Origin of the sequence: Nocardia sp. NPDC051321 (assembly GCF_044455225.1) — a bacterium.
Classification (GTDB): domain Bacteria; phylum Actinomycetota; class Actinomycetes; order Mycobacteriales; family Mycobacteriaceae; genus Nocardia.
Genome location: NZ_JBITEM010000017.1, coordinates 169,008 through 226,106, shown reverse-complemented (window position 1 = coordinate 226,106; position 57,099 = coordinate 169,008). Strand labels below are relative to the sequence as shown.

Below are 57,099 nucleotides of genomic sequence, written 5' to 3'. Positions count from 1 at the left end.
GGCCGCGCAGGCGCGAAGGCAGCACCTGCTGCAGCTTCACCAATGCCCGGGCGGCCGACTCTTCGATACCCGCCACCGAACCCTGCGCGGCGCTACGTAAGCCGAGGGTGATCGCGACCGCCTCCTCGTCGTCGAGCAGCAGCGGCGGCAGGTCGGTGCCCGCTTCCAGGCGGTAGCCGCCGACCGAGCCGAGGCTCGCGTGCACGGGGTACTCCAGCTCACGCAGCCGTTCGATATCGCGGCGCACGGTACGCACGGTGACGCCGAGACGATCGGCCAGCTCCGGGCCAGTCCATTCGCGGCGGGTCTGCAGGAGCGACAGCAATTGGAGTAAGCGTGCGGCGGTCTCGGTCACTGTTCCAGTATGGCTCGCAATGAGGACTGATCCTGACCTCATTGCCGCATAGCGTGGTTGTTGTGAATGCAGAGCGAGACACCATCCAGATCGTCGGCGCCCGCGAGAACAACCTGCGCAACATCTCGCTGGAGATCCCGAAGGGCAAGATCGTGGTCTTCACCGGGGTGTCCGGCTCGGGCAAATCGTCGATCGTTTTCGGCACCGTCGCGGTCGAGTCGCAGCGCCAGCTCAACGACACCTACACATGGTTCATCCGCAACCGGCTACCGAAATACGAGCGTCCCGAGGCCGACGCGATCGACAACCTGGCCCCCGCGGTGGTCGTCGACCAGCGGCCGATCGGCGGCAACTCGCGCTCCACGGTCGGCACCATGACCGACATCCAGTCGATCATCCGAGTGCTGTTCTCCCGGCACAGTGAGCCGAGTGCCGGTGAGGCAACGAGCTATTCGTTCAACGACCCGCTCGGCATGTGCCAGGAGTGTGGCGGGCTCGGCCACGTGGTGCGGCCCGATATGGACAAGCTGCTCGACACCGGCAAGTCGCTCAACGAGGGCGCGATCACCTTCGCGCCGTTCGCCATCGGCACGTTTCAGTGGCAGCTCTATGCCCAATCGGGACTTTTCGATCCCGACAAGCCGTTACGTGACTTCGACGCGCAGGAGTGGCAGCTGTTCCTGCGCGGCAACGGCTTTCGGGTGCCGCGGCCGAACAAGACGGGGGGCGTGGGGAGTAACGCCTATGAAGGGCTGCTCGAACGGTTCGATCGCCTCTACATCAAGCGCGATCTCGACTCGCTGTCGGACAAGAACCGGGCGGCCGCACGGGAGGTGGTCACCGAGGAGATCTGCCCCGCCTGCGGCGGGGCGCGGCTGAGCGCGGCCGCGCTGGCCAGCCGGATCGACGGGCTCGGCATAGCCGACTACGGCAGGCTCGAGGTGTCGGATCTGATCGAGGTCCTCGGCACGATCGACGATCCGATGGCCGCGGTGATCGCGCGAGCCGCGATCGCGCGGCTGCGGCGGATCGAGGAGGTCGGCCTCGGCTATCTGTCCCTGGATCGGGAGACCTCCTCGCTGTCCGGTGGCGAGGCGCAGCGGCTCAAAGTCGTTCGGCACCTAGGGTCGAGCCTCACCGGCATGACCTATATCTTCGACGAACCGAGCGTCGGGATGCACCCGCGTGACGTCGGCAGGCTGAACAGCCTGCTGATCCAGTTGCGCGACAAGGGAAATACGGTGCTGGTGGTCGAGCACTCCCCGGATGTCATCGCGATCGCCGACCAGGTGGTGGACATGGGCCCCGGCGCGGGTGGGCACGGCGGGCAGGTCGAGTTCCAGGGCACGGTCGAAAAGTTGCGTGCCTCGGGCACGGTGACCGGCGAGCGGCTGCGCCGGGTGCAACGAGTCAAGCACGAGACGCGCACGCCGACCGGATGGCTGACCGTCGCCGATGTCGAGCTGCACAACCTGAAGAACGTCACCGCGCGATTCCCGACCGGTGTGCTCACCGCGATCACCGGTGTGGCCGGGTCGGGCAAGAGCACGCTGGTCTCCGGCGCGTTTCTGGCCGCGCATCCGGACGCGATCGCGGTGAGCCAGGCGGCGATTCACGCGTCCCGCCGGTCCAGCCCCGCCACCTATATCGGCATCATGGATCCGCTGCGCCAGTTGTTCGCGAAGGAACACGGCGTGAAGCCTGGCCTGTTCAGCTTCAACTCCGACGGTGCGTGCCACGAGTGTGGTGGCGCGGGCGTTATTTTCACCGATCTGGCGTACATGGATCCGATCACCACCGTGTGCCAGACCTGCCACGGCAGGCGTTTCCGGCCCGAGGTGCTCTCCTACTCGGTGCGCGGCGTCTCTATCGCCGACGTGCTGGACATGACCGCCGAGCAGGCCCTCGAGTTCTGGGATGGGCACGCCGACAACAAGATCCGCACGCCACTTCGCTCGTTGAACGACGTCGGCCTCGGCTACCTCACCCTCGGCCGTTCGCTCAGCTCGCTGTCCGGCGGCGAACGCCAGCGCATCAAACTGGCCGACCACCTGCACCGCAGCGGCGGCGTCTACGTCCTCGACGAGCCGACCACCGGCCTGCACATGGCCGATGTCGATACCCTGATGGCGCTGCTGGACCGCCTGGTCGACGCGGGCAACACCGTGCTCGTCATCGAACACGACCTGGACGTGGTGAAACGCGCGGACTGGGTCATCGACCTCGGCCCGGACGGCGGCAAGCACGGCGGCGAGATCGTGTTCGCCGGAACGCCCGCCGCACTGCTGGCCGACGAGAACTCGATCACCGCCGACTACCTGCGACGCAGCATGGCCGACGCGGCCTGAGTGCCGGTTATGCCAGCATGGTCCGGCGCAAGGCGGTCAGTTCGGCGTCCGTGAGGCCGTTCGTGCGTAGCCAGCGGGCGGCGCCGCCGTGCAGGGCGTGCAGGTCGGCGACGAAGCGGCGCATGGGGGCCGGGTCGACGGCGAGGATGCCGGTTCGAGCGGGCGGGAGGCCGCGGTAGGAGTGCAGAGTGTCGAGGCGGGTGCGCAGGCGGACGATGCGTTCGGCGGTGAGCGCGTAGTCCGCGACGATGGCCTCGGCGGGGACGCCGACCGCGTCGAGCAGGATGGCGGCGAGGATGCCGGTCCGGTCTTTGCCTGCGGCGCAATGGAAGACGACGGCGTGCTGGGTGGTGTCGGCGATCAGCCGGGCCGCGGACACCACGGACGCGGCGCTGCCGGTGAGCAGTTCGTGGTACAACTCGCACAGGTCGAAGCGGCGCGCGTCCGGCACGAGTTCGCTGGGGGCCGCGGTGCTCGCCGCCTTGCACACCGGGAGATTGACCAGGCGCACAGCGCTTTTCGCTAGGCGGCCGTATCCCTCCCGCGCCACCTCGACGGGTGTCCGCAGATCGACCAGGGTCCGCAAACCTACCGGGCCGAGCAGATACGCCAGATCGGCTTCGGAGAGCTGTTGCGGTGTGCTCGAACGATAGACAACACCGAAACGGGTTGTGCCCCCGCCGCTCACAGGCAAGCCACCGAGGTCGCGCGCATTGTCGATCTCGGCGAACTCCACCCACCGGCTTGGGGTGAGATCGGTGGGCATATCACACTCTCCGCGGGCCGGAACAACACTCGCCGAACCCGCACCACCAGTTTAGGCCGGGCGAGCGCGAACGTCAGCGTAAAGGTGTTGCCGCGCTCTTGCTTTCGTGTTTCGCTAGCCGATTCGTGGCCCCGGTCGAGGCCCGGGGTCCGGCGAAAGGAGCATGCCAAGTGCCGATATCGACGTCGAGCACGTCCAGCACCGACGTTCGGTCGGCGCTGTGGTCGGTCCGGTTGACGTTCTTTCTCAGCGGGGCGCTGTTCGCGACGTGGGTTGCCCGCACCCCGACCATCAAGAACGAACTCGGGCTCGACGAAGCGGGGCTGGCAACGGCATTCGCGGGCATGAACCTGGGGGCGGTGCTCGGGCTGCAACTCGGCAAGCTCGTCACCCTGCGGTTCGGGAGTCGCGCCACGCTTCGGGTCGCGACGCCGCTGTTCGCGCTCTGCCTGTCCGGGCTGCTGATCGGCGGAAATCTGGCCGGGCTGGCGGCCTCGCTGTTCGTTTTCGCGGTGCTCAACAGTGTGGTGGACGTGGCGATGAACGCGCACGGTGTCGCGGTAGAGCAGGCGAGTGGACGGCCGCTGCTGTCCGGCATCCATGCCTGTTTCAGCTTGGGCATGATCGGTGGTTCGCTGGTCGGCGCGGCGGTCGAGCGCGCACACGTGGCGGTCGCGGTGCATTTCATCGGCGTCAGCGCGTTGGTCGCCGTGGCAGCCGTCCTCGGTGCGCGCGGCATGCTGCCGTCGTCCACCGATCGCACGGTGCGCGGCGAGCGGGTTACCCGCGGTAGCGCACGCCGCTGGCCGACCAGGTTGCTGGTCCTCGGCCTGCTGGCATTCTGTGTGGCGATGGCCGAGGGGGCGGCCAACGATTGGACCGCCGTCTACCTGCACGAGGAAACACACGCCAGCACCTCGGTGGCGGCACTCGGCTTCGCGCTGTTCGCAGGGTCGATGTTCGCCGGTCGGCTGATCGGCGACCGGCTCGTCATCTGGTTCGGTGCGGTACGGCCATTCCTACTCGGCACGGTCGCAGCAGGTCTCGGCCTGGGTGTGGCGTTGCTGATCGGGGATACGATCCCGGCATTGGCCGGGGTGACGGTGTTCGGTTTCGGCATCTCGTTCACGCTGCCCCTCGCCTTCGCCGCGAGCGGCACCGTGCCCGGCGTGCCCCCGGCCCGCGCGATCGCCACGGTGTCCTTTGTCGGCTATCTCGGCTTCTTCACCGGCCCCGTGCTGATCGGCTTCGTCGCCCAAAGCCATGGTCTCGCGGTCGGACTCGCGGTGCCAGTGCTGTTCGTCCTGATGGCCGCCGCAGGTGCGGGGGTGTTGCGGGCCCGGCCGTGAACCGGTCGCGGAACCGCATCAGTGCGGGCGATCGGCGGTGCGGCAGGCGGCATGGCGAGGATGATGGTGGCTATGGCGATGCGCGAAGTGGTGTGTGCGGGCCCATTTGTGCGGATCTACGATCCCGGTGCCGGGGAGCCCGAGGCCTGGTACATCAACGACCACACCATCGTCCAGGACGCGGACGGGCGGTGGCATCTGTTCGGGATCACGCACCCGGAACCCGCGAATCCGTTCGACGAGACCGAGTTCGCGCACGCGACCGCCGACGAACTGCTCGGGCCGTGGACCAAGCAGCCGTCCGCGCTGCAGGTCGATCCGGATTACGGGGAGACTCATCTGTGGGCGCCGTTCGTGATCGCGGCGTACGAGCGCTACTACATGTTCTATGCGGGCGGCGGCGCGGATCGGACGGCCGCGGCCATCAATGTGGCCACCTCGACCGATCTGTTCACTTGGACGCGCAGACAATCGGGCCCGCTGTTCTATGACGGCTACGACGCGCGCGACCCGATGGTCGCCCGAGTCGGTGACCAGTGGGTGATGTACTACTGCGCGACGAGCGACCCCACCGGCGGCAATCACGTTGTCGCGTATCGCACCAGCACTGATCTCGTGCACTGGGGCGATCGGCATATCGCCTATACCGACCCGACGACGGGCACCGAGGCGGGAAATACCGAGTCGCCCTTCGTTGTCCAGCAGGACGGCTGGTGGTATCTGTTCGTCGGCCCGCGCCCGGACTATGTCGGCACCGATGTGTTCCGCAGCGACAACCCGTTCTGCTTCCACATCGGCGGCAAGGTGGGCCATATCGCCGCCCACGCCGCGGAATTGGTGCACGACGACCTCCGCTGGTGGATCACGCACGCGGGCTGGGGTCAGGGCGGGGTGTACCTCGCGTCGCTCACCTTCCCGCCGCCACGCGATCCGAATGTCGGGAAAGTCGTGCCGCGGTAGCCGGTTTCGCGCACGCCGCTTGGTCGGATGGCCGTGCCTGCCGAGTGCCCTGGATGGCGGCGATGATCTCGGCGGCCCAGTGGGCCGGATTGTCGTGCCCGAGAAGCTCACTCAGGCAGGAAAGCCGCTCCCGGCGTTGTCCGGGCGGGAGATTCAGCGCGCGGTACAGCGTCTCGACGAGGTCGGTTGGTGAATTCGGTTCGGTCAGTAGGGCTCCGGCCGCCAAGTGCTCGGCGGCACCCGCATGCCGCGAGAGCACCAGCACGCCACAACGGCCCACCGCGGCCTGGGCGGCGATGAATTCCTTGGCGGTGAGGTTCATGCCGTCCTGCAGCGAGGTCACCCAGAACACGTCCGCGTCGAGGTAGTGGTCGATAACCTCGGGAAAGCTCAGGGCCCTCGGGAAGTATTCGATGGGACGCCATTCGCCGAATGCCCACGCACGGTTGATTTCATCGATACGGCGCTCGAGTACCTGCCTGGTCGCGTCGTAAGCGGTGATGCCGGGTTCCGGTGGCGGGCAGACGAGCCGGAATCGCAGCGCACCACGCAGCTCTGGATGGCGCACAAGCAGCTCCCCGATGGCCTCGACCTTCTGCACAGGCGCTTTGATGTAATCCAGACGTTCGACCGAAAGGATAACGGGCCCAAGGGTTTTCCGCCGGTCGAGCGGGCGGGTGCCGGTCAACTCCTCGATCGCGGCGCGGTCGATGCCCAACGGATGAACGCCTATCCGAGGCGGGTCGGCGAGTGACCTGAAGAAGCGCTCGGCGAACACCTCGGTGTGGAAACCCGCCCAATCCAACCCGCTGAGCGAGGCGCGGATCTCGGCGGCGGGCGGCAGCGCGGCGAAGACATCCGGCTCGGGAAACGGCGTGTGGTGGAACAGCCCGATCCGTAGGTCCGGCCGGGTCTCGCGCAGGCGGCCCGGCACGAGCCACAGGTTGTAGTCGTGCAGCCACACCGTCGCGCCGGGTGCGGCCCGGACGCTGATGTGGTCGGCGAAGCGCGTGTTCACCGCGCGATACGCGGCCCAGGCTGCGGGGTCGAAGCGTAGTCGGTGCGGTTGTGACATCAGCACCGGCCACAGCGCCTCTTTGCAGGCCCTGTGGAAGTATCCGTGCCATTCGGCCGAGGTCAGCGGCAGAAAAGCGAGCGGAAGGCCGGTGCCGTGATCGTCGAGGCGCGCGGCGGATTCGTCGGGTTCGATGACGACGCCCGTCGCCCAGACCGCCGGCAGATCCCCGGCGAACACGCTGTTCAGGGTCGGCAGGATGCCGTTGGGGCTGGACGGGGTGCGCCAGCCGCCGGGAGTCCAGGTGACCGGTGCGCGGTGGTATCCCACCACAAGGGGGTAGTCGGGCTCGACCCAGCCGAGGTCCCGCAGTGCCGCGAGAATGCCTGCGGCGCCGGATAGTTCAGGCCGGTGCGCCGCCTGGTCGACGGGGACCGCGGCCAGCAGACCGCGTTCGGCATTGCCGACGATCACGCCGTGCGCGCCGCGGCCGAACATCGAACGGTCGTTCCCGGAATCGCCCGCGACCAGTACCGCGTCCATCGGCCAGCCCTGTTCTTCGGCGAGCAGGACCAGCGCGTTGCCCTTGTCCGCGGGCCCGGGCAGCACGTCGAAGTAGGCGTTCGCCGAGTATTGCCACGAGCAACCCAGCGCGGCAACGGCATCGATCAGTTCCCGGGTCAGTGCGTCGGGCGGCAAATGGAACGAGCATCGCCCTTGCTGGGCTACCTCCTGCTGGATCAGCTCCGGAAAGTGCCGCAGGGCAGTACGAACGGCCTCGGCGCCGGGCCAGCCCGCACGCAGGCGCGCTTCCAGCGCCGCCACCGGGGTCAACTCCGCGCCATCGATGATGCTGGCGCCGACATCGGCGATGATCCAGCGTGGCTGTGGCACAAGCGGATCGCGCAGCACCTTGCGGATCGACTCGATCCCGCGCCCAGTCGCGAATACCACCGTCACCTCGGGGTGACGGGCCAGCGCGTTGCGCAGTCGTAGCCGCTCGGCGGCGGTGCCGCCGAGCAGGGTGCCGTCCAGGTCGGTGACCAGGATCTTGCCGGGACCGCCGCCGCCCGCGACCACGCCGCAACATCGCTTGCCGGATGAAGGTGCTTCCGGCTCAATGGATTTGGAACCCTCGCCGGTTGCCATCTACGAAACGATAGCAGGGGCACATCATCGTATCGGGCGGAATTTTCAGACCTGACGCGCGTGTGACACCCGGGCGAGCCACTGTGGCAGCTCCGTCAAGTCCGGTGCCGCACTGGAACCGAGCGCGGAGGTCGCGGCCGCGCCGCAGGCCACCGCGGTGGCCAGGCAGTCCCGCAGCGGATGCCCGGCCAGGTGCGCGTGCAGGAATCCCACGTTGAAACAGTCGCCCGCGGCCGTGGTGTCTACGACATCGACTGGCACGGCGGCGATCTCGCACCGCTGACCGTCCCGGACGGCGATGGCACCCCAGCCGCCGCGCTTGACGACAACCGTATCCACCAGGCCCGCAAGGATATCGATGGCCGCGTTGAGCGTCGGCGCGCGGGTCAGTCGCAGCGCCTCCTCGGCATTGGGCGCGAAAATATCCACCTGGGCGAGGATCTGGCGCACCGTCGGCGTCTCGAGGGTGCACGGGACGTCCTGACAGTCCATGAACACCTTCGTCCCGAGCTCATGCGCGACCCGCAGCGCGGCGTGCACGTCCGGGCCATAGAACAGCTGCGGCAGGATCACCAGCCGCGCCCGGTGCTCGTGCAGCACCGCGGCGAGCGGATACTGCGCGACCGGATCCTGATAACTCACCATCGCGCGGTCCTCGGGCGAGGACAACGCCGCGGTGACGCTGCGTACCGGCGCCGGGTGGAAGCGAAAGCCGGTGTCGTCGAGCCCTTCCGCACGCGTCGCCGCCAGCACCTGCTCGCTGAACACATCGGTGCCGAAGTCGGTCGACCACACCACGTCGTGCCCGAGCCTGCGCATCGCCATCGCGGAGGTGAAAGCACCGCCCGGCAGTATGTCGAAGCCGCGGGCAAACACCTCGGTACCGGGTCGAACGGGCCGCGAGAGGCCATGGAAGACGAGATCGGCGTAATAGGCACCGACAACAAGCACCTCGGTGCCGTATTGCCGACCGTCCGATGACGCCGCATCGACCCGCCCCGCCGGGCCCGTTCCCATCCCGCGAGACTAGCAAATCGCAAGCCATCGACCGGTGCTGTCGCGCGATTTGCCGAATCCGCCCAAACGTTCTGTTCTGCCTGGTATTTCTTGAGTTGAATCGTGTATCCGACCACCCACCCGCGCGGAGGGACCGGCATGGCCCGTATCGGTGTAATCAGTATGTCCGACGGTCGCGACTATGTGCACGCGGGCATTTCGGACTTCATCAGCACGACCGAAGATCATTTGGTCGCGGCGCTGACGCAAGCCGGGCACGAGGTGGTGCGCGGTACCGCACCGATCAGTGACAACGCCCTGGCGACTTCGGTGGCACGGGCGGTGGCCGCCGCCCAGGTCGATCTGACCGTATTCCATTACGCGGTCTGGGCTTTCCCGCACTTCACCATGCTGGCCGCGGGCGCGACGCCCGGTCCGCTGCTGCTGCTGTCGAATATCGACCCGGTGCAGCCCGGCATGGTCGGCATGCTGGCCGCGGGCGGCGCATTGGATCAGATCGGCCGCGACCACGCCCGATTGTGGGGCGACCCCGCCGATTCCACGCTCATCGAGGCAATCGGCGTGCGGGCCCGCGCGGCGGCGGCGGTGGCGAGCCTGCGCGGCAGCACCTTCGGGCGCTTCGGCGGACGACCGATGGGGATGAACACGGCCGTCGCCAATACCGATCAGTGGCAACGGATCTTCGGCATCGACGTCGAGGAGATCGATCAGTGGGAGATCGTGCGGCGGGCCGAACTGGCCGACGCGGGCGAGGCGAAGGCGGCCAGGGAGTGGCTGGAACGCCATGCCGCGGGCGTGCATTACGACGGCGCGAAGTTGACACCGGAAATCTTGGAGCGCCAGATTCGTTCGTACCTGGCGGTACGTGAGCTGATCGCCGAATGGCGCCTGGATTTCTCCGGCATCAAGGGGCAACCGGAACTCACCCAGTACTTCGCCACGATGGACATCACCGAGGCGTTCCTCAACGACCCGTACGACTGGAACGGGCCGAAGGACACCCACGTGTGCGCCACCGAGGCGGACATGGACGGTGCGCTCACCATGCAGCTGCTCAAGCAGATCGCGGGCACCCCGGTGCTTTTCGCCGACGTGCGGCACTACCACGCCGACCGCGACATCTGGGACCTGTGCAATTCCGGCCAGCACGCGACGTGGTTCGCCGCCCGCAGCGCGGACCCAGCCGAGAACCTCGCGAAGGTGCACCTGTATCCGGAGGTCTTCTTCTTCCCGGCCGGCGGCGCCTCGGTGCACCATCTGGCCGCGCCAGGCGGCATGACGCTGGCCCGCCTCACCCGCAAAGACGGCGACTACCGAATGCAATTGATGCTCGGCGAGTTCGAGACCTACGACGACCAGACCAACGAAGCGCTGATGAAGCAGTCCACCTGGGAATGGCCGCACGCGTTCGCCCGGCTCGACGCGCGCGCCGAGGATTTCCTGTCCCGCTTCGGCGCCAACCACATTCACGCCGTACCGGGTGATCATCGGGCGGCCGTGCGGGCGGCCTGTGACCTGCTCGGGGTCACCCTCGACGAGTTCGTCCGGTGACGAGGTTCCTCGGCGTCGACATCGGTACCGCCAGTTCCAAGGGTGTGCTGACCGACGAGAGCGGCACCATCCTCGCTAGATCCGAACGCGCGCATGGTGTTTCGACTCCGCACCCCGGCTGGGTCGAGCACGACGCGGAGCTGGTGTGGTGGGCAGATTTCGTCGCGATCATCCGCGACCTCATCGACGCGGCGGGCGGTGCCACCCTCGACGGTCTCGCCGTTTCCGGCATCGGCCCGTGCCTGCTCCCGGCCGACGCGACCGGCCGACCGCTGCGTCCGGCCATCCTGTACGGCGTCGACACCAGGGCGTCCGCCGAAATCGCCGAACTCAACGCCGAATTCGGGGCGCAAGCCGTACTGGCACGCGCCGGATCTCCGCTCACCAGTCAGGCCGTCGGGCCGAAGTTGCGCTGGCTGGCCAGGCACGAGCCGCAGGTCGCCGCCGCCACCGACATGCTGCTGATGGCGAGTTCCTTTCTGGTGCACCGGCTCACCGGCCGTTACGTGCTCGATCATCAATCGGCCAGCCAGTGTGTGCCGATGTACGACCTGCTGAATCGCGAATGGGCCACGGACTGGGCCGGACTCGTCGCACCGGGCTTGCGTTTGCCCGAACTCGCCTGGCCGACCGAGGTAGTCGGGCAGGTCGGCGCCGAAGCAGCGGCGAGTACCGGTCTCCCTGTTGGCCTTCCGGTCACCACCGGCACCATCGACGCCTGGGCCGAGGCCGCCAGCGTCGGCGTGCGCGCGCCCGGCGACGCGATGGTCATGTACGGCACCACCATGTTCCTGGTCCAGGTGCTGACCGACCCTCGGCCGTATCCCGGGCTGTGGGGCACCTGCGGAACCTGGCCCGGCACATACACTCTCGCCGCGGGCATGGCCACCTCGGGCGCGGTGACCGACTGGCTGCGCAACCTGGTCGGCGGCGAGTTCGCCGACCTGGTCACCGAGGCCGCGCGGGTGCCCGCCGGTGGCCGGGGGCTGCTCGTGCTGCCCTACTTCGCCGGCGAGCGCACGCCGCTGTTCGATCCGGACGCCAGAGGCATCGTCGCGGGCCTCACCCTCGGGCACGGCCGCGCCGAGCTCTATCGCGCGGTGCTGGAGGGCATCGCCTACGGCGTGCGGCACAATCTCGCGGCGATGACCGAGGCAGGCGGGCAGGCCGCACGGTTGGTCGCGGTCGGCGGCGGCACCAAAGGCGGACTGTGGACGCAGATCGTCTCCGATGTCACCGGGCTGCCCCAGCAACTGCCCGCCGAAACGATCGGCGCATGCCTTGGCGACGCGCTGCTGGCCGCTGAGGCGGCGGGCCTGGACACCGCGGAATGGAATCCGGTGGTCGCCACCGTCGAGCCTTATCCTGGACGTACCGAAGAATACGACGCGTACTACCAGCGCTACCGCGAACTGTACGAATGCAGTGCTGCTATTACCCATTTCCTCGCGAGCGAACAACACCGCAAGGGGGTGTTTTCCTGAACCTCGCGCCCTATGCGAGGATGCAGGGTTGCTCTGTCGGAATCAATACGAGGATCTCATGCCCACACTCCCCCTGACCCCGGCCAATTTCGAGTCCACCATCGCCCGCCATCCCATCGTGCTCGTCGACTGGTGGGCCGACTGGTGCGGTTGGTGTACTCGGTTCGCGCCGATCTACGAGGCCTCGGCGGAGCGGCACCACGACGTCGTGCACGGCACCGTCGACGCGATGGCCGAGGAGACGATGAAGAACGCGGCCGAGATCAGTGCGTACCCGACGGTGATGGCGTATCGCGAAGGCTTGCTCGTGTACAACGAGGCGGGCTTCATGGACGCCGAGTCGCTCGAAGAACTCATCCAGAACATCAAATGGCTGGACATGGAAAAGATCCGCCGGGAATTCGCCGAGGAGTACGGCGTCCCGGCCGAACCGTACGGTGCGGCCACTCCGGCCGTAATGGGCGGGAACTCACGGATGGCGGGACTCGCCCCGACCCCTAGTAGATATGGCTGGCCCGGCCTGTAACCCACCCTGGAGGCGCCCGATGGAACTATGGCAGCTGGACAACACGCGCACGCGGTCGATCAGCGCCGAGAACCCGACGGGCGCTCCCGGCGCCGGCGGTCGCGCGACCACCGGCACCGGCGCGCACGCGGCACGATTCCTCGGCGTCGGCTGGAAGGTGTCACCGTCGATCCTGCTCGACGACGGTCAAACCGCCACCCTGGCAGACATTTCCGGCCCCGGCGTGGTCCGCCATATCTGGCTGACCACCGATCGTGGTGCGCTGCGCGACATTGCGCTGCGGATGTATTGGGACGACGCCGCCGAGCCCGCGATCGACCTGCCGCTGGGGTACTTCTTCTGCAACGGCTGGGAGGAACTGGCGCTGGTCGACTCGGAGCTGGTGGTGGTCGGCCCGGCGGGCGGCCTGAACAGCTACTGGCCCATGCCGTTTCGCGGACACGCCAGGATCACCCTGGAAAACCACTCGGGCCGTACGGTTCCGGTGTACTACCAAGTCACCTACACCGAAGAAGATGTACCGGCGGCCGCCGGCTACCTGCACACCCAATGGTCACGCCGTAACCCATTGGGCCACCCCGCTATCCACACCGTGCTGGACACGGTGTGCGGTCCCGGACGTTACGTCGGCACCTACCTGGCGATGCGGCCCAACGCTCCCGGTTGGTGGGGTGAGGGCGAGTTCAAGTTCTATCTCGACGGCGACACCGACTTTCCCACCCTGTGCGGCACGGGCACCGAGGACTACTTCGGCGGCGCCTGGAATTTCGATATCGACAACACCTATCGCATGTACTCCGCGCCGTACGTCGGGCTCGTCCAGGTGCTGCCGCCGGGCCAGATCTACCAGCCGGACCAGCAATTCGGCATGTACCGCTGGCATGCGCGCGACCCGATCTGCTTCGACCGCGAATTACGCGTCACCGTACAGGCACTCGGCTGGGAGGGCGATGCCTATCTGCCGCTGGAGAACGCGGACATCGCCAGCACCGCGTGGTGCTATCGGGCCGTGCCGTCAGAGTGATTCGCCGGGCTCGGCGGGTAGGTCGTCGAGATCCATGGCGAGCAGTTCGTCGGCGCGGGCCAGCGCGTCGTCCATGGTGGCTTCGATGCCGTCCAGCACCGACATGCCGCCGAGCAGATCCGCGAAATCGCGGAGCACGGACTGTACCTCGGCGACCGCCGGGTCGACCCGATACCAGGCGACGGCGTCACGCCACCATGGGTCCTCGTCCACCCACGCCCACATGACGTCGCGCACCAGGCGGGCGTCGGAGGTGTACACCTGAAACTGCTCGTCCGATCCGTCGGCGCGATGCTCGATCTCGTACACGCCGTCGGGCAGCAGGCGAGTCTGGATGTAGTCGCGATCGCCGCGATTGATCACGATGAACGGGCATCCCGGATCGGGCGGCTCGTCGAGTAGCTCGGTGAGCAGGGCGTCGGTCAGCTCCGGCACCGGTGTTCCGGCACCGGTCCGCACATGCACGTCGGCAGGTCGGTCCGGATCGTCGGTCACCGGGCCAGTGTGCCCGATTCGACCATCGAATACCCGAAATGCGCCGGGCGCGGGCGTTTCGGGTGCAAGGTGGAGCTATGTGTGCGGCAACGGTGGCCGGGGTGGACAGCTCCACCCAGTCCTGCAAAGTGGTGGTCTGCGATGCCGACACCGGCGAGATCCTGCACCAGGCGCAGGCACCGCATCCGGGAGGCACCGAGGTGTCGCCGGAGGCCTGGTGGGACGCGTTGCGTACGGCAAGTGCCGGGTTGCTCGAGCAGGTCGACGCGATCGCGGTGGCCGGTCAGCAGCACGGCATGGTCGCGCTCGACGCCGACGGGCGACCGGTGCGCGATGCGCTGCTGTGGAACGACGTCCGCTCCGCGGCTGCGGCCGACGAGCTGATCCTGGAACTCGGCGGCGCGCGGGCGTGGGCCGATGCCGTCGGCAGTGTCCCATTGGCCGCCTTCACCGTGACCAAGCTGCGCTGGCTGGCCGATCACGAGCCGGAACTCGCCGACTGCACCGCCCGGGTCATGCTGCCGCACGACTACCTGACCTGGCGGCTACGCGGCGGTGGACCGGCGAACACCGCGCTCGAACCGACCACCGATCGCAGTGACGCCTCCGGCACCGGCTACTGGTCGCCTGCCGACTGCGAGTACCGCAAAGACCTACTCGCCCTTGGGTTTCGCGGGCGGACGCCCGAGCTGCCCCGGGTACTCGGGCCGTCCGAGACCGCCGGACACACGCCGGGCGGCGTGCTCGTCGCGGCGGGCACCGGCGACAATGCCGGTGCCGCACTGGGTCTCGGGCTCGGCGACGGCGACGTGGTGGTTTCGCTCGGCACCAGCGGCACCGTCTTCGCCCGCGCCACCGTGCCAAGCGCCGATGCCGACGGCGCGGTGGCCGGATTCGCCGACGCGACAGGGGCTTTTCTGCCGTTGGTGTGCACCCTCAATGCCGCGCGAGTGCTCGAATACACCGCCGAGCTGCTCGGCGTCGACCTTGCCGCCCTCGAATCGCTTGCCGCGCAGGCGCCGCCGGGTGCTGAGGGACTCGTCCTACTCCCCTACCTGTCCGGCGAACGCACCCCGAACCTGCCGCACGCCACCGGCAGTCTGCACGGTCTACGTCCGGAAACCATGCGCCCCAGCCACATCGCGCGCGCCGCCTTCGAGGGCATGCTGTGCAATATGGCCGAAGCGCTCGATCATCTCCGCGCGCGAGGCACGGGTGTGCGGCGCATTCTGTTGATCGGCGGGGCCGCCCGCTCCACCCTGGTCGCCGAGATCGCCGCGCAGATATTCGGAGTGCCCGTCACTGTTCCGCAGCCGATCGAGTACGTCGCGCTCGGGGCCGCCCGGCAAGCTGCCTGGGCGCTCAGCGGTGCCGCCGAACCACCGGCCTGGCCCGCACGAACCGTCGCCGAGATCCCCGCACCCAGTGCACCCTCGATCGGCAGCCACATCCGTGCGGAATACCAACGGGCACACGGGAATCTCTACGGCGGTTCCAGTGCGGGGCCGCCCATTCCGGTGCCACGACGACGACGGCACCAGCAAGGTCACGCGTAGCGGTCTGAGGCCAGCCGGTCACGGTCACTCACCCGTTGGCGAATTGCTCCAGCAGTTCTTGATTCCCGTTGAACCTGTCCGCACCCCGATTGGCTCCCGAGACCTTATCCTGCGTGATCGTGCTGGCCTTCCAGCCCACCGGCAGATCGGCCGAACCGGCAGAGTGCAGGAGCCACAAAGGGTTGACCGCGCCGAAGTCGGCGGAGTCGTCGGTGCAGTTCTTCCACCATTGCGCGGTAGTCGCGATCACCGGTGCCCGGTCCGTCGACCTCGTGCGATAGGTGTTGCTGAACTCCTTGAGCCAGCTGACCATTGACGAGGCGTCGAGCCCATAGCACTTGTTTGCCTTGGTGCCGTCTCGCAAGAGGATGGCACCGGGCAGCCCGTGTCCGTCCTCAGCAGGCCAGATACCGCCGTGGTCCACGAAGAAATTGGCTTGATCCCGGCCGCTGCTCGCATCGGGCGCGGCAACGTGATACGCGCCGTGAAACAGTCCGGCCTTCGACGCGCCATTGTTCAGCTCGCCGAAGGCGATGTTGGTGCCGTCTCGTCCCTGCGTCGCCTTGTTGTAGGCAAACGCGGCGCCGTCGCTCTTGACCTTGACCCAATCGACACCGGATGCCGCGGCGTCGAGGCCTTCGACGCCGCCGTCGGCCTGTGCCGCACTGGACGGCAGCGCGCCGAACAGTGCCACGACACACAACGCGGCCAGCGTACTGATCCGAGCGGACCTGACGCGCATGCATGATCCCCGTTCTTCGTCGTTACCGCTGCCGTGACAGCGAGTGGGCCGTGCGGTCCACCGATCTCGTATTCGTTTCCGCGCGCGGCCTGGATGGAAAGGTGTATCCGCACCCAACAGGTGACCTCGGGTAACTACTCGTGCGACCATGTACTTAATACCGGTGGTATCAGATACCGGAGGGCATGGAGGCGCAGATGACGCGGTATGACGTGGTGATTCGGGGCGGGCTGGTCTTCGACGGCGCGGGATCGCCGGCGCGCACCGCTGACGTCGGCGTCAGCGACGGCAAGGTGGTCGCGGTCAGCGCCGAGCCGCTGTCCGAAGGTGCGCGGACCATCGACGCGGCGGGCAAGTGGGTCATTCCGGGCATGCTCGACGTGCACACCCACTACGACGCCGAGGTGCTGGGCAATCCCGGGCTCGGCGAGTCGGTGCGGCACGGCGTCACGTCCGTGGTGATCGGAAACTGCTCGCTGTCCACGGTGTATTCCGACGCCGACGATTGCGCGGACATGTTCGCCAGGGTGGAGGCCCTCCCCTGGGACGCCGTGCATTCCGCGGTCAAGGAACACCAGAACTGGGACGGGCCGCGCGCCTACGCCGAATCGCTCGCTGCGCGCCCGCTCGGCGCGAATGTGGCCGCGCTACTCGGCCATTCGGACATTCGGGTCGCCGTCATGGGGCTCGGCCGCGCGGTGGACCCGCAGGCGCAGCCGACCGGCGACGAGCTGAATCGCATGCGGCAGATGCTGACCGACGCGCTCGATGCCGGATTCCTCGGGCTGTCCACCATCCGCAGCTCGTTCTCGAAACTGGAGGGTGTGCGCTTCCCGACCAGGCAGCTGCCGTCGACCTACGCGGGCTGGCGCGAATACGCCGCGCTGAACAAAATTCTGCGGCAACGGAATCGGATTCACCAGAGCACACCCAACCTCACCTCCCGGCTGGAGATCGCACGCTACTTCGCGCAGAGTGCCGGTCGATTCCGTAAGCCGCTCAAGACAACCCTGATCGCGGGCATGGACGTGAAGGCCGACCGCACCACGGCGCGCGCCGCGACCACGGCGGCCTGGATCGCGAACACCGTTGGCGGGGCGGCATTCCGGTGGCAGCACCTGCCGGTGCCGTTCGAGGTCTACGCCGACGGCGTCGATCTGGTGGTCTTCGAGGAGTTCGGCTCCGGGGTCGCGGCATTGAATATCCGCGACGTGATGAAGCGCGGCGAACTGCTCGCCGACGAGTCCTACCGCAGGCAGTTCCGTAAAGACCTCGCCAAGAAGTACGGCCCGCGGGTGTGGCATCGAGACCTGTACGACGCGCAGATCGTGTCCTGTCCCGAGGCCGAGGTGGTCGGGAAGTCGTTCGGCGAGGTGGCCGACGAGCGCGGCATCCATCCGGCCGACGCGCTGCTGGACCTCGCCGTCGCACACGGCGCGAAGCTGCGCTGGCGCACCGTCATCGCCAATGATCGCGACGAGGTGCTCGACTGGCTGCAGCGCTCCCCCAACGTGCAGGTCGGCTTCGCCGATTCGGGCGCGCACCTGCGCAATATGGCCTTCTACAACTTCGGCCTGCGCATGCTGGAGCGGGCGCACCAGCGCAAGTTCATGCCGATAGAGGCGGCGGTGCACCGGCTGACCGGCGAATTGGCGCAGTGGTACGGCTTGAACGTCGGAAGCCTGCGCGAGGGCGCCCGCGCCGATATCGCGGTGATCGACCCGGCGGGTTTCGACGGTTCCAGCGCCGAATACGCCGAAACGCCGTTTCCCGGCATCGCGGGCCTGGATCGGATGGTCAATCGCAATGATCGAGCCGTCGCCGCCACCATTGTCGGCGGGCACATCGTTTACGAATACGGCGCCTTTGCCCCCGGCTTCGGCACCACCCTGCATGCGGGAACATTCCTCACACCCGCCTGATCACAAACGCGACACGCCGTTCTGAAAAGCCGAAAAATCACTCTGCGACATTTCATCCGGTTTTAGGAATAACATCACCGAACGGGAATTTCCCGATAAATCCTAAGTAATTCCGCGGCGGTATCCGCTCGGCTGGGCAAATGTCGCGGTAGCACGGTGAGGAGAGACGGTGACCGATGTGCGCGCGGCGATCACGGCGGAACGGACCGAACTCGCCGAGGTGCTGACCAGCCTGGACGCCGAGAGCTGGGATTCGCCGACGCTGTGCCGCGGCTGGCGGGTGCGCGAGGTCGTCGCGCACATCACCCTGCCGTACCGTCTCTCCGAACCCCGCTTCGCGCTCGAAATGCTCCGAGCGGCAGGACGTTTCAACCGGATGTCCGATCACGCCGCCCGACAGGACGCGGCGCACTTCACCCCGGAGGATCTGCTGAAGTCCCTGTGGGACAACGTCGGTCACCCGTGGAAACCACCGGGCGGTGGCTTCGAGGGCGCGTTGGGTCACGACGTCATCCACGGCTTGGACATCACCGTCCCCCTCGGCCTGGAACGAAAGGTGCCCGAGGACCGGCTACGCCTCGTACTGGACGCCATCAACCCGAAGATCGTCAAATTCTTCGGAGTCGACCTCGACGGCATCGAACTCCGCGCCGAAGACCTCGACTGGCACTACGGCTCCGGCGAAATCCTCTCCGGCACCGCCCAAGACCTACTACTCCTACTATGCGGACGTACCCTGCCGGACGAAAAACTGCACGGCGCCAACGCCATTCGGTTCACCTACTCCGGCCAGCACGGCCGCCACCGCAAACACCTTCCCAGCCCCGCCTAAGCCGCAGTCAAATATGTTGTGGCGCAACGGCGGAAGGCCGCGACCAGATGCCCGGTCTCGTCGGCCCGGGTCGCCAACACGACACTGCTCGGCGCGACCCCGCGCAGCGGAAGCACCGCCAGGTCGGTTCGGTTGGTGTGGACGTGGCTGCGGGTGGCGACCACGAGAGCGTCACCGGAGGCCACGAACTCCCAGGTGTCGTCGAGCGTGTTCATGACGGGACCGGTAGGCGCCGGGCGGCCGTCCGGTCGTGGTTCCAGGCGCCAGAAGGCGTCGCATGCGGGATCGAGGCCCGATACCCGGGGCAGCGGTTCGTCGGCGATGTCCGCGAGGTCGACGAACCGCCGTCCGGCCAGGCGGTGATCACGGGAGACGATGACGACCCGCGGTTCGTCGTACAGCGGTGTCCCCTGCAGCCGGTCGGCCAGGAACGGCAGGCGGGCGACGACCGCGTCGACTCGGTGGTCGAGCAAGGCCTCGCCGGGCCGATGCCAGCCGAGATACATTGTGCGCACGGTCGCCTCGGGGCATTGGCGACGCAGTTCCCTGGTCGCCGCGGTGACCGCGAGTCCTGCGGTGTAGCCGATCGATATGCTGCCTGGCCCTGCCGTCGCGCGGGCCGCGGCCGCAGCCTCGTGCGCGGTGCGCAGTAAAGCCCTGGCCTTGGGCAGGAACGCCGCCCCTGCCTCGCTGAGACGGGCGCCCTGCGGTTCCCGGTCGAACAGCCGCACCCCCAATTGCCGCTCGAGGCCACGGATCTGCCGACTCAGCGACGGCTGCCCCACATGCAGGACGTCCGCGGCCCGGCTGAACTGCCCGTGCTCGGCGATGGCAACGAAATACCGGACCACCCGAAGGTCCAGATCCAGCTGCGAAGTGACCCCGGTCATGTCCCCCACCGTAGCCGCACCAGTACCGCTTACCTCGGGCCATGCCTCTCGAGCATGTCCGAGTCCGTACTGGGCATTGGACGCGCACCCGCGCCGGACAGAACCTGAAGACGGTCGCCCAATGAGCGGTGATGCCCATCAAGTGAGGGAGTGCTCCGACGTGTTCACCATCCGCGACGAACTTCGCGCCGTGCTGGGGAAGGTCACCCGCGAACGGCCGATCGGCACACCTCAGTCGACCCGGATTTCGATTGCCGGGCACGAACTCCTCAACTTCTGCGCCAACGCGATCTCGAGGCGCAGTTGCGGCGGGCGGCCGGGTGCCGGCGCCGTCTCATCGTGACCGACGGGGTGTTCTCCATGGACGGCTCCCTGGCACCCCTGCAGGCTATTTGCGACCTCGCCGAGCAGTACGACGCGATGGTCATGGTCGACGACTCGCACGGGGTGGGGGTGCTGGGGAAAACGGGCGCCGGTACCGCCGACCCGGCCGGAGTGCAGGACCGGGTCGACATCCTGACCGGCACGCTCGGCAAGGCCCTTGGCGGCGCATCAGGAGGGTATGTCAGCGGCCGATCGGAGATCGTCGAGTTGCTGCGCAGACGGTCTCGACCCTATGTTTTCTCGAACGCGGTGCCGCCGGTCGTCGTGGCGGGTTCGCTCGCCGCGCTCGAATTGGTGAAAACCGGTGGGGCGCAACGGCAACGCCTCCACGAGAACGCGAAGTTGTTCCGCCAGTCGATGTTCGATGCCGGATTCGATCCGCTGCCCGGCGATCATCCCATCGTCCCGGTCATGTTCGGCGACGCCGACGTCGCCGCCCGGATGTCTCAGGCCTTGTTCGTGCACGGTGTCCACGCGGTCGCCTTCACCCACCCGGTCGTGCCCCGGGGCGCGGCACGCATCCGCATCCAGGTCTCGGCGGCCCATACGGAGGCGGAGATCGCGCGCTGTGTCGAGGCGTTCGTCCGTGCCCGGCGGGATGTCACGACTGCCGATCACGGAGACCGCACGTCGGCCGACGCGGAGGGAGGTGTTCGACATGCCGATTGACGAACCGGTGCGATGGCCGGGCGAGAAGAAGATCGCGATCATGATCACTGCGGCCGTGGAGCTGTGGTCTCCGGGCCACTGGCCGGTCTACGCGCCGATGGCCGCGGCGTGGCCGCTGCCGGGAGCGCACGACGCGCACAGCGTCTCCTGGTCCGAATACGGCGCCACCACCGGAGTGTGGCGGCTGCTGGAGATTCTCCATGCCCACGGCATGCCCGCCACCTTCGGTGTCAACGGCCTAGTGGCCGAACGGTTTCCGGATGCCGTGCGGGCCGCGCACGATGCGGGGCACGAGATCGCCGCGCACTCTTATGCGCAGGACGTCATTCCGGCGTTGCTCGACGTGTCTGCCGAACGCGCGAATATTCGGCGGTGTACCTCGATACTCGAGGGCCTCACCGGGGTGCGTCCGACCGGTTGGATGAGCCCCCGGGCCTCGGGCACGGCGCACACCCCCGAGTTGCTGGCCGAGGCCGGCTACCTGTGGTCCGGCGATTACAACGACCGCGAACTACCCCGGGTGCTGACGACACCGGCCGGTTCGTTGGTCTCGATCATGCACAGCGAGCTGTCGGACGTGCGCGTCGCCTCGCCGCAGGGCTACCTCGACGGGCACGCCGATCTGCTGCGGCACGTGCTCGATGCGCCTGGTCCCGGTGTATTCAACCTGACCGTGCACGCGCATGTGGGCGGACGGCCGCTGCTGTCCGGCATGTTCGATCGGATCCTCGGCCTTATCGAGCGGGTACGCGCGGACGCCTGGATCGCCACGCACCGTCAGGTCGCCGAACATGTTCTCGCACATCATCTTCCATAACGAAAAGGACCAATCATGGTTGACACACTCGTCATCGGGGGCACCGGCGCGATGGGCGGCAGGGTCGTGCGACGCCTGCTCGAGTCACCCGATGCCACCGTCGCCGTGCTCACCCGCGATCCCCGCTCGGAGCGAGCCACCGGCCTATTGGCGCGCGGCGGCGCCAGGGTCCGAATTCTGCAGGGCGATCTGAATGACCACGACAGCATCCGGGCGGCCGTGTCCGGTGTGGATCAGGTGTTCTGCAACACCGACTTCTGGTCCAGCGCAAGCGTTCTCGGTGAATATCGGCAGGGAGTCGCTGCGCTGGAAGCCGCGTGCGAGGCGCGGGTCGAACGGTTTGTCTGGTCCTCGCTCGACAGCGCGGTCACGCTGACCGGCGGATCTGTGCCGGTGCCGCACTTCGACGCGAAGGCCGCGGTCGCGGCACACATCAACATGCTCCGGTCCGACGAGATGATGCGACAGGAGAGCGACGGCTGGTATACCGGCCACGTTTCGATCCTCACGACCTCGCCCTACTTCGAGAATCTGCGGGAACGGCTCGCGCCTCGACGCGGCCCACTCCCCGACGGTCGCTCCGGGCTGCTGTTCTCCCTGCCGCTCGGCACCGGCAGCTACCCGTTGATCGGCCTGGACGACATCGCGTGGTTCGCTGATTTCATGTTGCGGCACTGGCAGAGCTGGGGCAGTCGCGATCTCGCCGTCACCGCGGACAGCCTCACCGGCGAGGAGATCGCCGCCACCGTCGAGCGCGTGACGGGATCCCCCTGCGCATACCATCCGATGCCCCTGGACACGCTGCGGTCCGCGATGCCGAAGGTCGGCCACGACTACGCGGCGATGTTCCTCTTCTTCCAGACCCGCGACATCCTCACCCTGGACCGAGACCTCCCGCTCCTACGCGACCTCCACCCAGGCATGCTGACCTTCGAAAACTGGCTGCACCTAGTCGCCGAGAATTACTGGTAAAGCGTTTAACCCGCGTTCCCGGAACGAGGACCGCCACCGGATTTGGTCACGCGGGATTGCTAGCTCGATCCGCGAAAACCGCCGTAGCAGGCTACCGATGGCGATGCGCGCTTCGAGCCGAGCCAATGGGGCGCCGAGGCAGAAGTGGATACCGAGACCGAACGCGAGGTGCGGGTTGTCCGCTCTGGTCAGATCGAGGGTGTCGGGGTTCGGGAACCGGAGTGGATCGCGGTTCGCGGATGCCCTGCCGAGCAGCACCATGTCGCCGGCGGGGATGTGGACGTCGCCGATGGTGATGTCTTCGGTTGCGAAGCGGCGGATGGAGAATTGGTTCGGATGGGCGTAGCGCAGTAGTTCGTCGAGCGCGACGTCGCTCGGCTCTGCTGTCGCGCGCAGCGCCGCGAGCTGTTGCGGATGGTCGAGCAAGGCCAGTACAGCGTTGCCAATGAAACTCACGGTGCTCTCGTAGCCCGCCCAGAAGATGAGGAAAGCAAGCGATACGAGTTCGTCTTCAGCGAGTTGGTCTCCGCCGTCACGCACCGCGATCAGGTCGGACAGGAAGTCATCGGTGGGTGCGGCGCGCTTGGCGGCGACCAGTTCAACCATGAATCGCTCCATGTTGATGACGGCGTGCTTGGCTTGCTGCGGTTGTGCGGGGTCTGGGGCGAGCAGGTCGTTGGTCCAGCCGCGGAATCGCAAGCGATCTTCGCTTGGAATGCCGAGCAGGTCGCCGATCACAGTCAGTGGCAACGGCACGGTGAACTCGGCAACTAGGTCCACCTGTTCCTGGTCGGCGATACGGCTCAGCAGGTGATCGGTCTCGGCTTGGATCTTGTCCCGCAGGTTGTCGATCCGTCGGGGCGTGAAGGCGCGGGCGACGAGTCTGCGCACGCGCGTGTGGTCGGGTGGATCAATATTGAGCAGGTTGGCTTCCAACACTGGAGGCAGCGAGAAGCCTTTGTACCCACTGCCGGACGATCGTTTGTCGACCGACAGACGAGGATCCGTCTGCGCGCGACGGACATCCGACTCGCGGGTGACAAACCATGCCATGGCACCCGTGGGAAGTATGACTCGATGTACAGCACCGCTGTCACGGAGCTTGCGATGCACGGCGTGCGTGTCGAGGACGTAGTCCGCGTCGAAGGGTGCAATGGGTGAGGTCAAAGCTCTACTCCGGGTTAGTGAGGTGTTCGTGGTTGGGCAGGGTACTGATGGCGCCGGCGACAACCGGCGACCTGGCAAACGCTACGGCGACCAGCACCAGCCAATCCAGCTCATCATGCAGGCTGCCGTCTGTCTCGTCGGGCCGGTCGAAGTCTCCCGCGATGGTCTGCGGCATCGCCGAAGCACCTGAACCCCAACGCTTCTTGGCCTCGATCGCCACGGCAAGGTTAGCGGCTTCAACGACGGCGTCGAGCCGACGACCCGTCCACCCTTGCTGCGCGGCGCGAGTTCTCACCGCATCGGAGAATTCGATATCGAAGAAGGGCAGCAATGCCATACGGGCGTCGCGGATCTCGACGATTCGTCGATAGAGGTGTAAATCAAGATGGCTCAACGGCAACCGCGAAATGCCACGTTGCCTGGGGAGCGCCAAGGCGATGTCGGGCACAACGTTATACAACGCCTGCCAGAGCGGCCGCAGGCGATAGTAAGTGCGATAGCGGCCGGACTGCGCCGACACTCTGGACAACAGTGGCCCCCAGGTGGGCATTGTCCAACCGATCACCATCAGCAGCGTGGCACCGACAGCGCCGAGGCGAGCGACCGGTTCCCACTGACGACCATCGAGCCCGATATGCGCCGCGAAAATATCTGCGCCCCTGGCTGCCGCGTACACGAGCCCGAGACTGGAACCGGCGGCCGCTGTCCGCAGGCCGGACCGAAGCCAACCGGGGCCGACCTCGGAGGAATAGCGCCAGCACAATCGCACCGACTCCACCAAGCCGAGGATATAGCAGCTCAGATAGACCGCCAGATACAGCTGATAGCTGGAGATGGCAGCTGAATCGACGGCGAAATTATGTGGATTGACGGTCATGTCTTGAACCGCGATCCCGAAGAGAAATGCCATGCAAGTCAGCGCGGATACCGTCAGCACAAGAAGCCAACGTATCCTCAGCTTTGCCTGCGCCCAGGGATACGCCCAGGCGACGACAACGACCTGTTGCATCACCGCGGCCAGCAACGCGCCACACTGAGTGAGCATGCCCGCAATATTCGGCACACCGAAAAACTTGCTGACCCCTACGAAGACGGGCGGTGTCGACAATGTGAAAGCTATTGTCAGGATCGCGAAATAGCAACACAGCGCTACCAGCGCGGGCTCCGGCCGACGAATCAGCGTGGGAAGCCGATACAGCAAGGCTAAGAAGGTGACCGCAGCGCATGCCGGATAGAGGACCCAATTCATCGATCACCCTGATTATGTGAGCCCAGCACGCGTTCGATTCTCTCGATCACTGGCGCGATATCGTCAGGTGTTGTCCACACCGACTGCGGGGACCAGGTTCCCAGCTTTGTCCGAAGGAAGGATCCGAATAGTTCCGCCTCACTTTCTTGACGGTCGGAGTACGCAGTGCGGCCGAGCATGCTGATCACCATGTCGGGATCCAAGTATGGAAACAGCATCTTCGACCGAGTCCTGTTCATTCCTTGGACACCGATGTGGCCACAGAGCAGGTGCGCCACCTCGTGCAGGACGATGCTTTCCTGATGGACTCGTGACGTATTACGGCGAAAGACAATGTAATTCGCGGTCGATGTCTGCAGCAAAAGGCCGGTAGGGCCGCCGACTGGCATAGTCATCGGTAGCGGAATGATCGGGCGGTCCAGTGTTTCGCCAACGCTTTCGATGAAGTTCTCCATATGAAACGGCGCAGTAACTTGTAGATCCGCGATGAGCTGGTCGCATCGCCGCTGCGTTTCGGCGAAGTGCTTCCGCTCCGCCGATCGAGTCGCATGTCCTCGCAGACCGCACAAGAAGGCCATCGGTTCCTTACCAGACTGTTGCTCGTCCCACACCTTCCACCGATCCCCACCGCCGAGTTCCTCATCCCTGTTCCGGACAGTCGCGGAGCGCCAGGCAAGGGTCGTCGGCGGCCATCAATATAAACGATTGCCGACGCTCGCCGCACCCCTTGCCCGACAACCACTTTGGCGAGTGTGTCTGGCCGGCTGGACGAACTCTGGTGCCGAAGATCCCGATCGGATGAGAAATTTGCTCGTTGTGTGGCGGTTGGGGGCGGGGCGGGGAATGATCGCGGGCGAGGAGACACTATGACGGATATCGAGGTGCGCAGGGCGATCACTGGTGAGCGGACCGACCTTGCTGAGCTATTGGCCGGGTTCGATGCGGAGCGGTGGGATGCGCCGACGCTGTGTAAGGGCTGGCGGGTGCGGGAGGTGGTCGCGCATATGACCATGCCGTTTCGGCTGTCGGGTGCGCGGTTCGCGCTGGAGATGGTGCGGGCGGTGGGGAGTTTCCATCGGATGGCCGATCGTACCGCGCGCCAGGATGCCGAGCAGCTCACCGCGGAGGATCTGCTGAAGTCGTTGTGGGACAACGTTGATCATCCGTGGAAGCCGCCGGGTGGCGGGTTCGAGGGTGCGTTGAGCCACGATGTCATCCACGGTTTGGACATCACGGTCGCGCTCGGGCTCGACCGCAAGGTGCCTGAGGACCGGCTGCGGCTCGTACTCGACGCCATCAATCCGAAGAGCGTCAAGTTCTTCGGGGTGGACCTCAACGGGATCGAACTGCGCGCCGATGATCTGGATTGGTGCTACGGCTCCGGCGAGGTCGTCACCGGCGACGCCCAGGATCTACTGCTGGTGTTGTGTGGACGCAAACTGCCCGCCGAGAAGCTGCGCGGGGACAAGGCGAAGCGGTTCACCAGCAGTTAACCCTTGGACAATAATCACAGGCCACCGATGACCGCATCGAGTTACAGTCTGCACGTGACCTGGACTGCGCCTGATCTCTCCCGAGCCAAACCGTCGCTGATCGCCGACGAGCGACCGATGCTGCAGAGCTGGCTCGACTTCCACCGTGCCACGCTGCTGCAGAAGTGTGCGGGGCTCGAGGCGAAGCAGCTAAAACAGCGGTCCGTCGAACCATCGACGCTGTCGCTGCACGGCCTGGTCCGGCACATGTCCGAGGTGGAGCGTGGCTGGTTCCGCCTCGCTGCCGGTGGTGAAGACATCGATTACATCTACTGCAGCTCGGATAATCCGGACGGCGACTTCGACGACACCGAACAGGCCGACCCGGCAACCGATTTCGCACTGTACCGCCGTGAACTCGAACTGGCCGATGCGGCGGTCGCCGACCTGTCCCTCGAGCACACCTTCCCGCACCCCCGCCGCCCCGAGCTGGTGTACAACCTCCGCTGGGTTTACGTGCACATGATCGAGGAGTACGCCAGGCACAACGGGCACGCCGACCTCCTGCGCGAACGCATCGACGGCGCTACCGGCGACTGAGCTGGTCAGAGCGCGTGCTTGCTGACCCAGGCCGCGATTTGGGCGCGTGATTCGAAGCCGAGCTTGGTGAGGATGTGGTCGACGTGACTCTCCGCCGTGCGGATGGAGATGACCAGCTCGGCGGCAATGCGTTTGTTGCTGTACCCGGCGGCGACCAAGCGCGCCACGTCCTTCTCGCGGCGGGTGAGCTGGTTGTCCGCAACGGATTTCGGCGCCGGTAGCGGGGCGGACTGTTCGACGCCGAGGGCGTAGCTCACCGCCTCGTCGAAGGTGAGGGCGGCACCGCTGTCGAACTCCGCGCCGAAGTCTTTGTCCCCCATGGCGTCATGGACCTGAAGCCGGACCTTCTCGCCGACCACGTCGGTCATGGCGTGCGCGAGCCGCTGTGTGCTGCCGCGCCGCACCGTCGTCGCGGCGCCCATCAGCCGCGCGGCTCGGCGCTGGTCGCCGCCGGCCGCTGCGGCCCAGGCCAGCCCGTCGAACACCGACGCCGTCCACACGCAACGATCGAATAGGCGCAACAGTTCGACCGCCCGGCGCAGATCCTCGATCGCCTTGTCCTCGTTGCCGTTTCGCCACTGGTTCGTGCCGACCGCCCACCACGCGAGGCCACCGAGCAGGTGCGAACCCTGCTCGGCCGACTTGGCCAGGAACTGCTCGGCCAGCGTGCCTGCCCGTCCGTCCGCCAGCACCATCGCGCACACATAGCCGAATGCCAAGCACTCCATCTCCGCGCCGTGATGCCCGCACGCGCGGGCCCGTACGGCGGCACCCTCGGCGATTTCGAGCGCACGCATCGGGTCGGCCTCGGCGAAGGCCAGTACCGCCGAAAGCAACGCGGCCTCGACCAATACCTCCTCGGCGTCCAATTCCGTTGCTATCGCGACACATTCGCGCAGATATCGGTGCGCCGACCCGGTATCCGACAGCATGCCCGCGATGACCGAGGCGGCGGCCAGGGCGCGGGCCCGGTCGGTGGTGCGCGCGAGATCCTTGCCGAGCGCGTCCATCAGCCAGCGATAGCCCTCGAGGAAGAACCGGTAGTGCTCCCAGAACGGCCGCAACTCGCTGGCGATCTGTAACCCCCGGTGTGCGCCGTCCGGGTCGGCGAGCGCGAATTGCAGCGCCGCACGCATATTCGCGTGTTCGCGGGTGACGTCGCGGAACCAGATGACGTCCGCGTCGCCCCAATATTCGACGCGCCCGCGCCGTGCGACCCGATAGTAGTGGTCGCGGTGCCGGATCCGCACCGCGTACTCGTCGCCGTGTGCCGCGAGCCGCGCCAGCGCGAACTGCCGCAGCGGCTCGAGCATGGCGTAGCGGCCGGTGCCGTCGGTGTCGCTGCGATGACTCAGCACCGACTTGTCGACCAGACCGGTGAGCGCGTCTACCAGCGCTCCAGGATCGAGCAAGCACACCGCCTCGGCGGCGACCAGGTCGAAGCCGCCCGCGAACACGGCGAGCTGCTCCCACAGGTGCTGTTCGTCCGGCGTGCACAGGTCGTAGCTCCAGCGGATGGCGGCTTCCAGGGTCTGCTGCCGTTGCGGCGCGGTTCGCAGACCGGTGGTGAGCAGGCGCATGGTGTCGTCGAGGCGTGCCAGCACCTGGTCGGGGGTAAATGCGCGCAGCCGCAACGCCGCCAGTTCGAGTGCAAGCGGGATGCCTTCCAGGCGAAGGCAAATTGCCGCGAGCGCGCCGAGATTGGTCGCGGTGGCCCGGAATTCGGGGTTCGCGGCGGTGGCGCGGTCGATCAACAGCCGCAGGGCGGCGTTGTCCGCCGCGTCGACTGCGCCGGTGTCCTCGTCGATGCCGGGCACCGGCAGCGGCGCGATCGGCAGCACCTGCTCCCCCAGCACGCCGAGCGGCTCCCGGCTGGTCGCCAGCACCCGCATGTCGGGGGTGCTGGCGATCAGCCGGTCGACGAGTTCGGCACAGGCGCCGATGAGGTGCTCGCAGTTGTCGAGGATGAGCAGTAGGTGTTTGCCGCCGAGGTAATCGGTGAGGCCGGCCAGCGGCGCACTGGTGTCGTCGTGCAGGCCGAGCGCCTGCGCGACGCTGAGCGCCACCAGTTCCCCGTCGTTGACGTGGGCCACCTCCACCAGCCAGACGCCGTCGGGAAAGGCCCGCCGGACCGCCTCGCCCACCCGCCTGGCCAGCCGGGTCTTGCCGACGCCGCCCGGGCCGGTGAGGGTGAGCAGGCGCGTGCTGGACAGCAGTTTCCTGGCGGTAGCGACTTCGCCGGCCCGCCCGACGAAGCTGGTCACTTCGGCGGGGAGGTTGCCTGTCACGTACCGCGCCACGCCGATTACCTTCGCATGGACTCGCGCGTCCCTGGGCCTTTTGCCCGAAGTAGCCGCGCGGGTCAGGGCGTCCGGATGGCCGGATAGATGGCCTCGAACAGGTCGCGCAGCTCGGCTGCGGTGATCTCGCGACCGGTGGCGTCGGTGTGCGCCTGCACGTGCCTTGCGAAGTCGATCTGCCGATGCCGGGGCAGGTCGATGCCGAATTCCGTCTTCAGCAGATAGGCGATGCCGCCCTTGCCCGACTGCGAATTGACCCGGATCACCGCGTCGTAGGTGCGGCCGATATCGGCCGGGTCGATCGGCAGGTACGGCACCTGCCAATCCAGTTGACGCTCCGGGATTCCCGTCTGCGCGGCCCTGGCCCGATGCGCGGCCATGCCCTTGTTGATCGCGTCCTGGTGGGTGCCGGAGAACGCGGTGTGCACGAGATCGCCCACGTACGGATGGCGTTCGGGGACCGGCATGCGGGTGCAGTATTCGACGGTCCGGCGAATCTCGTCGATGTCGGAGAAGTCGATCATCGGATCCACGCCCTGCGCATGCAGATTCAGCGCCAACGTGGCGATATCGACATTGCCGGTGCGTTCGCCGTTGCCGAACAGGCAGCCCTCGACGCGTTGCGCGCCGGCCAGCACCGCGAGTTCGGCGCAGGCGATGCCGGTGCCACGGTCATTGTGCGGGTGCACGGACAGGATGACGCTGTCGCGGCGGGCCAGGTTGCGGTGCATGTATTCGATCTGGTCGGCGTAGACGTTGGGGGTCGCGACCTCCACCGTGGCAGGCAGATTCAGGGTCACCGGGCGCTGCGGGGTGGCGTCCCACAGCGTCGTCATCCGGTCGCACAGGTCGAGCACGTAGTCGGGCTCGGTCAGGTTGAACACCTCGGGCGAGAACTGGAACCGCACGTTCGGCAGGTCGGCGGCGCCTGCCAGCACGTCGCGGCCACCGGCGAGGATCAGCTCGCGCAGTGCGGCACGGTCCTTGCCGAGCACCGTGTTTCGCCAGGTGGGTGCGGTCGCGGCGTACATGTGGATGACAACGTTGCGCAGGCCACGCACCGATTCGACGGTGCGTTCGATGAGATCTGTTCTGGCGGGGGTGAATACGACGATGGCGACGTCGTCGGGCGCCAGCTCGGTGTCGGCGATCAGCCGGACGAAATCGAAGTCGGTCTGTGAGGCGGACGGGTAGCCGACCTCGATCTCCTTGTAGCCCATGGCCACCATCAGTGCGAAGAAGCGCCGCTTGCGTTCGGGGTCCATCGGTTCGGCGAGGGCCTGGTTGCCGTCGCGCAAATCGACCGGCACCCACAGCGGCGCCGCGGCGATTCGCGCGTTCGGCCAATCACGCTGGGTGAGTGGCACTTCCACCCGGTCGTAGACGGATCGGTAGCGGTGCGACGGCATCTGGGAGTGCCGCTGCGGATTCCACACCGGCGCGCTGTCGGGAATCTGGCTGGCGGGGGTAGTGATCGACATGCTGAGGTCCTGCTTTCTGGCAGTCACGAAACGGAGGTGACCGGCCACGACAAAGCCCCACGGCGGGGGGCCGGTCGTTCAGGCCCCGCCGTGGCGGCTAAGGAGAAGCAGGTTGCGCATGATGGCTAGACTATACACAACTCCTCAGACAAGTAGAGAGGTCGCGATGGTCTCCCAGGTACGGCGGCACCCACTGGCCGCGCAAGCCGCCGAGCTGATCATGACCCGCATCAAGGCCGGCGAATGGCCGCTCGGGCACCGGCTTCCAGGCGAGACGACCCTCGCCGCGCAGCTCGGGGTCGGGCGCTCGACGCTGCGCGAGGCGATCCGCGAGCTGGCGGGCAAGGGCGTGCTGGACAGCCGTCAGGGTGCGGGCGTGTTCGTCACGGCGCTGGACGCGAAGGACGATTGGGACGTGGTGCTGCGCCGCGCCACCATCGCCTCGGTGATCGAGGCGCGCATCGCCATCGAGGCCGAGGCCGCGGCACTGGCCGCGCAGCGGCGCACCCGCGCCGACCTGCGCATCCTCCGTTCCACGCTGGTCGCGCGCGCGGCGCACGGCGAGCCGGTGGCCGAGCACGTCGACGCGGACATGGCGTTCCATCGCGCGGTGCTGGTCGCGGCGCACAACGAGGTACTCGTCCAGCTGTTCGACACCTTCCTCCCCCGGCTGCGCCTGGCGATGATCGACATGCTGACGCTGCGCCCCGTCCCCTCCGAGCCCGCCGACCACGCCGCGCACGAGCGTCTCGTCGAGGCGATTGTCGCCCGAAATGCCACGGCCGCAGCCGAATACAGCCGCTCCCATCTGACGACACTGAAGGAGGCATTCACGTGACCGGAGCTGCGGTGCTCGAACTGACGGACGTGACGTTCCGCCGCGAGGGCAAGAAGATCATCAACGGCATCTCGCTCACTGTGCACGCCGGCGAACACTGGGCGCTGCTCGGACCGAACGGGGCGGGCAAGAGCACGCTGCTCGGTTTCTGTGGCGCCGTCACCTTCCCCACCACGGGGACGGTCCGGGTGCTCGGCGAACAACTGGGCCGGGTCGAGCTGCAACGCCTGCGCCACTCCATCGGCCATGTGAATCCGCGACATCCGCTGCGCTATCCGCTGACCATCCGCGAGGTCGTGCTCACCGGCCTCACCGCGACCATCGACACGCCCATGCGCTGGACGCCGACGGCGGATCAGCTCGTCCGCGCCGACGCGATGATCGATACCGTCGGCCTCACCGGCAAGGCAGGCAACACCTGGACCACGCTCTCCCAGGGCGAGCGCGGCCGCACCCTGATCGCCCGCGCCCTCATCGCCGAACCACGGCTGCTGCTGTTCGACGAACCCTCGACCGGCTTGGATCTCGCCGCGCGCGAACAACTCCTGGAAACCATCGACACCCTCGGCGATACCCACCCCGAGGTCGCGTCGGTGCTGGTCACCCATCACCTCGAGGAACTGCCGAGCACCACCACCCACGCCTTGCTCATCGCCGACGGCCACACCGTCGCCGCCGGCCCGGCCCGGCAGACGCTGACCACCGACAATGTCACCGCCGCCTTCGACCATCCCGTCGAAGTCCGCTACGACGGCCGCTGGACCGCCCGCGCCGCGCACACCACCCCGGCCTGGCCCAACTGAATGCGGCGCCACGCTCGCCGAGCGTGGCGCCGCACCGGCTCATAGCAGACCGAGCAACTTCAGGTTGGTGATGTACTTGACGATGATCGGCGCGGTGACATGCGGAATGTCTTTGTCCTGGCCGACTTTCGCCTCCTGCACGGCGGCCCGGAATCGATCGGTGGGTGCGAACGATCCACGAATCGGCTTTTGCGGCCGCTGATAGTTGTGCAGTAGCGGCAGCAGCGAATACTGACGCTGCTGTTCGGGCAGCGCACGCAGCGCGGTCTCGAATCGCCGCAACCACGCGTCGTACTCGTCGATCCGCTGGATCGAGTAACCCGCGTCGATCAGCCAGTCGACGTACTCGTCCAGGCCGATGCCGTCGTCGTACGGGTTCATCACGTGATAGGTCCGGAACCCGTCCGTCACCTGCGCACCGAGCGTCGAGATCGCCTCGGCGATGAAATCGACCGGCAGCCCGTCGTAGTGCGCGCGCTGCCGGTTGCCCTCCGCGTCGGTCTCGTAGAACGAGAACGGCGCGATGCCGCTGGCCACCAGGCTCAGCATCATCCGGGTGAACATGTCCGGCAGGTTGAGCTGTCCGACGTACCTGCCGCTCACCAGGATCATGTCGCAGCGGAACACCGCAACCGGCAGTCCGCACAGGTCGTTGGCCTCGCGCAGCAGCACCTCGCCCGCCCACTTGCTGTTCCCGTAGCCGTTGGCGTAGCTGTCGTCGACCTTGCGCACCGGGCTGGCGGTCCGCACATCGGCGTCCTCGGTGAACGACGATGGTGCGATCTGGTCGCCGACGCCGATGGTCGAAACATAGGTGAACGGCTTGAGTTTCGTGGTGAGCGCGAGGCGGATCAGCTCCGCGGTGCCGACCGCGTTCGGCCCGAACAGCTGGCTGTACGGCAGCACGTGGTTGACCAGCGCCGCGGGGTCGACGATCACATCGACCTCGTCGGCCAGCCGCTGCCAAGTTTGCTGATCCAGGCCGAGGTTCGCCTCGCCCTTGTCCGCGGCGATGACCTCCAGGTGGTCGGCGGCCAGAGTTTGGTAGTGCCGCAACAGTTCCGGGTCACCGCTGTCGAAGATCTTGTCCAGCCGCGCGCGAGCCGCGGCGTTGTCCTTCGCCCGAACCAGGCAGATCAGCGTTCCGCCGACCATGGCAAGCCGTTCGAGCCATTCCACGGCCAGGTAGCGGCCGAGGAATCCGCTCGCGCCGGTCAGCAGGACGGTCCGCACGCGGGCGCTCGGTCGCGGCAATGTTGGTGCGGCGGCAAGTGTTTCGGCATCGATGAACTTGTCCAGGGTGAGATCAGCGGCGCGCGCCTCGGTGGCGTCGCGGCCGTGCACCGTCGCGAAGCTGGGCCGTTTCGCGCCGGAGGACCGCTGCGCCTCGATGTAGTCGGCGATGGCCTGCAGGTCGGTCGCCGGGCTCACGATGACACCCACCGGCACGTCGAGGTCGAAGATCTCGTGCAGCAGATTCGCGAAGGTCAACGCGGACAACGAATCTCCGCCGAGATCGGTGAAGTGCGCTTCGGGCCGAAGATCCGCGGCCGAAGCCCCGAGCAGCGCACCGGCGGCCCGGCCGACCGTCTCCAGCACCGGACGGTCGGCACCGCCGCGGCGCAACGCGCTCAGCTCGCTGGCCTGTCCTTCGGCCAACTCGATGTAGAGCTGCTCGAGTTGTTCGCCGTAGCGCGCCTTGAGTTTCGGCCGCGCCAGCTTGCGGATGCCGGTGAGCAGACCGTTCTCCACCGTGAAAGGTGTTGTCTCGATGATGAGTCCGCGCGGGATCTCATAGCCCTGCAGGTCGGCCGTGCGGCCGATCTCCTGCAGCGAGTCATTGATCCGCGACCGCAACGCCTCGATATCGCCGCCGCTGCGTGCCAGTTCGTCGTCGGTGGGCACGACCACGGCGAGCAGGTAGGCGCGGGCGCTGTTGCCGTAGACATAGATCTGCTGGATCAGCGGGCTGTTGTCGAACGCCGCCTCCAACTTCGAGACGGTGACGAACTCGCCTTGCGACAGCTTCTGCACGTTGTTGCGACGGTCTAGGTAGACCAGCTCATCGGGACCGATCTCGGCGACGATATCGCCGGTCCGGTAGAAGCCGTCCGCGTCGAACACCTCGGCGGTGACCTCGGGCCGTTTGTAGTACCCGGGGAACAGGTCTTTCGATCGGACGAGAAGCTCGCCTCGCGGATGCGGCCGATCGGTGTGGAAATAGCCGAGATCGGGCACGTCGACCAGCTTGTAGTCGATGACCGGTGGACGCCGCACCTGCCCGTCGATGAGCACCGCCCCCGACTCGGTCGAGCCGTACCCCTCCAGCAGATGCAAATCGAGATAGGACTCGACGAACGCCCGCAGCTCGCTGGAGATCGGCGCGGATCCGGTCAGCGCCGTCACGAACCGGCCGCCGAGCACGGACTGGCGCTGCTCCGCCATCACCTCGGCTTCGAGCGCCGCTCGATCGACGCCGTCGACGGTCCGCCGGTCCAGCTCGTTGTTGAACTCCTGGAACAGCATGTCCCAGATCCGCGGCACGAAGTTCAATTGCGTCGGCCGTACCAGCGCGAGGTCTTCCAGGAAGGTCGACAGATCGCTCTTGGCCGCGAAATAGGCGGTGCCGCCGTTGCCGAGCGTCCAGTACAGGATGCCGCGGCCCATGAGGTGGCTCATCGGCATGAAGTTGAGCGTGATCGTCGGCTCGGGACTCGCCTGTCCCCATGACTCCTTGGTCGACTTGCGCCAGAAGTTGGCGACCAGCCGCTCGGGGTACATGGCCCCCTTCGGCGCGCCGGTGCTGCCCGAGGTATAGATCAACAGCGTCAGCGGATCGTCCTCGTCGGGCACGAAATCCACTGCGGGCAAAGCTTTTCCGTGCTCGATAAGTTCGGCCAAGCTTTCGACCTGCACCGGGATCCCCGCCTCGGCCAACTGGCCGCGAGCAGCCTCGACCGCCTCGCGCTGCTCGTCGACCCTCGGGACGTAGTCGAAAACGACGATCCGCTCGGGTGCGAAGCCGGTCAGCGCCAGTTCGACGGCGTCGGCGAGATAGTCGACGCTGGAGGCGATTACGCGAGGTTCGGTCTCCGCGACGATCGGGCGCAGTTGGGCGACGGGTGCGCTGGTCTGCAGCGGCACCGATACCGCGCCCACCTGGGCCAGCGCCGTATCGATCGTCGTGTAGTCGACACTGGTGAAGCCGAGAATGCAGACCCGATCGCCGGGCCGCACCCCACCGTCGGTGAACGCGCTCGCGATCGCGGCGACGCGCTGTGCCACCTCGCGATAGGTGATGGTGTCGAAGCTGGGCAGCAGTTCGGTGGTGACGCGTCCGGTCTCCGGGTCTTCGCGGAACCGCACGGCGCGCTGCCCGAGCGCGGGCCGCTCGGCGTAACCCGCCAGCACCGTGCGCAGGAGCTCCGGCAATCGCAGGCTCGGGTTGTCGACCGCCGCGGTCACCTCATCCTTGGGGACGGCGGCGGCGAACTGAGGATCATTGGCGTGCAGATCAGCGATGCGGCGTGCGAGCCGCTCTTCACGAGAATCTATCGACATAACAGGTCCACCTCCACGACCAGCAGAAACTTGACGGGAACAGGTTGGAACTCGACGGCACGTTGGGCGTCTACATCATTAGCTTAGCAAACTAATAGAACCTGTTGCTGGTAACCTGCTGTGAATTGCGCGCCCCCCCCCCGACGTCCGAAGCCGGTGCCACTCACCAAGGACGTATTGCTCGAAGCAGTGCCGCCGGTGGTCGCGGAACAGTTATGCTCATAGCGCATCAGTGTTCTGCTCGTTGGATTTGTACGCATCTTTCCATCATTGGAGGCGTTCGCATGCAAGCTTCCGGCAGTGTTCACAGCACCATCGAGGCGAAAAAGCCGTGGCGGCGACCGGCTTTCGAGTTCCACGCCACCGGGATGGAAGTCACCGCGTATTCCGCGCGCGACTGAGTACGTGTCGAACATCCAGACCCCTTGGAGCTCAACGGAGTTCCGAGCGCGGCTGTATTCGCTCGAAAACTCGTACTGGGACGATCATCCCTTTCATCGGCGATTACACGAGGGACTGCTCGACAAGGAGTCCCTCCGATTGTGGGCGGCCAATCGCTGGTACTACCAGCGCTGCCTCCCGCAGAAGGATGCCGCGATCATCGCCAACTGCCCGCTGCCGGAGGTTCGCCGGCACTGGCTCTCCCGGATCGTGTATCACGACGGGGACGGCGCCGGGTCGGGCGGCATCGAGAAGTGGCTACGGCTGGCCGAGGCGGTCGGGCTCGATCGGGACGAAGTGCTGTCGGAACGATTCGTCCTGCCCGGCGTCCGATTCGCCGTCGACGCCTACCTGGATTTCGCCCGGCGGCGTCCATGGCTGGAGGCAGTCGCATCGGGCCTCACCGAACTGTTCTCCCCCGACCTGCTTGCCTACCGACTCGGTCGGATGCGCGAACACTATCCCTGGATCACCGAGGACGGGTTCGCCTACTTCACCGCACGCATCGATGTCGTAGCGGCCGAGGGGCGCTCGCTGCTGGAGCTGGTCGTCCAGCACGCCGAGACACGCACGCAACAGGACGCCTGCGTGGCGGCGCTGGCCTTCAAGTGCGCTGTCCTGCAAGGCATTCTCGACTCGCTCGACTACCACACCGGAGGTTCGGCGTGACTGTTTCGCAAGCGTCGGTGCCCAGGCTGCGGCCGGGTGTCCGGTTGACCCGCGACGCCATCCGAGGTGAGCTGGTGCTGCTGCCCGAAGGGGTGGTCGTGCTCAACGACACCGCGGCCGCGGTGCTGGCACTATGCGACGGAGTATCGACCATCCGCCGCATCACGCAACGGCTCGGCGACGAGTACGACGGCGTGCGCACCGCGGATGTGACCGAACTGCTCGACCGCCTTGCCCAGCGGCGAGTGGTGGCCTTCGATGGTTGACGCGCCGCTGGGGATGCTCGCCGAGCTGACCCATCGCTGCCCGCTGCACTGCCCGTACTGCTCCAATCCCACCGAACTCGTGGCGCGGTCCGCGGAGCTGACCCGCGAACAGTGGCTCGACATCCTCACCCAGGCGCGCGAACTCGGCGTCGTCCAGGTCCATTTGTCCGGTGGCGAGCCACTGTCCAGGCGGGATGTGCCCGACCTGGCGGGCCACGCCCGCCACCTCGGTGCCTACGTCAACCTGGTTACCAGCGGCGTCGGCCTGACCGCCGACCGAGCCAAGGAGCTCGCCGACCGCGGCGTCGATCACGTGCAACTCTCGCTGCAGGACGTGGACGAGCAGGCAGCCGACCATATTGCCGGAGCATCCGTTTACCACCGCAAACTGCGTGCGGCGCAGTCGATTACCGATGCCGGGCTGCCGCTGACAATTAATGTGGTGCTGCATCGAGGCAATCTCGATCGGGTCGAGCGGATCATCGACCTGGCGGTGGATCTCGGGGCCGATCGGATCGAGCTGGCCAACACGCAGTTCTACGGCTGGGGACTGCGGAACCGGGCGGCGCTGCTGCCGACGGCCGACCAGCTCGAGGCTGCCCGAGCCGCCGTGTGCCGCGCCCGGGAAAAGCGCCCTGGCGGACCGGAATTGGTCTATGTGGTGGCGGACTACTTCGCGGACCGGCCAAAGCCGTGCATGGACGGCTGGGGCCGCCGTCAATTCACCGTCACGCCCGACGGCGATGTGCTGCCCTGCCCGGCCGCGTCGATCGTCACCACATTTCCGATAGAAAACGTGCTGCGTCGGCCACTGACCGAGATCTGGTACGACGGAGCGCTATTCAACGCCTATCGGGGCACCGAATGGATGCATGAGCCGTGCCGATCCTGCCCGGAGCGGTTCACCGATTTCGGCGGATGCCGGTGTCAGGCTTTCCAAATGACCGGCAGTGCGGCCGCCACCGACCCGGTCTGTGGGCTGTCGCCGCACCGTTCGCTGGTGGACACGGCACTGCGGGAGGCGGCCCCGGCCGAATTCCGAATGCGGACGCAGCTGCCCGGGTGAGGGTCGTCCTGCTCGGCACGGCCGCCGGGGGTGGTGTGCCCCAATGGAATTGCGTGTGCGATCGATGCGTCGACGTGCGGCAAGGGCGGCTGCCCGCGCGAACGCAGGAAGCCGTCGCCATCAGCGGCAATTCTCAGGACTGGTGGCTACTCAACGCCTCGCCCGACATTCGCGCACAGTTGCTCGGCACGCCGGCACTCCAACCAGGTCCCGGGCCCCGGGACACCCCGGTACGCGGGGTACTGCTCACCGACGCCGAGCTGGATCACGTCTTGGGACTGACAATTTTGCGCGGCGCGGGCCTTATTGGCTATGCCACGCCTCCGGTGCTCGCCGCGCTGGAATCAGCCTTGCCCCTGCGCGGGTTGCTGGACCGCTACCAGCCCTGGACCTGGCGCGAGGGATTCGACGGCATCGAGCTCACCGGAGGGCTGCGGGTCACCGGCCTACCGGTCGGCGCCAAGGCACCGAAATATGTCGCGTCGCCCGAGCCGGACGATCGTTGGGTGAGCGCCCTGCGCATCGAGGATCCCGCGACCGGGGGTTCGATGGCGTACTCCCCGTGCCTGGCACAGTGGCCGGACGGCTTGGACGACCTACTCAGCGGGACCGACTGCGCGTTGTTGGACGGTACGTTTTTCGACGCCACGGAGCTGGGAGCGGCGGTCGGACAACAAGATTCGGGCCAGTCGCGGATGGGACACCTGCCGGTGTCCGGGCCAGGGGGCACGCTGGCCGCCCTGGCCCGGCATCCGGATCTCCGCAAGATCTACACCCACCTCAACAACACCAACCCGTTGCTGGACCCGCTGTCCGATGCCCGCGCGCGGGTCGAGCGCGCCGGCGTCGAGGTGCTTACCGACGGTGCCGAATTCGCGGTGTGATCACGATAAGCCGAAGGCCAGCAACATATTTCCCGGCATGCCGGTGGTGATCGGATGCGCGTAACCGGAATTCGTGTACAGCATGCCGTTCGCGACGACCGCACCGTTGCCGTTGAGGCCGCCGCCGATGCCCGGCACGCCGTTCACGCCGAGGAACGGCCGGTGGGTGTCGTACTCCCAGAGGATGGCCCCGGTGTCGGCGGCGAAGACCCGCATCTTCCCGTCCATGCTGCCCTCATAGACCAGTCCGGGCGACGAGGAGACCGCATTGGGCATGGACTCCTGACACAGTGGGTCCATCGGCACCGGCGGCAGATCGATCAGGCAGCCATTGGCCGGATTGGGCGTACGCCACAGGATGTGACCGTCGCCGGGGTCGAGCGCGAACAGCGTGCCCGGATTCGCACCGTAGGTGGCCACATACAGTCGACTGCCGTCATAGCTTGCGCCCCACTGGATTCCGGCCAGCGACTCGGCGCCCTCGATAGGCAGCGGTGAGGTCGGCACCGAAAGCTGGGTCTGCCAGACGATCGAGCCGTCGGTGGCATCGAGCAGATGGTATATGCCGGTCTTCTGACCCGCACCGACGACCTTGCGGCCACCGATATCGAAGACGTTGGCATGGGCGCCGAAATCGAAGTCACGTCCAGGAACGGGACAGGCGCCCCCGGCCGGCGGGACGGCGCACCGCACGTTCCAGGTGTCGTTCGGGGTCAGCGAATTCACCCAGCGGCGCGTGCCGGTGTCGATATCGACCGCACCGATCGATTCCAGATCGCCGGGTGTGCCCGTGTAGGGGTTGCCGGAGGTGTAATACAGCGTGCGGGTTGCCGAGTCGATCGTCGGCGACGACCAGACCGCCCCGCCGCTGGGACTGAACGACGGCCCAGGCGGACCGGTCCGCGTCGTCGGCTGCGCCAGCGTCGAGTACTTCCACTGCACGGCGCCACTCGCCGCGTCGACCGACACCACGCTGCCGCGGAAGGTGCAGCATGGGTAGAGCGGATCGGCGAGTCCGCCGCCCTCCTCCTGACTCGACACACCGATATAGACGTGGTTCTCGAAGACCAGCGGCGAACTGGTGATGATCGAGAGGGGGTGGTTGTCCAGGCGCGTGTGCCACCGCTCATGGCCGGTTACGGCGTCGACGGCCCAAAGGTTGGCCGCGTTGTCGCCGAAGTAGACCGCCCCGCCGGCCACCGCCGGTCCGTCCCGCAGGCCGTAGGCCGGAATGTGCTCGAGCATCGTGCCGGTGTCGAAGACCCATCGGGTGGCGCCCGTCCGGGCGTCCAGCGCGTACATCTTTCCGTCGCGGCCGCCCGAATAAAGGACACCATTGACCACCGCGGGCTGGCTGGACTGCGCCACGGCACCGGGGAAGGCGAACGCCCACTTCAGCTTCAGTGACCCCACATTGCCGGGGGTGAGCGTGGTTTCGTTCCGGTTGTACCGCGATCCAGGGGAATCGAATTGCCACATCGGCCAATCGGCATTCGGGGCGGGGTCCGCGGCGGTGGTGCCCGTCGACAACAGTAGTGTCGCGACCGCCAGGATCGGTATGCGTAACACCCGCGCCAATGTGTTCCCGTTCATGGTGCAGGTAGCTTCTCACCATCGGCGTCCACCTGTGGTGATGTCAAATGCGAATTACCAAAGCGTGATTCAAGCGATACCTGCGAATCTTCCGTGCGATGTCGATTCAGCGGGCGGCCGTTCGATGCAGTGAGGTAAGGATCGAACGATCTTGACGACAACGAGCAAAGGACCCGACATGCGGTACATGATGTTGATCCACGTCGACCCGACCACCGCGCCGGAGCCGGACGAGGCGCTGTTCGAGCAGGTCGGCAAGGTGATCGAGGAGATGACCAAGGCCGGCGTGCTGCTGGACACCAACGGCCTTCGCCCGATCACCGAGGCCACCAAGATCAGCCAGAGCGGCGGCAAGCAGACCGTGCTCGACGGCCCGTTCACCGAATCCAAGGAGGTCGTCGGCGGATACTGCATCCTGCAGACCAAGTCGAAGGAGGAGGCGATCGAGTGGACGTCGCGCTTCCTCGGCGTGCACGGGCCGGAGTGGGATATCGACATCGAGATCCGGCAGATCGACGAACCGGCCTGATCGGGCGCCGCGGATGAGCCCGGACCGGTCACCCGAGCAGACCAACCGCGCCGTGGAAACGGTCTGGCGGATGGAATGGCCGCGACTGGTCGCGGGGCTCACCCGCGTCGTCGGCGATATCGACGCCGCCGAGGAGCTGGCGCAGGACGCGCTCGTCGCGGCGCTGGAACAGTGGCCACACGACGGGGTGCCGCCGAATCCCGGCGGCTGGCTGATGCTCACCGCCAAGCATCGGGCGATCGACCGGGTCCGGCGTCAACAGAGCTTCGCCCGCAAACTGGCGGTGCTCGGCCACGAGTTGGCGACCGCGCCGACAGCGGCGGCGGAGCCGGACGGTGCCGTCGCGGACGATCTGCTGCGGATGATGTTCACCGCGTGCCATCCGGTGCTGTCGGAGCAGGCCAGGGTCGCGTTGACGCTGCGACTGCTCGGGGGCCTGACCACCGAGGAGATCGCCCGCGCCTTCGTTGTCGCGGAATCGACTGTGGCGCAACGTATTGTCCGGGCAAAGCGGACCATCGCCGCGAAACAGGTGCCCTATGAGGTGCCCGGCGCCGACGAGCTGACCGAGCGGCTCGCCTCAGTGCTCGCGGTCGTCTATCTGATCTTCAACGAGGGGTATTCGGCGACCGCGGGCGCGGAGTGGATCCGCGTCGAGCTGTGCCAGGACGCGCTGCGGCTCGTCCGCATTCTGGCGGAATTGCTGGCCGCCGAACCCGAGGTGCACGGGCTGGTCGCGCTGCTCGAATTACAGGCCTCGCGGCTGCCCGCGCGCGCCGGACCGGCGAATAGTGTTGTGCTGCTTGCTGATCAGAACCGGTCGCGGTGGGATCGCTTGTTGATCCGGCGCGGGTTCGCGGCGTTGGCCCGGGCCAATGCGGTCGCCCGCGACCGCGGCCTGCCGCCGGGCAGCTACGCGCTACAGGCCGCGATCGCCGCCGTGCACGCCATGGCGGCGACACCCGAGGACACCGATTGGCGGCGCATCGCCGGACTGTACGCGGTTCTCGCCGAACGCTTTCCGTCCCCGATCGTCGAGGTGAATCGCGCGGTGGCGGTGAGCAAGGTGCACGGGCCCGCGGCCGGTCTGGATCTCATCGACGCGCTGTCGGGAGCGCTGGACACCTATCACCTGTACAACGCCGTGCGCGGTGATCTGCTCAGCCAACTCGGTCGTCATGCGGAGGCGCGCGCGGAGTTCCTGCGCGCCGCCGAGCTGACCGGCAACAAGGCCGAGCGCGCGTTGCTGCTAGACCGCGCGCAGGCCAGTCGCTAGTTCTTCGATGTAGCCGAACTTAACCAGTTTCAGTAAATAGTAGGCAACCCGCCGACGACACGCGGCATCTCGATGGTGTCGTCGGCGGCTTGGGCGCGCACGTCCGCCAGCTTGTCGAGGAAGGCTTCCGCGGAGCCGAACCGGGCCGCAACCTGCGCTAAAAGCTGTTCGGCTGGTTTCATGAAGTCCATGCCGTTCAGCATGACCGGTCAGATGTCCAACTGCGCTGTCGTTAGCGCATAGTTTGCCGAAATGTCGTGCGAGCGAAAGCGCGGCCCGGCTTCTGCTACCGGGTGGAAACGTTCGATTCAGGTCGGTCAGGCGCGCCGGATCGGCTGCCAGGTTTGGGTCGCGTCGGTGGTGAGGAAAGTGCCGACGAGGCGGTAGACCTCGGCGGGCTTTTCGACGACGAGCAGGTGCGATGTGCCGGGGACGATGGCGAGCTCGGAATCCGGGATCGCGCGGTAGAGGGCGATCGTGTGTTCCAGGCTCATCGCGTCGTCGTCGGCGCCGATGACGAGGGTCCGGCTGGTGATGGCGCCGAGTTCCTCGACGGTCATCGTCGGCTCCCGCTGCGCCATCTCGAGCATCTTGCCCGCGACAACTTGGAAGTGCTCCTCCCCGTCCGGCGATACCTCGCCATACCGGGTGGCCAAGCGCCGCATCGGTTCCTCGTGTGCGAAACCATCGAGCACGCCGGGCAATACGCCGTCGCGATGGAAGTTGCCGCTGATCGAGACCAGCTTGCGGACCAGATCCGGCCTGCGCAGCGCGACCAGCAGCGCGACGATCGCACCGTCGCTGTAGCCGACCAGGTGCGCGGCGCCGCCGACCACGGTGTCGAGGAACGCGATGGTGTCCTGTGCCATCAGGTCGTAGGACATCGGCCCCTCGACATCGGGGGTGCGGCCGTGGCCGCGGCGATCCATCCGGAAAACCCGGAAATGCTCGGCCAATCCGGCGACGGCCGGTTCGAACGTCCGCGAGTCCACGAAGCCGCCGTGCAACAGCAATACCGGCTCGCCGTCGCCGGTTTCGTCATACCAAGTCCGGACTTCGCCGAGCTGAACATCATTTGCCATACGGTGATCATGCTCGACGGGAGATCGACTGCGCGAATCGCGCGGGTACATGCGACACGCCGACAGGGGCTGGACTTACTTTCGCGGTTCGAGCCCGGCTCGCGGCTCGGCGCGGTTCTCGGCTTCGGCCAGTCCCCGCAACGTCAGCAGTTGCTTGCGCATCATGGCAAGGTCTCCGATGGCCAGCAGACGTCCGACAATTCGCGGACCGCTCATACAGACCCGGGCCACCAGCCGCGTACCCGCTCCCTCCGGGCGCACCGCGTAGGTAACGGCGATCTTCCCGGCGACCAGGGTGATGTGCTGATTCAGCGCAAAGGACGCCAGCTCGAAGTGTGCCATGAAGTGTTGCCCCACTTCGAGTTCCACGAGTCGCGGGTCGCGATGGCGCGGGCTTGGTCGGCCCCAGTGATCGAGCAGGTCGTAACTGTAAGGGGCGACCCGCAATTGACATAGCCACGCATAGACAAGGTCGGGCGGAGCGTCGATGCTGATGGCGCGATCCGCGTGCAGCCCACCTGGTCGCAGGTCGTCACACGGGAGCGGAGCGTCGCACTCGGCTTTCGTCGCGCCCCAGACCATGCCGATCATGCCGCGGCCGCGATCTGCCGGAGCATTCGGCGCACCACGATCTTGTGGCCGCCGCTGCCGATGACCAGCGCGCGGTAGATCTTGCCATGCGGCCCAGGGAAATTCGCCAAGGTCTTGGCGCGGACGCGGGTCCGGTTCGCGCCCTCGTCGTCGAGTTCGAAGATCAGGGCGTACTTCGAAAACCAGTGCCGCCCTTTCATTGCCAGCCGGGCGGGCGCCACCGCCGCGTCAAGCACGAAGCCGGCCGGCAGGGTGGCCGGATCCGCCGGGTCTTTGCAGAGAACCTTCAGCAGTGCGGTCCAGACCCGGTCGCGATTCGCGTCGATAGATCTGGCATGCTCGTCGATATAAGACAATCGCTCCATATAGAAGGAACGTACTAGTACATGGCCCCTCCCCGCAAGCACGACACCGACGTGATCCTCGACGCAACCCGCACCCTGGTGCTCACCGACGGCCCACGCGCGGCCAGCGTGGCCGCGATAGCCGAGGCAAGCGGCGCCCCCGTCGGCACGCTGTACCACCGCTTCGGCAACCGCAACGGCGTGCTCACCGCCGCCTGGCTGCGCGCACTCGAACGCTTTCAGCGCGGCGTCCTTGCCGCCGCCGACGAGCACCCCGACCCCGTCGAAGCGGGCGTCGCCATGGTCAGCGCCGCCCTCGTCTTCGGCCGCGAATTACCCGACGACGCAAGACTTCTGCTCAACCTGCGCGTCAGCGATCTCTTGGACGGCGGCCCCGACGACGACCTCCGCGCCCGCCTCAGCACCATGAACGCCCCTTTGATCGACCACCTCCGCCGCCTCGCCACCGCCCTCTTCGGCCGCGCGGGCGACCGCGAAATCGACGCCATCAGCCGAGCCGTGGTCGACCTCCCCTACGCCGCCCTCCGCCGCCACGCCCACGCCCCCACCCTCCCCACCTGGCTGAACATCGACCTCCCAGCCGCCGCCCGCACCCTCCTCACCTCATACCAGCAAGACGGCGCACCGAACGGGACATGACGGCGGCGACACCCGCGAATCCACGCCACCATGTCCCGCTCGGCGAGCGGATCAGGGGTGTTCGGTGACGAGGGTGGGGGTTAGTTCGGCTAGGTCGGTGATTACGTGGGTGGCTAGGGCTAGGGCGTCGGGGGCGGGGGGGTATTCGGGGCGGGGGGCGGCTATGACGCGCATGCCCGCGGCGTGGGCCGAGCGCATGCCGTTGCTCGAATCTTCTACTGCGGCACAGTCGGCGGGGCGTTGGCGGAGGAAGGCGGCTACGGCCACGTAGACGTCGGGAGCGGGTTTGCCGCGATCGACCTCTTCGGTGGAGAAGGTGACGTTGAAGAATTCGATCAGGCCGGTGCGGCCGAGGACGACGTCGATCAGGGCGCGTGGCGACGAGCTGGCGACGCCGAGTGGCCACTTCTCGCTCATCCGCTGGACCGCGTCGATGGCGCCGGGCAGCAGCGGGACGTCGCGGTCGTAGTGCGCGGCCATCCGCTCGATCACGTCACGGGCCACCGTCTCCGGTGGTGCGTCGACGCCGAGATCGACGCTCAGATATTCCGACCATTCCCGGGTGCTCATGCCCATCAATCGCTGCTGGGTGTCGGGCAGCCACTGGCCGCCCCGCTGCGCGACATAGTCGCGGCGAACCTTTTCCCACACCGGCTCGGAGTCGATCAGTACGCCGTCCATGTCGAAGACAACTGCCGTAATACCCATCTAACCAACGCCTTTCGCCAGCCGGATCTGTCATTACGCTCAATGGCCCGCGCTCATCGAGGCCGCGCCGCCACCCTTCAGGTTCCCCCTGAGTAACCGGGATTGATGATCGCGAACCAGCCTAGGCCACATCGGACGATTCGGGCCCGCCCACGAATCCGGCCAAGTAGGCCCGAAATGCGAGCATTCGGCGGGCAACCTATAACGTGTTCTGCATGAACGAACAACAGGCCGGTGACGCGCTGCCGAGCGAGGAGCACCACGAGGGCGCGTTCCGGCCGATGAGCGAGCTGATCGAAGCGCAAGAGCAGAACATCGATATCAGCCGCGGCGGACCGCACCACGGCGAATTCATCGAGCAGGTGCGCGGGCTGATGGACCGGGTGCGGCTGGCCTCCCCCTCCGACGAGTTGGCCGTGGAAACGATCGGCCTGCTCAAGCAGCTGAACGACAAGCTGGACGCCGCGATCGTCGACGAGTGGTCAACGCCGAACTGGACCAGGCACGACCTGCCCGGGCGCGGCAACATCACGCTGCCGCCCTTCGTCTTCGATCACGTCGGCCGCGACGGCGTCGAGGCGCGCATCACCTTCCGCACCTTCCACCTCGGCGGCAACAACGCCGCGCACGGCGGCATGGTCGCGGTCGGCTTCGACGACCTGCTCGGCATGGCCGCGGCGGTCTACGCCGGCCAGGTGACCAGAACCGCGTCACTCACCGTCGACTACCGCTCAATCACGCCGCTGCGCACCGAGCTCAAGGTCCGCGCCTGGGCCGAACGCCAAGAGGGGCGCAAGGTCTACGTCCGCGCCACCCTGCACGACGGCGATCGCCTCTGCGCCGAGGCTCACGGCTTGTTCATCACCCTCAAGCCCGGCCAGCCGTAACTGGCCCGCAGCGGCCCCAGGCCGCGCACGATTCAGAGTGCGCGACAAGTGAAACTGTGCACGGCCGCAATCCGTCTCGGATTTGCGTACTGTGCGGCTTTGCATGCGATGTCTTCTCGTACAGAGCATTACGAGTTCGGGCGCACGGAGCGGTCCGTGCGCCCGATTACTGCATGCCGTGCATGTATGCACGAATTGCCTTGCACGGCACCGGTCAACGACCCGGGAAGTGCGCCTCCAGGTAAGCCGCGAACCGTTCGTCGACCTGGTCGGCGGTGAGGCCGAACTCCTCGAGGGTGTAGCGATGTACCGGACGTGCTGCGCCCGAAGTACTTTCCGCGTGCAGCGCCGACATCGCCGTCGTCGCGTCCTCGGTCAGTGGCAGATCGAAGTGCCGGTAGATCGATTCGACGGTGCCGATCGGATCCGCGACGAAGTCGTCGTAGTCCACGTCGCAGAACTGGGCGGCGTTGTGGCGCTGCCGGTCTGCCAGGAATCGATCGGCCCCACGCGCCCACAGATCCAGTTGCGCGGCACCGACCACCGGCCCGCGGAACTTGTCGGACCAGCCCGCCGAAGCCTGCTCGTTGAGACTGCACACCGAGGCGATGATCGTTCGCGGATCGCGATGCATCTGGATGACGAGCGCGTCCGGATACACCTCGAAAATGGCGTCCAGTGCAAACAAATGGCTCGGATTCTTCAGTACCCATCGCCGCCCGGCATCGGGCATGCCGATCAGCTGCAGGTTGCGCCGATGCCTGCGATAGGCATTGGTCCAGTCCTGCTCCCGCAACCACTCGGAGTAGCCGGGCAGATACCCCAGGCACTCGTAGGACACCGACATCGCGGACTGCCGAAGCAACTGCCAGCACTCCTCCACCTGGTCGGCGGAAATGTGGTGCACGCCCATGAATTCGGGATGCTCCACGTGATGCTTCTCGAAGGCAGCCTCGATCCGCTGATACACCGGATTGCTCGCCCAGGTCTCGCGCGGCGGCCGCGGCTGCGGCATCTCGGTGAGCCACATCTCCAAGCCCTGATGCGCCGGATCCGCGTTGAGCAGCCGGTGCACCGCCGTCGTCCCCGAGCGCGGCAGCCCGGTCACGAAGATCGGCCGCTCGATCGCCACCTCGGCGTGCTCCGGAAAGCGTTGCCACGCGGCCTCGCTGAGCAGCCTGGCGATCAGTGCCCCGCGCAGGAACGCGCGATTCACCTTGTTGCCGAACGGCGTCAGCTCCGCGTCCTTGGCATAGGACTCGAGCAGCACCTCGAGCCCGGTGCGGTAGTCGTCGGCACCGAAATCGGCCAGCCCGACGACCTTGGTCGCCGACGCGTGCAGATCATCGATGGTCCCGACATCGTCCCTACCGATCAACGTCATCTCCTCAGTAGTGGTGCGCGACACGCGCACCCGATCAGTGGTGGTACTCGCCGCCGTTGACATCCAGGCACGCGCCGGTGATCGCGCGCGCCATCGGCGAGGCGAAGAACACCACCGCGTCGGCGATCTCGTCGGGTTCGGGCAGCTTGCGCAGATCGATGGTCTTTGCCGTTTCGGCGTAGACCTCGTCGGCGGTGATGCCGCGCTGTTCGGCGAGATAGTTGAAGTACCATTTCAGGTTGTCGGCCCAGATGTAGCCGGGGGCAATGGTATTCACCCGGATGCCGCGCGGCCCGAGTTCGGTGGCCAGGCTCTGCGCCAGCGCGAGCAGGCTGGCCTTGGCCATTTTGTAGGGTCCGAAGGTGCGCCGCGAGTGCCGCAGCACGGCGGAGTTGATCATCACCACCGAGCCGTTGGACTCGGTGAGCGCGGGGATGAACAGCCGCGTCAACCGCAGCGCCGCAAGCACATTGGTCTCGAATCCGGCACGCACCTGGTCGAGATCGACGTCGGCGAGGTCGGTGATCGGCGGAATCGCGAACGCGTTGTTCACCAGCGTGTCCACCCGGCCGAACGCGCTGTGCGCGGCCTCGACCAGGTGGACGGCGGCGGCCTCGTCGTTGATGTCGGTCGGCACCACCACCGCGCGCCTGCCGAGTTCGGTGATTTCCTTGGCCACCTCGGTGAGCCGCGACTCGGTGCGCGACGCGAGCACCACATCGGCACCTGCCTTGGCGCTCTGCACCGCGATGGCGCGCCCGAGTCCGGGACCGACCCCGGAGACGACGACAACCTTGTCCTGCAACAACATCAGCCGAGCATCCTTTCCGCGACGGCCGCCTGCCGTACCGCGATTCGTGCGCGCCATTGTTCCGGCGTGACGCGCGCCTGGTCGTAGAACGGAAGTCGTTGCGCCAGTTCGTCGACCGGCACCACCTCCACCGTCGGCCCGTCCTCGGGCTTCATGTCGCGCGCCAGCCGCTGCCAGCGGAACTGCAGATATCCGCGGTCGTGCCCGGTGCGTTCGATCCAGTTCGCCAGCCCCGGATTTCGCTCGCTGACCACCAGCCGAATCATCCCGTCGGAATCGACATGCGCCTGGTCGGCGGTGAGGCTGGTCTGGTGGTTGATGTAGTCCAGCGACAGGTACCACATGCTGCCGAGCTGGAAACCCTGGTACGGCGCATCGGATTTCGGCACCGTGATGATCATCGCCTGGTCGTCGTCGAGCTCGTAATGGCCTGCCGAGGAGAACTGGGTGGTGAGACCGCCCGGCGTGGAACGCGGTTCGGTCATCGTGTTCACCGGCAGGTTCAGATAGAACCACTCCGGGAAGGCCAGGAAGGTCTTCAACCGGGAGATCAGCATCTTGCCCGCGACGCCGTACCGCTTGGTCAGCACGTCTTTCGTCAGCGGCGGCGGTGCGTCGCCCATGCCGTCGACCCGCGCGATCCTGATCGTGCCCGGCTTTTCGGCGGGCCAATCGCTGTAGACCTCACGCACCACCAGCATGGCCGAGTCCGCGGCGAGGTGTACGTAGCCTGGGCGCGCTTCGCCGGGGCCGAGGCGCAATTCGTAAGAACCGTCCGGCCCCACTTCCAAGGAACGATCGTCGAAGGCCGTGAGACTGTCCGGCACATCCACCGGAGAGTAGTTGCCGTTCAGCACCTGGAAGCTCAGATCCCTTGTGGTGCCGCGCTTTCCGGTGACCACGTATTCCGCGTCCGGTCGCAGGTAGGAGTGGAAGTAGAGGGTGTCGGGGTTGTCGAGGCCCATTTTCGTGTACGGGCCGGTGGACTGAACGAAGAACGGGAAGTCGCGCTCGTACGCCCACGCCATCTGCAGGGCCGCGCGGATGCTGCCCGCCAGGTAGTCGTAGCCCTCGACGAGGTCCTGTTCGGTGCGGATGTGCGCGGCCTCGGTGATGATCTGCTCGGCGGCGGCGATGGCATCCGCGAACGGCTGTGTCAGCAAAGGGTCTCCATTGAATCGCGGTGTTCCAAATACGTACCACTCTGGTACATTTCATCTGAGGCAAGATTAGAACGTGTTCTAGGAGTGGTCAATGGTGAGCCGTAGATCCGCACCAACGGTGCGGGTGGTGCAGGTACTGGATTTCCTCGTCGAGCAGCGCGGCAAGCGCTTCGGCCTGTCCGAGCTCGCGCGCGCCCTCGACCTGGCGAAACCGACCTGCCTCGGCATTCTCACCGAGCTCACCGCGGGCGGCTACCTGGTCCGCGACGCCGACACGCTGACCTACGGGCTCGGTCCCGCGCTCATCGCCGCAGGCCGGGTCGCCCAGGACAGCTTCGCTATTGCCGCGCTCGCCCGCACCGAGCTGGAGAAACTCACCGCGCAATACCGCACCACCTGCACCGCGTCGGCCGTGGTCGGCGAGCAGATCATGGTCTTGGAAAGCACCGGCCCCGGGCTGGTCAAGGTCGGCGCGGCCTACCACTTCGCGCCGCCGGTCGGCCTGATGTACGTGCTGTGGGATACCGACGCGGCGTTCAACGCCTGGCTGACGAAACCCGCGACGGTGCCGTTGCAGCAGGACGAGGCGCGGCTACGGCAGATCGTCGCCGAATGCCGCGAGCGCGGGTATCTGGTGGAGAGCCTGACCACCGCGGGCGGCAGGCTGTACTCGATGCTGGCCGGGTTCGCCGCCCGCGATCTGCCCGATGAGCTGCGCGAACTGGTCGGCGAACTGGTGACAAGTCTCGGTGAACGGGTGTATCTCGGCACGGATCTGCGGCCGCGCAAGGAACACCCGGTCAGCCTGCTCGCCGCGCCTACCTACGGCGGCGACGGCAGGCAGAACATGGTGCTGACCATGTACGTCGGCGCGTCCATCACCGGCGCCGAAATCGACCGGCGCGGAACGGCTCTGGTCGCGGCGGCCGATGCCGTGACCACCGCTTCCGGTGGCGTTCGACCGGCGAAGCAGTCATCCTGAAAGCGGTGAGCTGTTGCCAACGGTCGAAACGTGTTCTAGTTTTGCGGTGTGAGCCAGTACGCGAAGTCGACGGCGAGCACCTACGAGCTGCCTCATCTTGACGCGCTCGAGGCCGAGTCGGCACATATATTCCGTGAAGTAGCGGCGACATTCGAACGTCCGGTGTTGCTGTTCTCCGGCGGCAAGGACTCGGTGGTGATGCTGCACCTGGCGGCCAAGGCCTTCTGGCCCGCGCCGCTGCCGTTCCCGGTGCTGCACATCGACACCGGACACAACTTCGACGAGGTGATCGCCTTCCGCGACGAGACGGTCGCGCGGTTCGGGCTGCGGCTGGTGGTCGGCAGCGTGCAGGAGGATATCGACGCGGGCCGGGCCGTCGAGCAGACCGGGCCGCGCACCTCGCGCAATCGGTTGCAGACCACCACGTTGCTGCGGTCGATCCAGGAAGGCGGCTACGACGCGGTCTTCGGCGGCGCCCGGCGCGACGAGGAGAAGGCGCGCGCCAAGGAGCGCGTGTTCAGCTTCCGCGACCAGTACGGCCAGTGGGATCCGCGCAGCCAGCGACCGGAGCTGTGGAACCTGTACAACGGCAGACACCGTGCGGGCGAACACATTCGGGTGTTCCCGCTGTCGAACTGGACCGAGCTCGACATCTGGACCTACATCGCCGCCGAGAACATCGACCTGCCGCCGCTCTACTACGCGCACCGCCGCCCGGTGGTGCAGCGCGACGGAATGTTATTGGCGCACACTCGCTTTCTGGAACTGCTGGACGGCGAGGAACCGCACGAGACGACGGTGCGGTTCCGCACGGTCGGCGATGCCACCTGCACCGGCTGCGTGGAATCGACCGCGGCCACCCCCGCCGAGGTGGTCACGGAGGTCGCCGCGGCCAGGGTCACCGAGCGCGGCGCCACCCGCGCCGACGATCGAATCTCCGAGGCGGGCATGGAAGATCGCAAACGAGAGGGCTACTTCTGATGACCGCAACACTGCTGCGTCTCGCCACCGCGGGCAGCGTCGACGACGGCAAATCGACCCTCATCGGCCGCCTGCTCTTCGATTCCAAAACGATCTTCACCGACCAGCTCGCCGCCGTGGAGCGGACCAGCCGCGACCGCGGCGACGACTACCCGAACCTGGCCCTGCTCACCGACGGACTGCGCGCCGAGCGCGAACAGGGCATCACCATCGACGTGGCGCACCGCTATTTCGCCACGCCCCGACGAAAATTCATCATCGCCGACACTCCCGGCCACATCCAGTACACCCGCAACATGGTGACCGGCGCGTCCACCGCCGACCTCGCGCTGATCCTGGTCGACGCCCGCAAGGGCGTGGTCGAGCAGACCCGCAGGCACGCGTTCCTGGCCAGCCTGCTCGGCATCCCGCACCTGGTGCTGTGTGTCAACAAGATGGACCTGGTCGACTGGTCGCAGGCCAGGTTCGAGGAGATCCGCACCGAATTCGCGCAGTTCGCCTCGAAACTCGACATTTTCGACCTGACCTTCGTGCCGATGTCGGCGCTGGACGGCGAGAACATCGTGCACCGCGGCGCCAGCATGCCCTGGTACGAGGGCACTCCCCTGCTGCACCATCTCGAAGAGGTACACATCGCCTCCGACCGCAACCTGATCGACGCGCGATTCCCGGTGCAGTACGTAACCCGCAGCCACGCACAGGATTTCCGTGGTTACGCGGGAACCGTGGTGGGCGGGGTGTTCAAGCCCGGCGACGAGGTGGCGGTGCTGCCTTCGGGATTCACCACGACCGTCGAGGCGATCTGGGGACCGGGCGGCAAGGCGGTCACGGAAGCCTTTCCACCGCAGGCGGTGACGATGCAGCTCGCCGACCACCTCGACGTGTCCCGTGGCGACATGATCTGCCGCCCGAACAATCGCCCAACGGCGGGGCGCGATCTCGACGCGATGGTCTGCTGGTTCGCCGACGAGTCACAGCTCACCCCCGGTTCGACCTACACCATCCGGCACACCACCCGCACCGCCACCGTTGAGGTCCGGACACTGGACTACCGGCTCGACGTCAATACACTGCATCGCGACGAGAACGCGGAATCGTTGTCGCTCAACGAAATAGGCCGAGTCCAGCTGCGCACCCGCCAGCCGCTGCTTTTCGATCCGTATCGCCGCAATCGGTTCACCGGCAGCTTCATCCTGGTCGACGACACCACCAACAACACCGTCGGCGCGGGCATGATCACCGGCCCGAGCCTGCCGTCGTCGCGGGTGGTCTGGCACTCGACCGCCGTCGGCCGGGACGAACGCGCCACCCGCGGTCTCACCGTCTGGCTCACGGGCCTGTCCGGCTCCGGAAAGTCCACCGTCGCTGTGGAACTCGAACGCCGCCTGGTCGCTGCGGGCCGCCCCGCCTTCCTGCTCGACGGCGACAATCTGCGGCACGGACTGAACGCGGACCTCGGCTTCAGCGCCGCCGATCGCGTCGAGAACGTGCGCCGGGTCGGCGAGGTCGCCCGCCTGTTCGCCGAAGCCGGTGTGGTGGCGGTGGTTTCGCTGATCAGCCCGTACCGCGCCGACCGCGACCGCGTCCGTGCGGCGCATCTGGAAGCGGGCATCCCCTTCGTAGAGGTCTTCGTCGACACCCCACTCGACATCTGCGAATCCCGCGACCCGAAAGGCATGTACGCCAAGGCCCGAGCAGGCGAGATCCGCGGCTTCACCGGCATCGACGACCCTTACGAGTCCCCCACCGAAGCCGAACTCGTCCTACGCCCCGACCACGGCGACCCAGCCGCAATGGCAGCCACCATCCTCGCCCGCCTATCCCGTCTGGATTAAACCCACCCCGACCGAAGGCGCCCTTCGGTCTGTTCAGCAGACTGAAGGGCGCCTTCGGTCGGGGGTGGGGGGCCGACTCAGATGAGCGTGCGGAAGAACTCGCGTATGTCTCCGGTGAGAAGGTCAGGCACCTCTAGCGCCGGAAAGTGGCCGCCGGAGTAGAACTCCGACCAGTGTGTGATGGTGTGTGCTTGCTCGGCGAAGCGGCGGATGGCGTAGTCGCCGTCCTTGAATACCGCGACGCCGGTCGGCACGGTGCCCTTCGGCTTCGGCGCGAACATCGTGGCGTCATGGAAACGCTCGTAGTAGAAGTTGGCCACGCTGCGCGCGGTATCGGTGAACCAGTAGACGCTGACGTTTGCCAGTATCCGGTCCTTGTCGATCGCCTCCTCGGGCAGTTCGTGCACTTGGTCGACCCACTCCTTGTACTTCTCCACGATCCAGCCGAGCTGCCCGGCCGGGGAATCGGCAACCAGCTGCGCGAGGGTGTTCGGCCGGGAACCCTTCAGTTTCATGTAGGCCGAGCCGTCGTCCTGGAACTTCTGCTTCCGGTCCAGCCGCTCTCGCTCGGCGTCGGTCAGCGCGGCCATATCGGCCGGATCGCCGGTCGGAAAGGTGACCAGCGCGTTGACGTGCACGCCGAGCACATGGTCGGCATCCACCTGGCCGAGCCGCGGCGCGAGGAACGCGCCGTGATCGCCGCCCTGCACGCCGTAGCGGTCGTAGTCCAGCCGCGCCATCAGCTCGGCCAGCGCGGCCGCGACCCGGCCGTCATCCCAGCCCGCCTCGGTGACCGGCCCGGAGAAACCGTGTCCCGGCAGCGACGGGATGACCAGGTGGAAGGCGGGCGCGTCGGGCGCACCGTGCGCCTTCGGGTCGGTGAGCGGGCCGATCATGTCGAGGAAGTCGATCACCGAGCTGGGCCAGCCGTGCAGCAGGAGCAGCGGGGTGGCGTCGGCCTCGACCGACCGGATGTGCAGAAAGTGCACGTTCTGGCCGTCGATGGTGGTGATGAACTGCGGGTACCTGTTGAGCTCCGCTTCGGTGGCGCGCCAGTCGAATTTCTCCGCCCAGTAGCCGGCCAGTTCCCTGAGGTAAGCGGTCGGCACACCGCGCTCCCAGCCGGTGCTGGGCAGGTCGTCGATCCAGCGGGTGCGGGCCAGCCGGTCGCGCAGATCGTCGATGTCGGCCTGCGGGATGTCGATGCGGAAGGGGCGGATCTCGTTGCTTGTCATGCCAGTAATACTTCGGGTAACGAGCGGGTCGGCGAATCACGAGATGTCGTTATTTCGGGTGGCCCTTGGGTCTTTACGCGTGCGGCGAAGCGCGGTACCCGGCGGCACTGGCATAAGCCGCTCGGGCCGGGCATGATCGCGGAGTGGTGAGCTTTCCCGTGCGTGGCGCGTTCGTCGGGCGAGCAGCGGAGGTCGCGGCGCTGCGGGCGGCCTACACGGATCCGGCGGTGCATACCGTGCTGATCGCCGGGGAGGCCGGGCTCGGCAAATCTCGGCTCGTCGCGGAGTTCACCTCACGACTCGGCACCGACACGGCGGTACTGGTCGGCCGGTGTCCCGAATTCGGCAGCAGCGGCATACCGTTCGCGCCATTCGTCTCGGTGCTGCGCGCGCTGGTGCGGCAGCTCGGCGTGGACCGGCTGGCCACGCTGCTGCCGGTGTCCCGCCCGGCATTGGCCCGGTGGTTACCCGAGTTGGCGGCCAAGGCGGGCTCGGCGGACGCGGACGCCGATCGGATTCGGCTCTTCGGCGAAGTGCTCACCGTGCTGGAACAGCTGGCCGTGCGACAGCCGGTGGTCGTTGTGCTGGAGGATCTGCACTGGGCCGACGATTCGAGCCGCGAACTGCTCGCGTTCCTGGTGGCCAACTCGGCGCAGCGTGACCTGCTGGTGGTCGCCACCTTTCGTCCGGCCGACTCGGAGCCGATGCGCCGACTTGTCGCCGATCTGCGCCGCGATCCCGCTGTGCGGCTGGTTGTTCCGGAGCCGCTGACCCGGCACGAGGTGGGCAGGCAACTCGCCGCCCTGTTCGGTCGCGAACCCGAGCCGGGCACGATCGCGCGAATTTTCGAGCGCAGCAAAGGGATTCCGCTGTTCGTCGAGGCGCTCAGTGATTCGCCGCAGGACACGCCCGCCGAACTTTCCGAGCTGCTACTCGGCGCTCAGGCCGGGTTGCCGCCGCAGACGCAGGCCCTGGTGCGGCTTGCTGCGGCCGCGGGATCGCCGGTGCGGCACACACTGCTGGAGTCGGCCGCCGAGCTCGACGAGGACACGCTGCACCGCGCGCTACGTCAGCTGATAGATCGGCAGGTGCTGATCGCGCACGACACCGGATACGAGTTCCGGCACATCCTGATTCGCGACGCCGTCTACGACCAGCTGCTGCCGGTCGAACGGAAGCGCCTGCACGCCAAGCTGTCCCGCGCACTGGCCGCCGACAACGCGTTGTCGGACGGGGACCACGCCGGTGAGCTGGCGTATCACGCGTACGCCGCCGGTGAGTTGCCGCTGGCCCTGGAAGCGTCCCTGGCCGCGGCCGCACTCGCGGAACGCGCCGGTGCGTACACCGAACGGTTGCGTCACCTCGAGCGCGTGCTCGAACTTCTCGATCGGGTGCCGCAGGCGCGGATAGCCACCGAA

The 57,099-nt window shown here is 66.9% G+C and carries 53 protein-coding genes and 1 pseudogene (2 of these 54 running past the window's edge); 31 read left to right on the top strand and 23 right to left on the bottom strand.

The features are described from left to right. Positions 1-355, bottom strand: the 5' end (the start) of a protein-coding gene (locus ACIA8C_RS35800; RefSeq protein WP_397142567.1) for a helix-turn-helix transcriptional regulator. Its footprint begins 620 nt before the window's first position; the window shows 355 of its 975 coding nt (coding positions 1-355); the start codon lies at positions 353-355; its stop codon lies beyond the left edge, outside the window. A 62-nt stretch (positions 356-417) separates the two neighbouring features. Here ACIA8C_RS35800 and ACIA8C_RS35795 point away from each other — a divergent pair, with 62 nt between their 5' ends. Beyond that, positions 418-2,703, top strand: coding sequence for an ATP-binding cassette domain-containing protein (locus tag ACIA8C_RS35795; protein WP_397142565.1), 2,286 nt, complete (start codon positions 418-420; stop codon positions 2,701-2,703). 7 nt (positions 2,704-2,710) lie between these two features. On the opposite strand, the gene ACIA8C_RS35790 is transcribed toward ACIA8C_RS35795, so the two are convergent. Further along, positions 2,711-3,469: a tyrosine-protein phosphatase gene (locus ACIA8C_RS35790; protein WP_397142563.1), complete on the bottom strand. Its 759-nt coding sequence runs from the start codon at positions 3,467-3,469 to the stop codon at positions 2,711-2,713. Positions 3,470-3,639: 170 nt separating this feature from the next. Here ACIA8C_RS35790 and ACIA8C_RS35785 point away from each other — a divergent pair, with 170 nt between their 5' ends. Continuing rightward, a complete protein-coding gene (locus tag ACIA8C_RS35785; protein WP_397142561.1) occupies positions 3,640-4,818 on the top strand; it encodes an MFS transporter in 1,179 nt (392 codons plus the stop codon). A 72-nt stretch (positions 4,819-4,890) separates the two neighbouring features. Further along, positions 4,891-5,778 (top strand): glycosyl hydrolase family 32, encoded by an 888-nt coding sequence (locus tag ACIA8C_RS35780; protein WP_397142558.1) that lies wholly within the window; start codon positions 4,891-4,893, stop codon positions 5,776-5,778. Here the strand turns inward: ACIA8C_RS35780 and ACIA8C_RS35775 are convergent. Together ACIA8C_RS35775 and ACIA8C_RS35770 are read right to left on the bottom strand one after the other, a co-directional pair. Further along, entirely contained in the window at positions 5,726-7,942 is a 2,217-nt protein-coding gene (locus tag ACIA8C_RS35775; protein ID WP_397142556.1) for an HAD-IIB family hydrolase, read from the bottom strand. The two genes, ACIA8C_RS35780 and ACIA8C_RS35775, sit on opposite strands and share 53 nt — an antisense overlap. A 45-nt stretch (positions 7,943-7,987) precedes the next feature. Next, on the bottom strand, positions 7,988-8,959 hold the full coding sequence (locus ACIA8C_RS35770) for a carbohydrate kinase family protein (RefSeq protein WP_397142554.1): 972 nt from the start codon (positions 8,957-8,959) through the stop codon (positions 7,988-7,990). Between the two features lie 138 nt (positions 8,960-9,097). On the opposite strand from ACIA8C_RS35770, the gene ACIA8C_RS35765 reads away from it, so the two are divergent. Genes ACIA8C_RS35765 through ACIA8C_RS35750 form a run of 4 tightly spaced genes read left to right on the top strand, consistent with a single transcriptional unit; the run spans position 9,098 to position 13,544 of the window. Continuing rightward, on the top strand, positions 9,098-10,510 hold the full coding sequence (locus ACIA8C_RS35765) for an L-fucose/L-arabinose isomerase family protein (RefSeq protein WP_397142552.1): 1,413 nt from the start codon (positions 9,098-9,100) through the stop codon (positions 10,508-10,510). Then, entirely contained in the window at positions 10,507-11,994 is a 1,488-nt protein-coding gene (locus ACIA8C_RS35760) for an FGGY-family carbohydrate kinase (protein ID WP_397142550.1), read from the top strand. The genes ACIA8C_RS35765 and ACIA8C_RS35760 overlap by 4 nt, the downstream gene beginning before the upstream one ends. A 58-nt stretch (positions 11,995-12,052) precedes the next feature. After that, positions 12,053-12,520, top strand: a complete 468-nt coding sequence (locus tag ACIA8C_RS35755) for a thioredoxin domain-containing protein (protein ID WP_397142548.1) — start codon at positions 12,053-12,055, stop codon at positions 12,518-12,520. Positions 12,521-12,539: 19 nt separating this feature from the next. Further along, positions 12,540-13,544 carry a glycoside hydrolase family 172 protein gene (locus ACIA8C_RS35750; RefSeq protein ID WP_397142546.1) on the top strand — a complete coding sequence of 335 codons (1,005 nt, stop codon included), beginning with the start codon at positions 12,540-12,542 and terminating at the stop codon, positions 13,542-13,544. Here the strand turns inward: ACIA8C_RS35750 and ACIA8C_RS35745 are convergent. Next, complete coding sequence (locus ACIA8C_RS35745) at positions 13,536-14,039, bottom strand: hypothetical protein (protein ID WP_397142544.1); 504 nt, start codon at positions 14,037-14,039, stop codon at positions 13,536-13,538. The genes ACIA8C_RS35750 and ACIA8C_RS35745 overlap by 9 nt on opposite strands. Before the next feature lie 77 nt (positions 14,040-14,116). Here ACIA8C_RS35745 and xylB point away from each other — a divergent pair, with 77 nt between their 5' ends. Further along, the gene (gene xylB, locus ACIA8C_RS35740) at positions 14,117-15,595 is read left to right on the top strand and encodes a xylulokinase (protein WP_397142542.1); all 1,479 of its coding nucleotides are present in this window, start codon (positions 14,117-14,119) and stop codon (positions 15,593-15,595) included. Between the two features lie 28 nt (positions 15,596-15,623). Here the strand turns inward: xylB and ACIA8C_RS35735 are convergent, their stop codons facing one another. Further along, on the bottom strand, positions 15,624-16,289 hold the full coding sequence (locus ACIA8C_RS35735) for a GH25 family lysozyme (RefSeq protein WP_397142540.1): 666 nt from the start codon (positions 16,287-16,289) through the stop codon (positions 15,624-15,626). 245 nt (positions 16,290-16,534) lie between these two features. Here ACIA8C_RS35735 and ACIA8C_RS35730 point away from each other — a divergent pair, with 245 nt between their 5' ends. Together ACIA8C_RS35730 and ACIA8C_RS35725 are read left to right on the top strand one after the other, a co-directional pair. Further along, positions 16,535-18,259 carry an amidohydrolase family protein gene (locus ACIA8C_RS35730; RefSeq protein WP_397142537.1) on the top strand — a complete coding sequence of 575 codons (1,725 nt, stop codon included), beginning with the start codon at positions 16,535-16,537 and terminating at the stop codon, positions 18,257-18,259. 169 nt (positions 18,260-18,428) lie between these two features. Continuing rightward, positions 18,429-19,091, top strand: a complete 663-nt coding sequence (locus tag ACIA8C_RS35725; RefSeq protein ID WP_397142534.1) for a maleylpyruvate isomerase family mycothiol-dependent enzyme — start codon at positions 18,429-18,431, stop codon at positions 19,089-19,091. Here ACIA8C_RS35725 and ACIA8C_RS35720 read toward each other — a convergent pair. After that, complete coding sequence (locus tag ACIA8C_RS35720) at positions 19,088-19,981, bottom strand: LysR substrate-binding domain-containing protein (protein ID WP_397142532.1); 894 nt, start codon at positions 19,979-19,981, stop codon at positions 19,088-19,090. The genes ACIA8C_RS35725 and ACIA8C_RS35720 overlap by 4 nt on opposite strands. Positions 19,982-20,102: 121 nt before the next feature. Between ACIA8C_RS35720 and ACIA8C_RS35715 the strand changes: the two genes are divergently transcribed. The 4 genes from ACIA8C_RS35715 to ACIA8C_RS35700 are packed head-to-tail and all read left to right on the top strand — an operon-like array spanning position 20,103 to position 22,823. Continuing rightward, the gene (locus tag ACIA8C_RS35715) at positions 20,103-20,324 is read left to right on the top strand and encodes a hypothetical protein (protein WP_397142529.1); all 222 of its coding nucleotides are present in this window, start codon (positions 20,103-20,105) and stop codon (positions 20,322-20,324) included. After that, entirely contained in the window at positions 20,285-21,034 is a 750-nt protein-coding gene (locus tag ACIA8C_RS35710) for an aminotransferase class I/II-fold pyridoxal phosphate-dependent enzyme (protein WP_397142527.1), read from the top strand. The genes ACIA8C_RS35715 and ACIA8C_RS35710 overlap by 40 nt, the downstream gene beginning before the upstream one ends. After that, on the top strand, positions 21,024-21,851 hold the full coding sequence (locus tag ACIA8C_RS35705; protein WP_397142525.1) for a polysaccharide deacetylase family protein: 828 nt from the start codon (positions 21,024-21,026) through the stop codon (positions 21,849-21,851). The genes ACIA8C_RS35710 and ACIA8C_RS35705 overlap by 11 nt, the downstream gene beginning before the upstream one ends. Before the next feature lie 15 nt (positions 21,852-21,866). Further along, positions 21,867-22,823: an NmrA/HSCARG family protein gene (locus ACIA8C_RS35700; protein ID WP_397142522.1), complete on the top strand. Its 957-nt coding sequence runs from the start codon at positions 21,867-21,869 to the stop codon at positions 22,821-22,823. Here ACIA8C_RS35700 and ACIA8C_RS35695 read toward each other — a convergent pair. The 3 genes from ACIA8C_RS35695 to ACIA8C_RS35685 form a co-directional block, all read right to left on the bottom strand. Beyond that, the gene (locus ACIA8C_RS35695; protein ID WP_397142520.1) at positions 22,800-23,762 is read right to left on the bottom strand and encodes a cytochrome P450; all 963 of its coding nucleotides are present in this window, start codon (positions 23,760-23,762) and stop codon (positions 22,800-22,802) included. The two genes, ACIA8C_RS35700 and ACIA8C_RS35695, sit on opposite strands and share 24 nt — an antisense overlap. A 232-nt stretch (positions 23,763-23,994) precedes the next feature. Further along, positions 23,995-25,239 (bottom strand): MAB_1171c family putative transporter, encoded by a 1,245-nt coding sequence (locus ACIA8C_RS35690; RefSeq protein WP_397142518.1) that lies wholly within the window; start codon positions 25,237-25,239, stop codon positions 23,995-23,997. Then, the gene (locus tag ACIA8C_RS35685; RefSeq protein WP_397142516.1) at positions 25,236-25,850 is read right to left on the bottom strand and encodes a hypothetical protein; all 615 of its coding nucleotides are present in this window, start codon (positions 25,848-25,850) and stop codon (positions 25,236-25,238) included. Before ACIA8C_RS35685 ends, ACIA8C_RS35690 begins: the two co-directional genes overlap by 4 nt. Positions 25,851-26,105: 255 nt before the next feature. Here ACIA8C_RS35685 and ACIA8C_RS35680 point away from each other — a divergent pair, with 255 nt between their 5' ends. Beyond that, entirely contained in the window at positions 26,106-26,732 is a 627-nt protein-coding gene (locus tag ACIA8C_RS35680) for a maleylpyruvate isomerase family mycothiol-dependent enzyme (protein ID WP_397142514.1), read from the top strand. A gap of 54 nt (positions 26,733-26,786) precedes the next feature. Then, positions 26,787-27,311 (top strand): DinB family protein, encoded by a 525-nt coding sequence (locus ACIA8C_RS35675; RefSeq protein WP_397142511.1) that lies wholly within the window; start codon positions 26,787-26,789, stop codon positions 27,309-27,311. A 5-nt stretch (positions 27,312-27,316) separates the two neighbouring features. Here the strand turns inward: ACIA8C_RS35675 and ACIA8C_RS35670 are convergent, their stop codons facing one another. Beyond that, the gene (locus ACIA8C_RS35670; RefSeq protein ID WP_397142509.1) at positions 27,317-29,599 is read right to left on the bottom strand and encodes an ATP-binding protein; all 2,283 of its coding nucleotides are present in this window, start codon (positions 29,597-29,599) and stop codon (positions 27,317-27,319) included. Positions 29,600-29,694: 95 nt separating this feature from the next. Then, a pseudogene (locus tag ACIA8C_RS35665) lies at positions 29,695-31,020 on the bottom strand (2-isopropylmalate synthase); the annotation flags it as partial. Between the two features lie 238 nt (positions 31,021-31,258). Here ACIA8C_RS35665 and ACIA8C_RS35660 point away from each other — a divergent pair. After that, complete coding sequence (locus tag ACIA8C_RS35660) at positions 31,259-31,930, top strand: FadR/GntR family transcriptional regulator (protein WP_397142507.1); 672 nt, start codon at positions 31,259-31,261, stop codon at positions 31,928-31,930. Continuing rightward, a complete protein-coding gene (locus ACIA8C_RS35655) occupies positions 31,927-32,733 on the top strand; it encodes an ABC transporter ATP-binding protein (RefSeq protein WP_397142505.1) in 807 nt (268 codons plus the stop codon). The genes ACIA8C_RS35660 and ACIA8C_RS35655 overlap by 4 nt, the downstream gene beginning before the upstream one ends. A gap of 39 nt (positions 32,734-32,772) precedes the next feature. On the opposite strand, the gene car is transcribed toward ACIA8C_RS35655, so the two are convergent. Then, positions 32,773-36,294 carry a carboxylic acid reductase gene (car, locus tag ACIA8C_RS35650; protein WP_397142503.1) on the bottom strand — a complete coding sequence of 1,174 codons (3,522 nt, stop codon included), beginning with the start codon at positions 36,292-36,294 and terminating at the stop codon, positions 32,773-32,775. Positions 36,295-36,578: 284 nt separating this feature from the next. On the opposite strand from car, the gene pqqA reads away from it, so the two are divergent. From pqqA to pqqB, 5 genes are read left to right on the top strand one after another with little or no spacing between them, the layout of a single operon-like run. Beyond that, entirely contained in the window at positions 36,579-36,695 is a 117-nt protein-coding gene (gene pqqA / locus ACIA8C_RS35645) for a pyrroloquinoline quinone precursor peptide PqqA (RefSeq protein WP_397142501.1), read from the top strand. Positions 36,696-36,699: 4 nt separating this feature from the next. After that, positions 36,700-37,404 (top strand): pyrroloquinoline-quinone synthase PqqC, encoded by a 705-nt coding sequence (pqqC, locus tag ACIA8C_RS35640; protein ID WP_397142499.1) that lies wholly within the window; start codon positions 36,700-36,702, stop codon positions 37,402-37,404. Next, entirely contained in the window at positions 37,401-37,670 is a 270-nt protein-coding gene (gene pqqD, locus ACIA8C_RS35635; protein WP_397142497.1) for a pyrroloquinoline quinone biosynthesis peptide chaperone PqqD, read from the top strand. Before pqqC ends, pqqD begins: the two co-directional genes overlap by 4 nt. Then, complete coding sequence (gene pqqE / locus ACIA8C_RS35630) at positions 37,663-38,736, top strand: pyrroloquinoline quinone biosynthesis protein PqqE (RefSeq protein ID WP_397142495.1); 1,074 nt, start codon at positions 37,663-37,665, stop codon at positions 38,734-38,736. The genes pqqD and pqqE overlap by 8 nt, the downstream gene beginning before the upstream one ends. Beyond that, positions 38,733-39,620 (top strand): pyrroloquinoline quinone biosynthesis protein PqqB, encoded by an 888-nt coding sequence (gene pqqB / locus ACIA8C_RS35625; RefSeq protein ID WP_397142493.1) that lies wholly within the window; start codon positions 38,733-38,735, stop codon positions 39,618-39,620. Before pqqE ends, pqqB begins: the two co-directional genes overlap by 4 nt. Here the strand turns inward: pqqB and ACIA8C_RS35620 are convergent, their stop codons facing one another. Then, positions 39,621-41,213: a PQQ-binding-like beta-propeller repeat protein gene (locus ACIA8C_RS35620; protein WP_397142491.1), complete on the bottom strand. Its 1,593-nt coding sequence runs from the start codon at positions 41,211-41,213 to the stop codon at positions 39,621-39,623. 178 nt (positions 41,214-41,391) lie between these two features. Between ACIA8C_RS35620 and ACIA8C_RS35615 the strand changes: the two genes are divergently transcribed. Further along, positions 41,392-41,742: a YciI family protein gene (locus ACIA8C_RS35615; protein WP_397142489.1), complete on the top strand. Its 351-nt coding sequence runs from the start codon at positions 41,392-41,394 to the stop codon at positions 41,740-41,742. A 13-nt stretch (positions 41,743-41,755) separates the two neighbouring features. Next, positions 41,756-43,018 carry an RNA polymerase sigma factor gene (locus ACIA8C_RS35610; protein WP_397142487.1) on the top strand — a complete coding sequence of 421 codons (1,263 nt, stop codon included), beginning with the start codon at positions 41,756-41,758 and terminating at the stop codon, positions 43,016-43,018. 29 nt (positions 43,019-43,047) lie between these two features. On the opposite strand, the gene ACIA8C_RS35605 is transcribed toward ACIA8C_RS35610, so the two are convergent. The 4 genes from ACIA8C_RS35605 to ACIA8C_RS35590 form a co-directional block, all read right to left on the bottom strand. Next, positions 43,048-43,209: a hypothetical protein gene (locus ACIA8C_RS35605; RefSeq protein WP_397142485.1), complete on the bottom strand. Its 162-nt coding sequence runs from the start codon at positions 43,207-43,209 to the stop codon at positions 43,048-43,050. Positions 43,210-43,335: 126 nt separating this feature from the next. Then, positions 43,336-44,100, bottom strand: coding sequence for an alpha/beta fold hydrolase (locus tag ACIA8C_RS35600; RefSeq protein WP_397142483.1), 765 nt, complete (start codon positions 44,098-44,100; stop codon positions 43,336-43,338). 75 nt (positions 44,101-44,175) lie between these two features. After that, positions 44,176-44,469, bottom strand: a complete 294-nt coding sequence (locus ACIA8C_RS35595) for a hypothetical protein (protein WP_397142482.1) — start codon at positions 44,467-44,469, stop codon at positions 44,176-44,178. A 218-nt stretch (positions 44,470-44,687) separates the two neighbouring features. Beyond that, positions 44,688-45,056 (bottom strand): hypothetical protein, encoded by a 369-nt coding sequence (locus ACIA8C_RS35590; protein WP_397142480.1) that lies wholly within the window; start codon positions 45,054-45,056, stop codon positions 44,688-44,690. A gap of 21 nt (positions 45,057-45,077) precedes the next feature. Here ACIA8C_RS35590 and ACIA8C_RS35585 point away from each other — a divergent pair, with 21 nt between their 5' ends. After that, positions 45,078-45,695 (top strand): TetR/AcrR family transcriptional regulator, encoded by a 618-nt coding sequence (locus tag ACIA8C_RS35585; RefSeq protein WP_397142478.1) that lies wholly within the window; start codon positions 45,078-45,080, stop codon positions 45,693-45,695. 51 nt (positions 45,696-45,746) lie between these two features. Here ACIA8C_RS35585 and ACIA8C_RS35580 read toward each other — a convergent pair whose 3' ends face one another. After that, entirely contained in the window at positions 45,747-46,403 is a 657-nt protein-coding gene (locus tag ACIA8C_RS35580; protein ID WP_397142476.1) for an HAD family hydrolase, read from the bottom strand. A 215-nt stretch (positions 46,404-46,618) separates the two neighbouring features. On the opposite strand from ACIA8C_RS35580, the gene ACIA8C_RS35575 reads away from it, so the two are divergent. Then, on the top strand, positions 46,619-47,290 hold the full coding sequence (locus tag ACIA8C_RS35575) for a PaaI family thioesterase (RefSeq protein ID WP_397142474.1): 672 nt from the start codon (positions 46,619-46,621) through the stop codon (positions 47,288-47,290). Between the two features lie 214 nt (positions 47,291-47,504). On the opposite strand, the gene ACIA8C_RS35570 is transcribed toward ACIA8C_RS35575, so the two are convergent. The 3 genes from ACIA8C_RS35570 to ACIA8C_RS35560 are packed head-to-tail and all read right to left on the bottom strand — an operon-like array spanning position 47,505 to position 50,648. Then, a complete protein-coding gene (locus ACIA8C_RS35570; protein ID WP_397142472.1) occupies positions 47,505-48,674 on the bottom strand; it encodes a sulfotransferase family protein in 1,170 nt (389 codons plus the stop codon). 34 nt (positions 48,675-48,708) lie between these two features. Continuing rightward, positions 48,709-49,485, bottom strand: a complete 777-nt coding sequence (locus ACIA8C_RS35565; protein WP_357384474.1) for an SDR family oxidoreductase — start codon at positions 49,483-49,485, stop codon at positions 48,709-48,711. After that, complete coding sequence (locus ACIA8C_RS35560; RefSeq protein ID WP_397142470.1) at positions 49,485-50,648, bottom strand: hypothetical protein; 1,164 nt, start codon at positions 50,646-50,648, stop codon at positions 49,485-49,487. The genes ACIA8C_RS35565 and ACIA8C_RS35560 overlap by 1 nt, the downstream gene beginning before the upstream one ends. Positions 50,649-50,739: 91 nt before the next feature. On the opposite strand from ACIA8C_RS35560, the gene ACIA8C_RS35555 reads away from it, so the two are divergent. Genes ACIA8C_RS35555 through cysC form a run of 3 tightly spaced genes read left to right on the top strand, consistent with a single transcriptional unit; the run spans position 50,740 to position 54,446 of the window. Continuing rightward, positions 50,740-51,630, top strand: a complete 891-nt coding sequence (locus ACIA8C_RS35555; RefSeq protein ID WP_397142468.1) for a helix-turn-helix domain-containing protein — start codon at positions 50,740-50,742, stop codon at positions 51,628-51,630. A gap of 48 nt (positions 51,631-51,678) precedes the next feature. Then, positions 51,679-52,611, top strand: coding sequence for a sulfate adenylyltransferase subunit CysD (cysD, locus tag ACIA8C_RS35550; protein ID WP_397142466.1), 933 nt, complete (start codon positions 51,679-51,681; stop codon positions 52,609-52,611). Continuing rightward, positions 52,611-54,446: an adenylyl-sulfate kinase gene (gene cysC, locus ACIA8C_RS35545; protein ID WP_397142464.1), complete on the top strand. Its 1,836-nt coding sequence runs from the start codon at positions 52,611-52,613 to the stop codon at positions 54,444-54,446. Before cysD ends, cysC begins: the two co-directional genes overlap by 1 nt. Positions 54,447-54,523: 77 nt before the next feature. On the opposite strand, the gene ACIA8C_RS35540 is transcribed toward cysC, so the two are convergent. Next, entirely contained in the window at positions 54,524-55,681 is a 1,158-nt protein-coding gene (locus ACIA8C_RS35540; protein ID WP_397142462.1) for an epoxide hydrolase family protein, read from the bottom strand. A gap of 143 nt (positions 55,682-55,824) precedes the next feature. Between ACIA8C_RS35540 and ACIA8C_RS35535 the strand changes: the two genes are divergently transcribed. Continuing rightward, positions 55,825-57,099 carry the beginning of an ATP-binding protein gene (locus tag ACIA8C_RS35535; RefSeq protein ID WP_397142460.1) on the top strand. Its footprint extends 1,560 nt past the window's final position, so only the first 1,275 of its 2,835 coding nucleotides appear in the window; the start codon lies at positions 55,825-55,827; its stop codon lies off the right edge, out of view.

Excerpts from the sequence above, each read along its gene's own strand:
- ACIA8C_RS35680 (WP_397142514.1), top strand. The coding sequence starts at position 26,106 with ATGACGGATATCGAGGTGCGCAGGGCGATCACTGGTGAGCGGACCGAC.
- ACIA8C_RS35770 (WP_397142554.1), bottom strand. The coding sequence starts at position 8,959 with ATGGGAACGGGCCCGGCGGGGCGGGTCGATGCGGCGTCATCGGACGGT.
- ACIA8C_RS35575 (WP_397142474.1), top strand. The coding sequence starts at position 46,619 with ATGAACGAACAACAGGCCGGTGACGCGCTGCCGAGCGAGGAGCACCAC.
- ACIA8C_RS35610 (WP_397142487.1), top strand. The coding sequence starts at position 41,756 with ATGAGCCCGGACCGGTCACCCGAGCAGACCAACCGCGCCGTGGAAACG.
- ACIA8C_RS35700 (WP_397142522.1), top strand. The coding sequence starts at position 21,867 with ATGGTTGACACACTCGTCATCGGGGGCACCGGCGCGATGGGCGGCAGG.
- ACIA8C_RS35600 (WP_397142483.1), bottom strand. The coding sequence starts at position 44,100 with ATGGCAAATGATGTTCAGCTCGGCGAAGTCCGGACTTGGTATGACGAA.
- ACIA8C_RS35570 (WP_397142472.1), bottom strand. The coding sequence starts at position 48,674 with ATGACGTTGATCGGTAGGGACGATGTCGGGACCATCGATGATCTGCAC.
- ACIA8C_RS35790 (WP_397142563.1), bottom strand. The coding sequence starts at position 3,469 with ATGCCCACCGATCTCACCCCAAGCCGGTGGGTGGAGTTCGCCGAGATC.
- ACIA8C_RS35660 (WP_397142507.1), top strand. The coding sequence starts at position 31,259 with ATGGTCTCCCAGGTACGGCGGCACCCACTGGCCGCGCAAGCCGCCGAG.
- ACIA8C_RS35605 (WP_397142485.1), bottom strand. The coding sequence starts at position 43,209 with ATGGACTTCATGAAACCAGCCGAACAGCTTTTAGCGCAGGTTGCGGCC.
- ACIA8C_RS35585 (WP_397142478.1), top strand. The coding sequence starts at position 45,078 with ATGGCCCCTCCCCGCAAGCACGACACCGACGTGATCCTCGACGCAACC.
- ACIA8C_RS35580 (WP_397142476.1), bottom strand. The coding sequence starts at position 46,403 with ATGGGTATTACGGCAGTTGTCTTCGACATGGACGGCGTACTGATCGAC.
- ACIA8C_RS35690 (WP_397142518.1), bottom strand. The coding sequence starts at position 25,239 with ATGAATTGGGTCCTCTATCCGGCATGCGCTGCGGTCACCTTCTTAGCC.
- ACIA8C_RS35715 (WP_397142529.1), top strand. The coding sequence starts at position 20,103 with ATGAGCGGTGATGCCCATCAAGTGAGGGAGTGCTCCGACGTGTTCACC.
- pqqA (WP_397142501.1), top strand. The coding sequence starts at position 36,579 with ATGCAAGCTTCCGGCAGTGTTCACAGCACCATCGAGGCGAAAAAGCCG.
- cysC (WP_397142464.1), top strand. The coding sequence starts at position 52,611 with ATGACCGCAACACTGCTGCGTCTCGCCACCGCGGGCAGCGTCGACGAC.
- ACIA8C_RS35775 (WP_397142556.1), bottom strand. The coding sequence starts at position 7,942 with ATGGCAACCGGCGAGGGTTCCAAATCCATTGAGCCGGAAGCACCTTCA.
- ACIA8C_RS35540 (WP_397142462.1), bottom strand. The coding sequence starts at position 55,681 with ATGACAAGCAACGAGATCCGCCCCTTCCGCATCGACATCCCGCAGGCC.
- ACIA8C_RS35730 (WP_397142537.1), top strand. The coding sequence starts at position 16,535 with ATGACGCGGTATGACGTGGTGATTCGGGGCGGGCTGGTCTTCGACGGC.
- ACIA8C_RS35750 (WP_397142546.1), top strand. The coding sequence starts at position 12,540 with ATGGAACTATGGCAGCTGGACAACACGCGCACGCGGTCGATCAGCGCC.
- ACIA8C_RS35590 (WP_397142480.1), bottom strand. The coding sequence starts at position 45,056 with ATGGAGCGATTGTCTTATATCGACGAGCATGCCAGATCTATCGACGCG.
- ACIA8C_RS35765 (WP_397142552.1), top strand. The coding sequence starts at position 9,098 with ATGGCCCGTATCGGTGTAATCAGTATGTCCGACGGTCGCGACTATGTG.
- ACIA8C_RS35780 (WP_397142558.1), top strand. The coding sequence starts at position 4,891 with ATGGCGATGCGCGAAGTGGTGTGTGCGGGCCCATTTGTGCGGATCTAC.
- ACIA8C_RS35555 (WP_397142468.1), top strand. The coding sequence starts at position 50,740 with ATGGTGAGCCGTAGATCCGCACCAACGGTGCGGGTGGTGCAGGTACTG.
- ACIA8C_RS35720 (WP_397142532.1), bottom strand. The coding sequence starts at position 19,981 with ATGACCGGGGTCACTTCGCAGCTGGATCTGGACCTTCGGGTGGTCCGG.
- ACIA8C_RS35615 (WP_397142489.1), top strand. The coding sequence starts at position 41,392 with ATGCGGTACATGATGTTGATCCACGTCGACCCGACCACCGCGCCGGAG.
- ACIA8C_RS35705 (WP_397142525.1), top strand. The coding sequence starts at position 21,024 with ATGCCGATTGACGAACCGGTGCGATGGCCGGGCGAGAAGAAGATCGCG.
- pqqE (WP_397142495.1), top strand. The coding sequence starts at position 37,663 with ATGGTTGACGCGCCGCTGGGGATGCTCGCCGAGCTGACCCATCGCTGC.
- xylB (WP_397142542.1), top strand. The coding sequence starts at position 14,117 with ATGTGTGCGGCAACGGTGGCCGGGGTGGACAGCTCCACCCAGTCCTGC.
- ACIA8C_RS35620 (WP_397142491.1), bottom strand. The coding sequence starts at position 41,213 with ATGAACGGGAACACATTGGCGCGGGTGTTACGCATACCGATCCTGGCG.
- ACIA8C_RS35565 (WP_357384474.1), bottom strand. The coding sequence starts at position 49,485 with ATGTTGTTGCAGGACAAGGTTGTCGTCGTCTCCGGGGTCGGTCCCGGA.
- car (WP_397142503.1), bottom strand. The coding sequence starts at position 36,294 with ATGTCGATAGATTCTCGTGAAGAGCGGCTCGCACGCCGCATCGCTGAT.
- ACIA8C_RS35755 (WP_397142548.1), top strand. The coding sequence starts at position 12,053 with ATGCCCACACTCCCCCTGACCCCGGCCAATTTCGAGTCCACCATCGCC.